Annotated in this window: 43 protein-coding genes, 1 rRNA gene, 1 other RNA gene and 1 other annotated feature (1 of these 46 running past the window's edge); of the genes, 34 read left to right on the top strand and 11 right to left on the bottom strand. The window is 54.5% G+C overall.

Annotated features, from left to right (window positions below):
- The 5 genes from ACFPOF_RS07185 to ACFPOF_RS07165 all read left to right on the top strand — a co-directional run.
- Positions 1-588: the end of a hypothetical protein gene (locus ACFPOF_RS07185; protein ID WP_378131039.1), read on the top strand. The gene continues 1,887 nt to the left of window position 1, outside the view; the window shows 588 of its 2,475 coding nt (coding positions 1,888-2,475); its start codon lies off the left edge, out of view; its stop codon occupies positions 586-588.
- A gap of 437 nt (positions 589-1,025) precedes the next feature.
- Positions 1,026-6,944, top strand: a complete 5,919-nt coding sequence (locus ACFPOF_RS07180; protein WP_378131037.1) for an S-layer homology domain-containing protein — start codon at positions 1,026-1,028, stop codon at positions 6,942-6,944.
- A gap of 109 nt (positions 6,945-7,053) precedes the next feature.
- Complete coding sequence (locus ACFPOF_RS07175) at positions 7,054-10,170, top strand: ATP-binding protein (protein ID WP_378131035.1); 3,117 nt, start codon at positions 7,054-7,056, stop codon at positions 10,168-10,170.
- Positions 10,167-11,306 carry a response regulator gene (locus ACFPOF_RS07170; RefSeq protein ID WP_378131033.1) on the top strand — a complete coding sequence of 380 codons (1,140 nt, stop codon included), beginning with the start codon at positions 10,167-10,169 and terminating at the stop codon, positions 11,304-11,306. The genes ACFPOF_RS07175 and ACFPOF_RS07170 overlap by 4 nt, the downstream gene beginning before the upstream one ends.
- 787 nt (positions 11,307-12,093) lie before the next feature.
- On the top strand, positions 12,094-12,420 hold the full coding sequence (locus ACFPOF_RS07165) for a hypothetical protein (RefSeq protein ID WP_378131031.1): 327 nt from the start codon (positions 12,094-12,096) through the stop codon (positions 12,418-12,420).
- Positions 12,421-12,499: 79 nt separating this feature from the next.
- Here ACFPOF_RS07165 and ACFPOF_RS07160 read toward each other — a convergent pair whose 3' ends face one another.
- The 6 genes from ACFPOF_RS07160 to ACFPOF_RS07135 form a co-directional block, all read right to left on the bottom strand.
- Entirely contained in the window at positions 12,500-13,657 is a 1,158-nt protein-coding gene (locus ACFPOF_RS07160; protein ID WP_378131029.1) for an ABC transporter permease, read from the bottom strand.
- Positions 13,658-14,788, bottom strand: a complete 1,131-nt coding sequence (locus ACFPOF_RS07155; RefSeq protein WP_378131027.1) for an ABC transporter permease — start codon at positions 14,786-14,788, stop codon at positions 13,658-13,660.
- 10 nt (positions 14,789-14,798) lie between these two features.
- Complete coding sequence (locus ACFPOF_RS07150; protein ID WP_378131025.1) at positions 14,799-15,734, bottom strand: ABC transporter ATP-binding protein; 936 nt, start codon at positions 15,732-15,734, stop codon at positions 14,799-14,801.
- Positions 15,735-15,856: 122 nt separating this feature from the next.
- Positions 15,857-16,987, bottom strand: a complete 1,131-nt coding sequence (locus tag ACFPOF_RS07145; protein ID WP_378131023.1) for a sensor histidine kinase — start codon at positions 16,985-16,987, stop codon at positions 15,857-15,859.
- Positions 16,988-17,064: 77 nt separating this feature from the next.
- Positions 17,065-17,724 carry a response regulator gene (locus tag ACFPOF_RS07140; RefSeq protein ID WP_378131349.1) on the bottom strand — a complete coding sequence of 220 codons (660 nt, stop codon included), beginning with the start codon at positions 17,722-17,724 and terminating at the stop codon, positions 17,065-17,067.
- 473 nt (positions 17,725-18,197) lie between these two features.
- Complete coding sequence (locus ACFPOF_RS07135) at positions 18,198-20,246, bottom strand: transglycosylase domain-containing protein (RefSeq protein WP_378131021.1); 2,049 nt, start codon at positions 20,244-20,246, stop codon at positions 18,198-18,200.
- Positions 20,247-20,527: 281 nt separating this feature from the next.
- Here ACFPOF_RS07135 and speE point away from each other — a divergent pair, with 281 nt between their 5' ends.
- From speE to ACFPOF_RS07120, 3 genes are all read left to right on the top strand, one after another.
- On the top strand, positions 20,528-21,355 hold the full coding sequence (gene speE, locus ACFPOF_RS07130; RefSeq protein ID WP_378131347.1) for a polyamine aminopropyltransferase: 828 nt from the start codon (positions 20,528-20,530) through the stop codon (positions 21,353-21,355).
- A 70-nt stretch (positions 21,356-21,425) separates the two neighbouring features.
- Positions 21,426-22,298 carry an agmatinase gene (speB, locus tag ACFPOF_RS07125; protein WP_378131019.1) on the top strand — a complete coding sequence of 291 codons (873 nt, stop codon included), beginning with the start codon at positions 21,426-21,428 and terminating at the stop codon, positions 22,296-22,298.
- 175 nt (positions 22,299-22,473) lie between these two features.
- Positions 22,474-24,693: a methyl-accepting chemotaxis protein gene (locus ACFPOF_RS07120; protein WP_378131017.1), complete on the top strand. Its 2,220-nt coding sequence runs from the start codon at positions 22,474-22,476 to the stop codon at positions 24,691-24,693.
- Between the two features lie 15 nt (positions 24,694-24,708).
- Here ACFPOF_RS07120 and ACFPOF_RS07115 read toward each other — a convergent pair whose 3' ends face one another.
- The 4 genes from ACFPOF_RS07115 to argS (ACFPOF_RS07100) form a co-directional block, all read right to left on the bottom strand.
- Complete coding sequence (locus ACFPOF_RS07115) at positions 24,709-25,530, bottom strand: ABC transporter permease (RefSeq protein ID WP_378131016.1); 822 nt, start codon at positions 25,528-25,530, stop codon at positions 24,709-24,711.
- A complete protein-coding gene (locus ACFPOF_RS07110) occupies positions 25,514-26,338 on the bottom strand; it encodes an ABC transporter permease (RefSeq protein ID WP_378131015.1) in 825 nt (274 codons plus the stop codon). The genes ACFPOF_RS07115 and ACFPOF_RS07110 overlap by 17 nt, the downstream gene beginning before the upstream one ends.
- Positions 26,335-27,372, bottom strand: coding sequence for an ABC transporter ATP-binding protein (locus ACFPOF_RS07105; protein WP_378131013.1), 1,038 nt, complete (start codon positions 27,370-27,372; stop codon positions 26,335-26,337). The genes ACFPOF_RS07110 and ACFPOF_RS07105 overlap by 4 nt, the downstream gene beginning before the upstream one ends.
- Before the next feature lie 263 nt (positions 27,373-27,635).
- Positions 27,636-29,360, bottom strand: coding sequence for an arginine--tRNA ligase (gene argS, locus ACFPOF_RS07100; RefSeq protein ID WP_378131011.1), 1,725 nt, complete (start codon positions 29,358-29,360; stop codon positions 27,636-27,638).
- Between the two features lie 55 nt (positions 29,361-29,415).
- Positions 29,416-29,637 (bottom strand) — a binding site (T-box leader).
- Positions 29,638-29,761: 124 nt separating this feature from the next.
- Between argS (ACFPOF_RS07100) and ACFPOF_RS07095 the strand changes: the two genes are divergently transcribed.
- Both ACFPOF_RS07095 and argS (ACFPOF_RS07090) read left to right on the top strand, forming a co-directional pair.
- Complete coding sequence (locus tag ACFPOF_RS07095; protein WP_378131009.1) at positions 29,762-30,178, top strand: YwiB family protein; 417 nt, start codon at positions 29,762-29,764, stop codon at positions 30,176-30,178.
- A gap of 20 nt (positions 30,179-30,198) precedes the next feature.
- Positions 30,199-31,875, top strand: coding sequence for an arginine--tRNA ligase (gene argS / locus ACFPOF_RS07090; protein WP_378131007.1), 1,677 nt, complete (start codon positions 30,199-30,201; stop codon positions 31,873-31,875).
- A 28-nt stretch (positions 31,876-31,903) separates the two neighbouring features.
- Here argS (ACFPOF_RS07090) and ACFPOF_RS07085 read toward each other — a convergent pair whose 3' ends face one another.
- A complete protein-coding gene (locus ACFPOF_RS07085; RefSeq protein ID WP_378131005.1) occupies positions 31,904-33,046 on the bottom strand; it encodes a S8 family peptidase in 1,143 nt (380 codons plus the stop codon).
- 453 nt (positions 33,047-33,499) lie between these two features.
- On the opposite strand from ACFPOF_RS07085, the gene rpoE reads away from it, so the two are divergent.
- The 24 genes from rpoE to ACFPOF_RS06965 all read left to right on the top strand — a co-directional run.
- Positions 33,500-34,087: a DNA-directed RNA polymerase subunit delta gene (gene rpoE / locus ACFPOF_RS07080; protein ID WP_378131003.1), complete on the top strand. Its 588-nt coding sequence runs from the start codon at positions 33,500-33,502 to the stop codon at positions 34,085-34,087.
- Positions 34,088-34,345: 258 nt separating this feature from the next.
- A complete protein-coding gene (locus ACFPOF_RS07075; RefSeq protein WP_378131001.1) occupies positions 34,346-35,950 on the top strand; it encodes a CTP synthase in 1,605 nt (534 codons plus the stop codon).
- Positions 35,951-36,121: 171 nt separating this feature from the next.
- On the top strand, positions 36,122-36,517 hold the full coding sequence (locus ACFPOF_RS07070; RefSeq protein WP_378130999.1) for a response regulator: 396 nt from the start codon (positions 36,122-36,124) through the stop codon (positions 36,515-36,517).
- A 294-nt stretch (positions 36,518-36,811) separates the two neighbouring features.
- Positions 36,812-38,062 (top strand): UDP-N-acetylglucosamine 1-carboxyvinyltransferase, encoded by a 1,251-nt coding sequence (locus tag ACFPOF_RS07065; protein WP_378130997.1) that lies wholly within the window; start codon positions 36,812-36,814, stop codon positions 38,060-38,062.
- Between the two features lie 76 nt (positions 38,063-38,138).
- Positions 38,139-39,482, top strand: coding sequence for a transcription termination factor Rho (gene rho, locus ACFPOF_RS07060; protein WP_378131345.1), 1,344 nt, complete (start codon positions 38,139-38,141; stop codon positions 39,480-39,482).
- Positions 39,483-39,496: 14 nt separating this feature from the next.
- Positions 39,497-40,747: a radical SAM family protein gene (locus ACFPOF_RS07055; protein ID WP_378130995.1), complete on the top strand. Its 1,251-nt coding sequence runs from the start codon at positions 39,497-39,499 to the stop codon at positions 40,745-40,747.
- A gap of 356 nt (positions 40,748-41,103) precedes the next feature.
- Complete coding sequence (locus tag ACFPOF_RS07050; RefSeq protein WP_378130993.1) at positions 41,104-41,964, top strand: MurR/RpiR family transcriptional regulator; 861 nt, start codon at positions 41,104-41,106, stop codon at positions 41,962-41,964.
- 16 nt (positions 41,965-41,980) lie between these two features.
- On the top strand, positions 41,981-43,540 hold the full coding sequence (locus tag ACFPOF_RS07045) for a DUF4127 family protein (protein ID WP_378130991.1): 1,560 nt from the start codon (positions 41,981-41,983) through the stop codon (positions 43,538-43,540).
- Positions 43,541-43,662: 122 nt separating this feature from the next.
- Positions 43,663-45,000, top strand: coding sequence for an ABC transporter substrate-binding protein (locus tag ACFPOF_RS07040; RefSeq protein WP_378130989.1), 1,338 nt, complete (start codon positions 43,663-43,665; stop codon positions 44,998-45,000).
- Positions 45,001-45,095: 95 nt separating this feature from the next.
- Positions 45,096-45,995 carry a carbohydrate ABC transporter permease gene (locus ACFPOF_RS07035; RefSeq protein ID WP_378130987.1) on the top strand — a complete coding sequence of 300 codons (900 nt, stop codon included), beginning with the start codon at positions 45,096-45,098 and terminating at the stop codon, positions 45,993-45,995.
- Position 45,996: 1 nt separating this feature from the next.
- Positions 45,997-46,827, top strand: coding sequence for a carbohydrate ABC transporter permease (locus ACFPOF_RS07030; RefSeq protein WP_378130985.1), 831 nt, complete (start codon positions 45,997-45,999; stop codon positions 46,825-46,827).
- Positions 46,828-46,870: 43 nt separating this feature from the next.
- The gene (locus tag ACFPOF_RS07025; RefSeq protein WP_378130983.1) at positions 46,871-47,578 is read left to right on the top strand and encodes an N-acetylmannosamine-6-phosphate 2-epimerase; all 708 of its coding nucleotides are present in this window, start codon (positions 46,871-46,873) and stop codon (positions 47,576-47,578) included.
- Positions 47,575-48,561 carry an ROK family protein gene (locus ACFPOF_RS07020; protein ID WP_378130981.1) on the top strand — a complete coding sequence of 329 codons (987 nt, stop codon included), beginning with the start codon at positions 47,575-47,577 and terminating at the stop codon, positions 48,559-48,561. Before ACFPOF_RS07025 ends, ACFPOF_RS07020 begins: the two co-directional genes overlap by 4 nt.
- A gap of 439 nt (positions 48,562-49,000) precedes the next feature.
- Entirely contained in the window at positions 49,001-51,211 is a 2,211-nt protein-coding gene (locus ACFPOF_RS07015) for a DUF4434 domain-containing protein (RefSeq protein ID WP_378130979.1), read from the top strand.
- Positions 51,212-51,344: 133 nt separating this feature from the next.
- Positions 51,345-51,542 carry a 50S ribosomal protein L31 gene (gene rpmE, locus ACFPOF_RS07010; protein ID WP_378130977.1) on the top strand — a complete coding sequence of 66 codons (198 nt, stop codon included), beginning with the start codon at positions 51,345-51,347 and terminating at the stop codon, positions 51,540-51,542.
- 63 nt (positions 51,543-51,605) lie between these two features.
- On the top strand, positions 51,606-52,013 hold the full coding sequence (locus tag ACFPOF_RS07005; protein ID WP_378130975.1) for a hypothetical protein: 408 nt from the start codon (positions 51,606-51,608) through the stop codon (positions 52,011-52,013).
- A gap of 59 nt (positions 52,014-52,072) precedes the next feature.
- An RNA gene (gene ffs, locus ACFPOF_RS07000) (signal recognition particle sRNA large type) lies at positions 52,073-52,337 on the top strand.
- Between the two features lie 174 nt (positions 52,338-52,511).
- A complete protein-coding gene (locus ACFPOF_RS06995; RefSeq protein ID WP_378130973.1) occupies positions 52,512-53,651 on the top strand; it encodes a two-component system sensor histidine kinase NtrB in 1,140 nt (379 codons plus the stop codon).
- Between the two features lie 34 nt (positions 53,652-53,685).
- Positions 53,686-55,446, top strand: a complete 1,761-nt coding sequence (dnaX, locus tag ACFPOF_RS06990) for a DNA polymerase III subunit gamma/tau (protein ID WP_378130971.1) — start codon at positions 53,686-53,688, stop codon at positions 55,444-55,446.
- A gap of 36 nt (positions 55,447-55,482) precedes the next feature.
- A complete protein-coding gene (locus ACFPOF_RS06985) occupies positions 55,483-55,794 on the top strand; it encodes a YbaB/EbfC family nucleoid-associated protein (RefSeq protein WP_378130969.1) in 312 nt (103 codons plus the stop codon).
- A 74-nt stretch (positions 55,795-55,868) separates the two neighbouring features.
- A complete protein-coding gene (gene recR / locus ACFPOF_RS06980) occupies positions 55,869-56,468 on the top strand; it encodes a recombination mediator RecR (RefSeq protein ID WP_378130967.1) in 600 nt (199 codons plus the stop codon).
- A 258-nt stretch (positions 56,469-56,726) separates the two neighbouring features.
- Positions 56,727-56,984 (top strand): DUF2508 domain-containing protein, encoded by a 258-nt coding sequence (locus tag ACFPOF_RS06975; protein WP_378130965.1) that lies wholly within the window; start codon positions 56,727-56,729, stop codon positions 56,982-56,984.
- Complete coding sequence (locus ACFPOF_RS06970) at positions 56,981-57,247, top strand: pro-sigmaK processing inhibitor BofA family protein (RefSeq protein ID WP_378130963.1); 267 nt, start codon at positions 56,981-56,983, stop codon at positions 57,245-57,247. The genes ACFPOF_RS06975 and ACFPOF_RS06970 overlap by 4 nt, the downstream gene beginning before the upstream one ends.
- A gap of 344 nt (positions 57,248-57,591) precedes the next feature.
- Positions 57,592-57,671, top strand: a 16S ribosomal RNA gene (locus tag ACFPOF_RS06965); the annotation flags it as partial.

Here is a 57,671-nt window from a genome sequence, read left to right as displayed (position 1 = left end):
ACGATTGGCGCACTGCAGAATCATTCCCAACAGACGGTGTTCAGCAAGATGGGGCTGCCTTACGGCCAGCATACGATCAAAGCTGTTAAAAAATCAGGCACGTATATGGTGCTTGACGGCTTTAACGAGTATAGCGGCAGCAACTTGATCGCGAATCCCGGTTTCGAGAGCGGGGCGACGTCATGGGGGACCTCACACGGCGGCACGTTGACGACGGGGGCGGCTTACGCAAGAACCGGAACGACGGGAGCCAAAATGACGAACAGAACTTATTTGTACAGCAGCCCGACGCAAGACGTCACGTCCGTTCTGACTGCAGGCGGTCGAGGCTATTACAACCTGTCGGGCTGGTCGAAGCTGGCCGCCGGAACTTCCGACAGGGTACAGGTCGCAATCAGGCTGGTCGATAGCGCGGGAACGCACTGGGTGAATACGGATTTCAAAAAAGTAACGAACACCGAGTGGACGCAAAACTCGAAAATTTGCAATATTACGTGGGAAGGCAAGTTGGTATCGGCAACGTTATACGCACAGACGGAAACGTACGGATTCGATATGTATTTCGATGATTTCGTTCTGAGCCGGTAATCGTAAAACCGCAAGCATGTCCCTGGTCGGGACGGCTTGCGGTTTTTTTTATAAAAAGGCGCTTGAACGAGTTCTTTAGAGAGTACAGACTCTGATAGCGTTACGGGATCACCCTATCGACTGCACCGGTGCCTGTTGAAGGACAAATAAGGTTACGGCGTAACGTTATTCCATACAAGAACCCCCTAATATGCCCCTGTGGAATACCGATAACGTTATGCCACCGTCTTATTCGCGTCGCCGCAGCCATTTCGGGACGAATAAAACTGTGCCATAGCGCTATTCCGCTGCATATCGGACTTTTGTTAGTCGATTGTGCCATCGTAGTTTTTTTTGAGAGATTTTTGAGAGATTGCCTGTGCTAAACTCGGAGCGCGAAGTGAGTTTGTGTACTCTGCATAGGGATGGACTTCAGAGTTTAGAGAGGATGACGATTTATGATGAGGGAGAAACAAATGAAGAAGAGACTGTTTGCAGCGCTGATGAGCTTCTTGCTGGCTGCACTGCCTGTGCTCCAGCTTATGGCTTTCAACCAATCGGCCAAGGCTGCGGAAGCTCTTTTTGAGGTTACGCCTGGCGGAGAGTTCGGAGCCCCGTATGGAATCGCGTTTGACAGCGCGGGGAATGTGTACGCGCCTGATTCGTATGCTGGTGGGCCTATGGATGGCGGTTATAATAAGACTCATAATCGAGTCATTAAGTTTCCGTTGAGAGGATTGGAGTGGGAGTTTATCCCGGGCCCCTCGGGTCCGGGATGCAGTAAATTGGAGTGCAGCCCGGGCGAGGTGAATCAATTTTTATTTCCGAGAGGGATAGCGATAGACAGCTCGGACAATATTTATGTGGCGGATACGGGCAACTACAAAATTAAAAAACGGATGAAGGGCGCAACGGAATGGGAGGACATCACCGGTTCGGGAGATTTTAAAAGACCGTTAGGAATGGCCTTTGACAGTGAAAATACGCTGTATGTGGTAGATTCTGATCATAACAAAATCAAAAAGCTGCCGAGCGGCGCAACGGTATGGGAGGACATTACCGGATCGGCAACGTTTAACGCACCGCGCGGATTGGCTGTAGACAGTCAAGGCGCTGTTTATGTAGCGGATTCCGGCAATAATGTGATCAAAAAACTGCCGAAAGGCGCAACGGTATGGCAGGAGATTACGGGCTTTAACGGTCCGCAAGCGGTAGCCGTAGACAGCACAGGCACGGTTTATGTGGCGGATACCCTAAATAATCGAATCGTAAAGTTGCCAAACGATGCGAAGAGTGCTAGTGAAAGCTCGGAATCATTCGGCGTGCTGGGGCCAACCGTAATAGCTGTAGACCGTGCCGGCAATCTATATGGTGGCGTACCCTCGCCCCTTTCGACCAACCAACTTTTTGTGCTTCCCAAGTACAAGTTAGAGATATCTGCAGTGAAAGCTACACCGAAGGCTGGGGAAGACAATGAAATTACGTTTACCGTGAAAAACTTGCAAATGGAGACGGTCACAGAGTTTACCGGCGCTAAGGAAGTAACGATATCAGGCTACGATAAAGCGCGGGATGGCTCTTATGGCAGCTTCAACGGTGAGGTACTGACGGCGCCGTCGACTACGGTAAGCGTCAATTTTGTCAACGGTGTAGGGAAGGCGAACCTGAATCTGCACAAAGGTAATGTCAAAAATGTGGGCATTAACTTCTCCTTGGACGTTCCGGAGCGACCGCTCGCGCAGAAGTTCGTGCTGGGGGCTGTTGTTACGAGTGACACGGCTGCAATGTGGCTGTCCAAGGACGTCATCGCGCCGGTCAAGTATGTATATGGCAACAAGCTTTTTAAGCAGCAGCCTAATGTTACGCTTACCGATATTTACGGCAATGTAAACTTCACGGATAACACAACCGTTGTTACCTTGTCGAAGGCGGATGAAGGTCCGTGGACGTTAACGAAAAATGGAGTGGACCAGCAGGACAACAAGTTGTCTGTAACGGCAACTACCGGCAACGCCACCTTTACCGATCTAGGCGCAGCATACGAGCCTGTTGAGATTCAGGGAGCGCAGCTTGCCTTCGACGCACCCGAACTGGAACAGATTACAAGCTCCGAGATGACGCTGCTGGCCCCTGAACGGGCGTATCGGTTAATGACGTCTGTGGCAAACGATGCTCCGACAGTTGGCGAGGATAATACTTTTACCCTGACTGTAACGGACGCTATCGGACAAACAGACAAGACGTTTAATGGCGATCATATGGTGATTGTGAACAGTTATGCCGAAGCACCCGACAAATCATACGGGAGTTTTAACGGGGAGTCTATTTCAGCACCACAAATCTATCCAACCGTTACGTTTAACGAGGGGATAGCGACGGTGAATTTGCAATTGCATTCGGCGACAAAGCAAGTAGTTAGATTCAAAATAAGCGCCCTGGAAAATTCCAACCGGGATCCGCTTCAGGACATCGTGGTAATTACTCCTGTGGCGGGAGAATCAGCTAAGCTGAAGATGTATAGCGCTCTGTATGCCCCGGAAAAAAATAAAGGCAATTTTGCAGGGCAGCCGGCTGTTGCGGTAACAGATATTTACGGCAATAAAAATGACAAGGACAACACGACTCTTGTGACCGTATCCAAGGAAGATGCGGGAGCATGGACGCTGAAGGGAACGAAAGTGGTGAGAGCCCAAGCAGGTGTTGCAGCCTTCACCGACCTGGGCGCGAATAACGATGACTTGATCCAGAATGCGGAGCTTGCATTCAATGCAAGTGGTCTGACGGGAACTACGAGCGGAACGGTAAAGCTTCCTCCTTTCAAGGCGGCGTACGAAGCGACTGCGTCGGTAGCCAACGGTTCGCCGAAAACTGATCAAGACAATACGGTCACTTTGACTGTACTGGACTCGACGGGCGGAACGGATTCCACGTTCAGCGGCAATCATGAAGTGACGATAACCGGCTACAAGGCGGCGCCGGACGGTGCTTACGGAAGATTGGACAATTCGGAATTTACTGTAGATTCGACCAAGGTTAGCGTGGCGTTCGACAAGGGGGTAGCCAAAGCGAACCTGAAGATTTACAAGGCTGGGGAAATGCAGACCATTTTCTTTGACGTGGCGGACGTAGAGAAACCGCAGTCGTATGTGTGGATCAAGCCGACGGTCGGCGCCACCGCAAAGATGGCACTGACAACAGACATTACAGCGCCGACAAGCAACCCCGGTTTGTTTGCGCAGCAACCGTTATTGGAGCTTCAAGATCTCCATGGCAACAAGACGTTCGACAGCACAACCGTTGTGACGGTATCGAAGCAGGATTCAGGCGCATGGACGCTGACTTTAGGCGATAATCAGCAACCGAGCGTAGTCATGCTGCAAAGGAAGGCTGAGAACGGTCTGGTCGGGTTTGTCATGCTTGGCGCGGCTAACGACGACGAAGTGAGCGGGGCGAAGCTTGCCTTCAAAGCACCGGGTCTAGCAACGATTACAAGTAATGCTGTGACACTTCCGGCCCCTGCACCAAAGTATACGGTTAGCGCGTCTGCCGCAACGTCATCTCCTACTGTCGGGGTGAACAATGAGATTACGTTGACCGTCAAGAACTCGCTCGGGAAGACGGATACGACGTTTAGCGGAGCACATAATGTGACGATCTCCGGCTACGTGCAAGCGCCGAACGGCTCTTATGGCAGCTTTAACGAGACGACGCTGACGGCATCGTCGCAAACGATCAGCCTCAAGTTCACGAATGGCGTCGCGACGGCGAACTTGAAGCTGAACAAAGCCGGCGCGCAGACGGTTAACTTGAGCGTGGCTGGCGTAGCAACCCCGACGGCGAAGGCACTGAGCTTTACGCTGGCGACGGGAGCACCGAAGCTGATGCTGACGACGGACATTGCGGCGCCGACGGGCAAGCCTGGCAATTTCGCACAGCAGCCGGTTGTGACGATTCGCGACGATTACGGCAATACGATCGTGAGCGACAATAGCACTGAAGTAACTGTATCGAAGATAGATGATGGCGAATGGACGCTTACAGGGACTGCAAAGGTGAAGGTTAAGAATGGTGTCGCCACCTTTACCGGTCTTGGCGCGACCAACGACGCTGAGGTGACGGAGGCGCAGCTTGCCTTCGATGCACCGGGTCTGACCACGATTACAAGTGCTAAAGTGACACTTCCACCCCCTGTGCCGGCATATACGGTTAGCGCATCTGCTGCAACGTCATCTCCCGTAGTCGGGGCGGACAATGAGATTACGCTTTCGGTCAAGAACTCGCTCGGGAAGACGGATGCGACGTTTGACGGAACGCATGATGTGACGATATCCGGCTATGCGCTAGCGCCGAATAACTCCTATGGGAGTTTTGACGATACGGAGTTGACGGCATCGTCGAACACGATCAGCCTGACGTTCACGAATGGAGTCGCAACGGCGAACCTGAAGCTGAACAAAGCGGGCATGCAGACAGTTAACTTGAGCGTGGCTGGTGTAGCAACACCGGTGGCGAATGAGCTGAACATTGCGCCGGTGGCTGGAAGCGCGGTGTCGATGGCGCTGACAACGGACATTACGGCACCGACAAGCAACCCAGGCACATTCGCACAGCAACCGGTTGTCACGCTGCGCGATGTTTATGGCAATACGAGTACAGGCGACAGATCAACTGTTGTGACCGTGTCCAAGAAAGATTCGGGAGCATGGAAGCTGACGGGGACGACTAGCGTGAAGGTTAGCGCGGGTGTCGCGACATTTAGCGGTGTTGGCGTAACGCATGCAACCGAATTGACTGGCGCGCAGCTCGCCTTCGACGCAAGTGGACTGACGCAGGTTACAAGCGCATCGGTGACGCTTCCTTGGGCGAATGTAGTCGCCCCTTCTGTGACAGCTGCAGGCGGAGACGGTCATGTGTGGTTATCTTGGAATGAAGTATTCGGCGCAGTCGATTACGTCATCTACCAACGTACGGTTGAAGGCGAATACGAGGAAGCCGTGACGACGACAAGCGCAACGGATTACGATGTTAAGGGATTAACGAATGGCAAGATGTACTACTTTGTTGTCAAAGCAAAAAATCCGGCGAGTGTCAGCCCGGCTTCCACTGAAGTAAGGTCAACGCCGTATGTGCCGCAAGTACCGAAAGGGCCTGCGCAAGTGCAAGCGGGGGACGTAGGGACGGCGACGACAACCGAGCGGGACGGACGGACTGTAACGACTGTCGTTATTGACCCTAAGAAACTGGAGGACAAGCTCGCGAAGGAAGGTCAGCACGCCGTAATTACAATTCCGGTGAGCGGCAAATCGGACACGATCATCGGAGAACTAGGCGGTAAAATACTGCAGATGATGATCGATAAGCAAACGGCTGTGGAGATCACAACCGATACCGCATCGTACACGCTTCCGGCGGAGCAGCTAAATGCAATACTCAAGCAGCTTGGGAAGTCTGCAGACTTGAAGGATGTCACGATTCAGATCGAAATCGCCACGCCGACCAAGGATATGATGAAACTAGCGAAAAATGCGTCTGAGCGCGGCGGGTTCACGTTGGTTGTATCGCCAGTGGACTTCTCGGTGAAGGCAGCCAACGAAGATAAGGCGATCGAGATATCCAATTTCACCGCTTACGTGGAACGGAAGATGGCCCTTCCGGATAACATCGATTCGAATAAGGTTTTGACAGGCGTAGTCATTGAATCTGATGGAACGGTGCGCCCTGTGCCGACCAAGATCGTTACCATTGACGGCAAGCGTTACGCCATCATTCATAGCAAGACCAACAGTACTTACTCGGTCGTATGGAACCCAGTCCATTTTGTCGATGTGACGAACCACTGGGCGAAGAACGCAATCGCCGATATGGGCGCGCGAATGGTCATCGGCGGCACAGGCAACGGCATGTTCGACCCGGATCGTGTCATTACTCGAGCCGAGTTAGCCGTCATCCTCGTTCGCGGATTGGGGCTCAAACTGGAAAACGGAGCGACCCCATTCTCGGACGTGAAAGCATCGGACTGGTACAGCAGTGCAATCAACACAGCTTATGCGAATCAGTTGATCAGCGGCTTCGAAGATGGCACTTTCAAACCTAATGCTAAAGTAACTCGCGAACAGGCTATGGTTATTCTCTCCAGAGCGATGGCGAGTACTGGCATGAAGGATAAGGAGCCTGCTCAACCGGCAGAGGCAGTGCTAAAGCCTTTTGAAGATGCAACAGAAGTGTCCTCATGGGCGCAGATCGACGTTGCGAGGATCGTTGAGGCTGGCCTCGTATCTGGAAGAAGCGCTTCTGTGCTTGCGCCGAAGAGTAACATGACCCGGGCCGAGATTTTAACCATTATTCAGAAAATATTGCAAAAGTCTGGTCTGATTTAGCTGAACAGAGCAAGGGGCGTGAGCTTCCTTGCTCTTTTTTTCTTTTGAGAGATTTATGAGAGAGAGGTGTCGTACAATGAGGAAATAAGAGAGGGGACGGGGATTCGTCTTGAAAGCCAAACGAATGCGTAATGTGCCGGGCATCGTCGGGATATCGGCGCTCGCGATTGCGTTAATTATAGGGATGTTTATGCAGGCGCGTCCGCCAGCAGATTCGCCGAAAGCGAAGGCCGGGGTGCTTGATTTGGCGGGCTGGCACTTCGCAGAACAAGGCTTGGTTAATTTGAACGGCGAATGGGAGTTTTATGGGGGACGGCTGCTTGATCCGGCGAAATTCGGAGCTGCTTCTACGCCCTCGCTAACCTATGCGAATGTGCCTGGCCCGTGGAAGGGTGTCGATAAGGGTGTTGGCATTCCCAGCAAAGGATTCGGAACGTACCGGCTGATGATCCGTCTGCCCGACGACGGGGGAATGTACGGACTGAAAATCCAAAGCATCCGCATGTCCCATCGCTTGTACGTTGACGGCGAACTGGTCGGCTCAAGTGGCGACCCGGCGACGGAACGGTCGACGAGCGAGCCGGGCAATACGCCGTACAACGCATTTTTTCAGGCGAAAGGTCAATCGATCGATATTGTGCTCCAGGCGGCGAATTTCGAATTCGTTACCGGGGGCATCGTCAGCGCGATCCAATTCGGATTGCCGCAGGACATTGCGTTCAAGAGCGGCATTATGCTCGGCACCGACATCGCTTCCCTGTTCGTTCTCGGAATGTTTGGCGCTTATCAGCTCGGTTTTTATTTTATCCGAGGGCGGGACAAGACGTATTTGTTCGGCGGGTTGTATTTATTTGCGTTAGTGCTTTTCCAATTATTTTACGGTGAGAAAATGGCGCTGCGCATTTGGCCGGAGGTGCCTTTCGAGCTGGCGTACAAGTTGTTGGAACTGGGGCAAGTCTCCTCCATCGTGTTTTGCTTTTTGTTCTACGCCTCGATCGATACGCGCATTTTAAAGAGAAAGACGTTGGGGCTGCTGTTGGCGCCTCATTTTCTGTACATCGGAGGGCTGGCGTTTTTCTCCTATTCATCGCTTGTCCCGATCAAGTTTTATTTGTTTGTCTATGCTGGCGTATCGATGCTGTTTATTTTGTTCCGGTTGCTTGTGTTATTTATTGGAGAGTTGAAAAGGCCGAACGGGCGCAGGGAACTGGTACTGTTCATCGGGGGGAGCTTCTCGCTGCTTGTGTTCCTCGTAGATGGCACGCTCTATTCGGAAAGCATCGTACCCGACGATCTGGTCGCCAAAGGCGCGCTCGTTTGTTTTATCGTATTGACGAACATGATGCTGACGTCGAGATTCGGCCGCGCGCTCGAGGAATCCGAACAACTCGCCAAGCAGCTTGCCGAGTCCAATCGCAGGAAAGACGAATTCCTGATGGTGACGTCGCACGAGTTGCAGACGCCGCTTCACGGCATTCTGAACTTGACGGCGGACGTGCTTGAAGATCAGGAGTCGCGCCCGTCGGAACGGCACCGCAAGCAGCTCGGCCTCGTGCGCGATACATCGCTTAAGCTGTCTATGCTCGTTCGCGACTTGCTCGACGCTACGCGGCTGAAGCATGACGAACTGCGGCTCGAGACGACGGTTGTCGACGTTCGCATGACGGCGCAAATCGTCTGCGATGTGCTGCGCTTCGAGCTTGGAGGGAAAGACATTCAGCTTCACAACCGGGTGGAGGACGGTGTCGGCGTGGCCGCGGACGAGAATCGACTGCTGCAAGTGCTCTACAACCTCGTCCAGAATGCGATCAAACATACGGAACGCGGAACGATCAGCATCTACTCGACGAATGAAGGCGCTTATGAGCGCATCATCGTCGAGGATACCGGGATTGGCATCGCCACAGGGGACCGCGAAAAGGTGTTTGGTTACTTCGAGCAGATAGGATCGGTGCGGGGGAGGAGAGGGTACTCGTCAGGACTCGGTGTTGGCTTGTATGTCAGCCGAATGCTGGTCGAGCTTATGGGAGGGCGGCTTATCGTCGAATGGTCGGAGCTGGGCAAAGGCACGAGGATGGCGTTCACGCTCCCGTCAGATCAGCTTGTTCCGTATGAAAGAGAAGTGGCTGCGTCTCTCGAGCAACCGGACGTTTCCCGGGGGGAGGACCGATTGGACGATATGCTCGGACGTCCGGGAGCGACCGTGCTCATCGTCGACGACGAGGCGACGAACATCCATGCGCTGCGCAGCATATTGAAGCGGCAGGACTATAATGTCGTGGCGGCGTTCTCGGCCAAGGAAGCTGCGGAGAAACTCGTTCGTCATCCGGAGATCGATGTGGCGATCCTCGATGTGATGATGCCCGGGGAGTCCGGCATCGAGCTGTGTCGGTCGATTCGAAAGCGGAGGTCGATTCTGGAGCTTCCGATTCTGTTTGCCACGGTGAAAGATTCTCCGTATGACATCGCGCTCGGCTTCAATGCGGGGGCGAACGATTATGTAACGAAGCCGTTCGAGAGCGGAACGCTGCTCGCGCGCATTCAGACGCTGCTGGCGATGAAAGCGGCGTTCAAGGAAGCGCTGCGCAGCGAGCAGGCGTTCCATCAGGCGCAGATCAAGCCGCATTTTCTATATAACGCGCTAAGCGGCGTCATTTCTTTCTGTTACACCGACGGGGAACGGGCCGCGCACCTGCTGACGATGCTTAGTCAATATTTACGTCACATTCTCGATATGGATCGCGATACGGCTTTCGTGCCGCTGCAGCAGGAGTTGGAATTGATCGAAGCGTACATCGAGATCGAGAAGGCGAGATTCGAGGACCGATTCGTGTTCCGGCTAGAGGTAGACGAAGCCTTGCTGCAGGAGTCGATTCCATCGCTCTGTATCCAGCCGTTCGTCGAGAACGCCATCCGGCATGGTTTGTTCGAGAAAGAGTACGGCACAGTCTCGCTCCGCATCGTCGAAGGAGATCGCTATTTGAAGGTGACGGTAGAAGACGACGGTGTCGGCATTCCGGACGATCTTGCGTACAGGCTCGCGAACGGCAAAGGACCGGGAGGAAGTATCGGAATTGCAAACATTCGCAAACGGCTGAACGCGGTGAATGGCGCAACTTTGCAGATCGATTCGGCGGTCGGGCGAGGGACGAGGGTAACGATGTTTTTGCCTTTGGCAGGGCGGGACATGGATCGTGATAAAGCGGGAAAGGTGCGGCGAGCATGAAACCATATAAGGCGATAATTGTAGACGACGAGAAACCCGTCCTCCAATTAATGAAGCATGTCATCGGCAGGAACGGTCGATACGACGTCGAAGCGACTTATCATAATCCGCTGGAGGCAGCGGAAGCGGTCGCGGCGATTAGTCCAGACGTCGCGTTTCTTGATATCGAGATGCCGAAGCTAAGCGGACTCGAGCTGGCGCGGCTTATCGCCGCGTCGTCTCCGCACACGCGAATCGTGTTCTCGACGGCTTATCGGCAATACGCGCTGGACGCCTTCGACGTGAACGCCGTGGATTACATCTTGAAGCCAGTTACGCCCGCTGCGATTCAACGGGTAACGGAGCGGCTTGATCAGTTGCAGCCTGCGACAGCTCTCGGGCCGGACGCGGGTACTGTTGTGCCGGAAAATGGGGAAGCGGGCGCTCGGAGCCGAGTGAACGTTATTCGGTGCTTCGGCGCCTTCGAGGTGCGCAGCGCCGATGACGAACTTATCCGCTGGCCAACGCGCAAGACGGAGGAACTGTTCGCTTATTTGCTCTGCCACCCGGACAGGGAGATCAGCAAGTGGCGAATCGTTGATGCGATCTGGCCTGAGATGGATGAAGAACGGTCGATGAACAACTTGTACAATACAGTGTATCGACTCAAGAAAGTGCTGAAAGATCACGGGATCGGCATGGACGTCCTTAAGACGCAAGACGGGTATGCGTTGGACACGGGCGGGGTGGGGTATGACTTGGTGGCGTTTCATAAACTTGGTCAGAATGTCACGGCATCGGCTACGGCTTCATCTTATGCCCTAGAAGAAAAAGCTTGCGCCGTGTACAGGGGCAGCTTGTTGGAAATGAAAGATTACTCTTGGAAGATGCCGCTTGCGGAAGCCTATGGCAGACAGTACGAAGCGCTCATATGGAGGATCGTTATGCGAAGTGTGGAGGATCAGGATTGGCGGGGAGCGGAAATGCAACTGATCTCGTATTTGGCGATCGAGCCGTTAAATGAGCGGATGAATGGGCTTCTCGTTAACGTGTACGAGAATTCCGGCCAAGAAGAGAAGGCCCGCAAGCATGATCGAAAATACGCGGAAACTTATCAATCGGAATTCGGCGTAGAGCCATCGGCAGGGCTCCGGTAACGGGCAACGACGCGATGTGGAGCGACGTGTCTGCGAAGCATTGGGCGTTCATTGAAGACGGGCGGGTGCGTTTTTACGTCAAGTTAGGCATGAGTTGCTCGATTTTTTTCGTGTAACTGCCTCCGTCGAGCCCCGTCTGAGGGTTAGTTGCTCGATTTTTTCGGTAACTACCACCGTCGAGCCTCGTCTGAGGGTTAGTTGCTCGATTTTTTCGTGTAACTACCTCCGTCGAGCCCCGTCTGAGGGTTAGTTGCTCGATTTTTTCGTGTACTGGCTCCTGTGAGCCTCGTCCGAGGGTTAGTTGCTCGATTTTTTCGTGTAACTACCTCCGTCGAGCCTCGTCTGAGGGTTAGTTGCTCGATTTTTTCGTGTAACTACCTCTTGTGAGCCTCGTCTGAGGGTTAGTTGCTCGATTTTTTCGTGTAACTGCCCCCTGCGAGCCCCGCCCGAGCACAGGCACATGATTTTCGTAAGCGATTGCCCTGTTGTGAGAAAACATCACTTCATCCGATTTAACGATTTACATGAAGCCGTATGAAGTTGTTCTGACGTGGCTCCTAGAGGGGGAATTGCTTTCAAATTTACACGAAATATAGGGGGGAGGCACATTCGAAATGCAAGGAATTCGGGATGTTACGATACGGGAAAGCGGCATGGCCTGATCATCGGCCTGGTGATAGCGATAGGGATAAGCGCTATTCTAATACGGCTAGTCGATCTGTTTACTTTGAAGTATCAAGGGCCTGGTCATGGTGTTTCCGGCAACGGGAATCCGGGGCTAATCTTTGTGTGGCTAGGTGTGCCTGCGTCCGTCGTATCGCTCATGTACGTTTATTTGTTGAGCTGTCGAATTCGAATGGGCCAAAGGGCAATCGCGCTGACGATAGGCGGCCTCGTCTTGCTGCTCCTTTTCTGCGTATACGGTGAATATGAGAAGACGCATGAGCTGCTTCGCGAATTGGGAGGAGGGACGGGAAAGCCCGATTCGGTCATCTACCGGTTCGGATGGCTGAACCAGTACACGAACAACCTGTTCCTGAACGGTTATACTTTTGTCGCTGGAATCTCGTTAGCGGCGTTGATCGGCCGGGTCTCTAATCGGCTGAGTCGCTAACAACGAACATAAACCCAGGTTTCGCTGTCGCTCCTCACGGCATCCGAAAACTGGGTTTTCATTGTCTTGCCAACACGTATTACACAAACTGCTTCGTATCGTTGTTCCGTCCGAAGCGGTAGATCGCGACGAGAGCGAAAGCTGCTGCGAAGGCGAACAGAATCGCGAGGTTAAGGCCCAAGTCGCTGAACGCTTCGCCACTCTGCAGCTTCTCGACCGAATCGAGCAGCCAGTGCTGCGGCAGGAAGTTCGCGATTTTGCGGACGGAGTCCGGCATGATCTCGGCAGGGAAGAAACAGCCGGAGAGCAGGCATGTCGGCGTAATGATCAGGTTCTGCAGCGCACCGGCGCCGGAACGACTCTTGGAGAAGCTGACGATCAAGAGCGATAGAGCGATGGCAGCCAAGGCGAACAGGAGCAGGAACGGGAACAATTGCAGGGCCGAGACGCCGGAATCGATATTCATGACGTTCTTCATCAGGAACAACGTTACGATGATTTGTACGAGCAGGATGACAAAGCTGACTGCGACGTTCGCCAGTACGTACGTCCTTGCCGAGATCGGCGACGAGAGCAGGCGCAGGAACGTGCGGTTTTCTTTCTCTCTCAGAATGATTTCCGACAAATTGACGGCGGAGAACAGCATGAAGGTAATGAGGAAGCCGAGCGACTGGTACGTCGTGACTTTATTATGCGACGTATCCGTTACTTGCTCGGTCGTCACTTTGAAGCTTTCATTCCGGTAAGCAGTGTACAGCGCGTCGAATGCTACGTCATCGCCCTTCGTTTCACGGCCGATCGAGGCGACGTTGGCGACATAACCTTGCAACATCGCTTTGACGTAGGCGGTCACCTGAGCGCCTTTGACGGAGAGAATCGTCAATTGCTCGGGCTGCTCCGCCCCTGCTTTCAAGCTTGCGGAGAAACCTTCGCCGAAAATCAGTCCGCTGTCCAGTTTGCCGGCCGCGATATCTTTTTTCAGCGATTCCTCGTCAGTGACCTTCACTTCGACTTCTTTTAACCCTTCCACGAAACGAATCGCGTCTTGCGTCAGAGCCGAGCCGCCGTCATGATCGACGACGCCGACTCTGAGCGTGCCTCCATTGAAGTTGCTGTACAGCAGCGTGGAAACGATGACGCCGATGATCGGCAAACCCAAGAATAAGAACAAGCTCTTTTTGCTGCGGAATGTATTCATCAAGGTTTTGCGCATAAGCCAGCCCATATCTTTCAGCATTTAGAGCGCCTCCTTACGGCGAATGGAAATGACGGATACTGCGAGGAACGCGGCAGCGAGAGCGGCGAACAATCCGATCGTCGGCCAAGCGGCGTTCAAGTCATCAGAGAAAATGATGCGGGTCAGTGCGCGGTTCGCCCAACGCAGAGGCGATAGTTCCGTCAGCAGCCCAAGTCCTTTATCCGTATCGGCGATTGGGAAGTAGGCTCCCCCGACGAACGATGCGACTTGCGTGAAGATCATGACAAACGTGCGTGCTGCCGTGCTGCCGAACAAGTAGCTTAAACCAAGGCCGAAGCTAATCGAGAATGCAACTTGCACAGCCAGTACGAGGAAGACGAGCGCGGGGTGAGTGCCCCAGTCCGCTTTGAACAAAATGCTGCTGACAAGCATAACGACGCCGACCATGATGCTGTTGATGATGGTCGTACCGACGACTTTGCCGGTGAACACTTCCGCTTTCGTGACTGGCGAAGCCGTCAGGCGGGCAAGCGTGTTGAATGTACGTTCGCGCTGGAATAACATGCAGCCGGAGAAGGCGGCGTACATACCGATCATCGTTGTCATCGCGATAGCGTAGTAATCGATGGAACCCGGCTTCTTGTCTGCGTTAAGCGAAGTTTCCTTGACATATTCGGCGCCTCCCGCGTTCGCGCCGGCGAGAATGGCTTCGGCTTTGGAGGGGGCAGTCGCGAACGCTGCTGCTGCCAAGTTAAACCGATCCGAGAAGGCGGTGAGCATCCCTTGTACGATGTTGCTTTCGATCGTGTTTTTGCTGCTTGTGAACAAGGCGAGTCCTTGATCGTTGACTTCGACATACGCGGTATAATGATCGTCCTTCACTTCGAGTTTGCCGTCCATGCCGGCCGCCAGCGGCGTAGACTTGACGCCGTCTTGGGCGAGGGTATCGGTGAAACCTTGCCATGCTTTCGATAATTGGCCATTCGTTGCGCTGTTCTTGTAGAGAAGGTTGATGTCGGATATCGGAGTGCTGTTCATGAATGCATTCGACAGCGCCGTGCCGAGAATGAGCATGAGCACGATCGGGAAAGCGAGCATAAAGATGAAAGTTCTTTTTTCCCGTACGGTCGTTAAGATTTCTTTCATAGCAATGCTAACAATATTCATCATGCAATCCCCCTTAATCCCTCAAGTTGCGCCCGGTCAGCGTCAGGAACACGGTCTCCAAGTTCGGGGCTTGCTCTTCGACCGAACGGATCTCGATTTCGTCCTTGATCAGTTGCTGGACGATGCGGTTCAAGTTGTTCACTTCGCCTTTGGAAGCGATTTTGATGGTGCTATCTTCGACTCGGACTGCAGTGACGCCCGGGATTTGTTTCAACCGTTCCGTTTCCGGCGACTCTCCTGCTTTCACGCCGATCCAGATGTCTTTCGTGTCCGTGATGATCGCTTTAAGCTGCTCTTTCGTGCCTTCCGCGATCACTTTGCCATGGTCGACAATGGCAATGCGCGTGCAAATCTCTTCGACTTCTTCCATATAGTGACTCGTGTAGATGATCGTGCAACCCATTTTGTTGAGCTCGCGTACGGAGTTCAAAATGTAGTTCCGGGATTGCGGGTCGATGCCGACGGTCGGTTCGTCCATGATGATCAGCTTCGGCCGGTGAGCAATGGCGCAAGCGATGTTCAGCCTTCTTTTCATCCCGCCGGAGAAGCTCGATGGGTAGCTTTTCGCTTTATCCGCGAGACCGACGAACCGGAGTGCTTCTTCCGTCCGTTCTTTCAGAAGGGAACCGCGCAAGCCGTACAGTCCGGCGAAAAAGTTCACGTTCTCGTAGGCGGTCATGTTCTCGTAGATCGCGAGATCCTGCGGCACGATGCCGATGTTCGATTTCGCGAACTTGGCGTTCGTGGCGATGTTTTTGCCGAGCAGGAGAATTTCTCCCTTCGTGCTTCTCAGCAAGGAGGCGACCATGCTGATCGTTGTGCTCTTGCCTGCGCCGTTCGCGCCGAGGAATCCGAAAATTTCTCCTTCTTTTACGCTCAGCGACATGTTATCTACGGCTACGAAATCGTCGAATTTCTTCGTTAGGTTGCGGATTTCTAATACGTTCATCCGAATCACTCCATCTCGTTATCGTTCTTATGGCTTTATTGTAAAAGAAAAGGATGCCCCTATGTCAGTGCATAAGTTCATCCTGTCGTATGAGAATATTCATGTTTTCATTCGTGAAAAAATCAGGGGGAGTCGTCAGTGAGCGCTGGGGCTGCTTTCGGGAGCAACGTCGTGACGCTGAAGCCTTTGTTGCCATCCGCGATGACTGTCCCTCCGATGGAGGCTGCGCGTTCCTCCATGCCGACGATGCCGAGACCTTTAACGATTTTGCCGGAGCCGACGCCGTTGTCGGATACAACGCACTTCACGAACTTGTTGAGCACATGCACTTCGATATGGATGCTCGTCGCTTTGCCGTATTTAAGCGAATTGGTGATGGCTTCGGTGGCGTTCTCCCGCATGATTTTCCATTGCAGCGGCGTAATCGTATCGATGTCTCCCTGATGGAAAAGCGTCCCCTGTATACCGTGATTCGCCGATAGCTCGTCCGTCATCAGCCGCAGGCGGTTAATGCCGAGTTCTTCAGATGAGGGTTTCGTGTCCTTCAGCGTTAAGCGGATCCGCTCGAGCCCGTCCTTGGAAATGTGAATAGCATTGCCGAGCAGTTCCGCCGCCTTGTCGGGATTGGAGAGGAGCAGCATTCGCGACGCTTCCATCTGAATGAGGGCACCGGCCATTGCGTGTCCGATATCGTCGTGGATTTGCTGCGACAATCGGTTGCGCTCCTCGAGCTTGATCGTATACGCGGAACGTCTCATATAATCGGTATTCTCGTTCAGCGATCGGGTAAGTCGTTCCAGATCATCGCGTGTTTTTTCATTAATCTCCTCTAGCATGGCGATTCTCTCGAGCGCCGCACGGCCATGAGCGAAGAGGAGGAAACTGAGCAGGGCTGCAAGCACATAAGCGGGGTCGAGCTCCTTCGGTGCGACGAACAAGGGAACGACCATTAGGAGGCCGGCATATCGCGTCTTAGCTCCCGCAAGCCAGACAAGCTCGCACAGGTTCGGCGGAAGCAGGAGCAGGAACAGCGGGTCCAACTGCCAGGCGCAGAAGATGGCGGACGCGGCGGCGAGCACCCCAGCCACGCGCTTCCGCTTCGGGTGCTTAAAGATCGGCACAGCGATATTCAGGCTTAGATAAATGAGGCTGGCAAGCAAATAACGCGCATCGGCTTGTTCCGTAAGGAAATAAGAGACGGCGAGAATATAGATGAAGAGTGCGGCTTTATTGCCGATAATCCGGTAATCCATGAGCAAGCCTCCTTGGCGAGCGGCGTTCGTTGCCGGATCGCGCCGCGCGCTGCTGCCATAAATGCTTCGAAGGCGGGTCAGTCGCCCGACATTCTTGTTTCGCCGGTCAAATAATAGATGGCGATCTGGGTGCGGTGCTCCAACCCGGTTTTGTTCAAAATAGATGTAATGTAGTTGGCGATAGTGCCTTCGGAGATAAATAGTTTTTTCGAGATCTCCTTATTGGAGAGGCCGTTGGCAATTTGCGTCATGACGTCCAGTTCGCGTTCTGTGAAAAGGCTGCGGTCGATCAGACTGCCGGAGTCAGCTGCTTTGGTTGGTGCGGAAGCTGCTGCCGACGGTGCGGCGGAGGGTGCCGTGCTTGTGTTTGCGTTCAGTAGATTGGATTTGATTTTATCGAGCACGACGTCTTGGAGCACATGATGGTCGTTATGTACGCTTTTGATGGCGTCGCGGATTCGTTCGGGGTCATTGTTCTTCAATAAATAGCCGCGCGCACCGGCTTTAACCGCTTCGAGCACGAACTCATCGTCATCGAACGTCGTCAGGATAAGCGGTTTTGCCTTCGTCTCTGCTACTATGAGCCGCGCGGCTTCGACGCCGTTCATGTTCGGCATTCTAACATCGAGCAGCACGACATCCACTTCATTATTGCGGCAATAGTCGACCGCCTCCGCGCCGTCCTCGACCGTGCCGACGACTTCGAAATCGGCAAACGTTGTCAGGATGATTTTCATACCTTCGCGAATAAAAGAATTGTCGTCCGCGATCAGCACTTTGATGGTCACCGGTTCACTCTCCGTTCATGGTTCAATCTCCCATCGTCATCTTAACCGATTCCGCTCTGTTGGGGAAGAAGGGGTGGTGCGCGGGAGTGGCCGGAGTCTCGCTCCACACTGCTAAACGAGTGAATTCTCTCGTCCTGTCGAAGTAATGTCCTGCTGGAACGCTATTCGTCCCATATCCGCGCCATCCGTCGAAGTAATGTCCTGCTGGAACGCTAATCACCCCGTATCCGTAACATCCGTCGAAGTAATGTTCTGCTGGAACGCTAATCGCCCCGTATCCGCAACATCCGTCGAAGTAATGTTCTGCGAGAGCACTAATCCCTCGAATGTCTGCAGTTCGCTCTATGCCCCGGACTCCGCGCCAAAAAAGACCTGAACGGGCATGATACGCCCATTCAGGTCTGCACAACTGCGGCAGCCAGCTATATGCCTACCCAACTCCGGAACTTGCGCCAGATCGACCGTTCACCGCCTTGTTCACCGCCCCCGCGATCCTCATGCGAACCGTGGATGGCGCACATCTCGGTCGGTTCCGTCCCGCTGATGAAAGTTTCCTGCATCCGGCCCGGGCAATCAGGCCCTGCCAGCGCGCCAGTCGCCGGATCGACGAAAACGGTGACGACGCCTTCCGGCACGGCGAAGTCGGCTGGGGGGGATGCCGAAAGCGCCGCTTCCGTAAATTGCGCGAAGATCGGCGCAGCGCGATGGGCTTCGCTCGAAGCGATAGACCGGCCGCGATCATAGCCGACCCAGACGGCAGTTGCCAGTTCGGGCGTGTAACCGACGAACCAGGCGTCGGAGTCGGTCGTTCCTGTTTTGCCGGCGACCGGTCGCTTCAGCATGTTCGATACGCGACGGGCGGTGCCGCCGCGCTCGAACACGCTTTCCAGAAGTCGCGTCGTGACGTAAGCGAGGCTCGGGGACATCGCTTGTTCGCTCTGCGCCCGCGACTTGTATAGCACATTGCCGTCGCGATCCTCGACGCTCGTAATCGCGACCGGCGTTGCGCGCCTCCCTTCATTCGCGAACGTCGAGAAAGCGGAAGCCATCTCGAACGGGCTGACGGGAAACGTGCCGAGAGCAAGCGACGGAACGGCTTTCAGCGGCGACGTAATGCCGAGCTTGCGCGCCATCGCAATCACGCTGTCCGGTCCGATATCCATTATGGCATGGACGGCGTAGATGTTGTCCGAAGCGGCGACCGCCTGTCGCAGGCTGATCTCCTCATTGAAATACTTGCCGCCGTAATTGCTTGGCCGGTAAATTTCCCGGTCCGAATCGAAGTAAAAAGTCGTCGGTTCGCTGCGATAACGGGTCATCGGCGTAATGGCCCCATTCTCTAAGGCCGCAGCATACAGAATCGCTTTGAAAGACGAGCCGGGCTGGCGCGTGCGGGCGAACACGCGGTTAAACTGATTGCTGCGATAACTGCGGCCGCCGATCATCGCTTTAATATAGCCATTTCGAGGGTCGATAGCCACGAGGGCCGTTTGAAGCGCCTGGTTGGCCCCTTTCATGCCGTTCTTGACTGCTTCCTCGGCTTGCTTCTGCATATCGGCGTCGATCGTCGTGCGAATGGTCAAACCGCCTTCGTTCAAGAGCTGTTCGTCGATGCCAAGTTGCTCGACGACCGTTTTTTTGACATAGTCGACGAAATACGGCGCGGCGCGTTCTTCTTCCTCCGGCAACGGGCGGACGTCTACGGACTGCCGAGCAGTCGTTTCCGCTTCCCGACTGGAAATCTGTCCGGTATCGGCCATCGCGGCAAGCACTGTCTTCATTCGGGCACGAGATTCTGTCGGCCGAAGATGCGGCGAGTAATAGCGCGGCCCTTTCGGAATGCCCGCCAGCAGCGCGCTTTCGGCAAGCGTCAAGCTTTTGGCCGACTTGCCGAAATAGAGCTTCGACGCAGCTTCGGCACCGTATGCGCCATGGCCGTAGTAAATTTGGTTCAAATACATTTCGAGAATTTCGTCTTTCGAGTACGTCTGTTCCAGGCGGGCTGCGTACCACGCTTCTTTGAATTTTCGCTTCCAAGTCCGTTCATGGGTCAGATAGAGGTTGCGCGCAAGCTGCTGCGTAAGCGTGCTTGCCCCTTGTTCCTTGGACAAGTGCCTCGCGTCTACCCATGCCGCCCTCGCCATGCCGCGCCAATCGACGCCCGCGTGCTCGTAGAATCGGCGATCTTCTACAGCAAGCGTCGCTTTGATCAGCCAGGGGGAGATGTTGGCCAGCTTGACGACCTCGCGATTCATCCCGCCATGGAGAGAGGCGATGACATTGCCTTCCGAATCGACGATTTCCGTCGATTTCATCGCGGCGCCGGAAGGGAGAGCGCCGTAGCGCAGCATTGCGATGCCGGCGCCCGCAAATGCGATCAGCGCCAGCAATGTCAGCCATCCGAGGCTGCGCCTCAGCTTGTCCCAAGGGGAGACAGCGACCGGGACCGGTTGTTTTGCGTTATTTTCCATCGATCGCACACTCCTCTCTGGTCAAGCCAGCCGTTGGCAAAGATTAGATTCCATTAGTATGGAAAATACGGCGGCGCGCTATCCCTCCGACGGCGGCAACAGTTCATTCGTTATTTTGCAAACGCCTTCTTTATTAATATGTAGAAGAATGTTGCTTTTTGGGCCCGTTTTTATATAATACTTGTTGTTTGGTACAATAAAGCGAACGATGTCCCGTGCGCCCGACGGCCATTCGATACCGATAAATATACGCTCAAGAAAGAAGGGATCCCATGTCTTCCATGGAATTGTGGTTCACCGAGAAACAAACCGACAATTACGGCATCACGATGAAAACAAAGCAAACGTACGTCCACGAACAAACCGAGTTTCAAGAGCTTGCGATGATCGAGACCGAAGAGTGGGGCAATATGCTGGTGCTTGACGGCATGGTGATGACGACGGAGAAGGATGAATTCGTCTATCACGAGATGGTGGCGCATCCTGCGCTTTTCACTCACCCTAATCCGGAGCACGTGCTTATCGTCGGCGGCGGCGACGGCGGCGTCGTACGCGAAGTGCTGAAGCATCCGAAGGTGAAAAAAGTCGTTCTCGTCGACATCGACGGCAAAGTCATCGAGCATTCCAAGACATACTTGCCTTCCATTGCGGGCAAGATGGACGATCCACGCGTTGAAGTTATCGTCAACGACGGATTCATGCACATTCATGATCACAAAAATACATATGACGTCATCATGGCGGACACGACCGAGCCGATGGGACCGGCGGTCAACTTGTTCACGCGCGGTTTCTACCAAGGCATCTACGAGTCGTTGAAAGACGAAGGCTTGTTCGTCGCCCAGACCGACAACCCGTGGTTCAAAGCCGACCTCATTCGGCAAGTTAATCGTGACGTGAAGGAAGTGTTCCCTCTCGTGCGCGTCTTTACGGCGAACGTACCGACGTATCCGAGCGGTCTGTGGACGTTCACGATGGGCAGCAAGAAGCACGATCCGCTGGCCGTTGACGAGAGCGCCATTCCGGAACTCGACACGAAATACTACTCCCCGCGCCTTCACAAAGCGGCGTTCGCGCTGCCGAAGTTCGTGGAAGACTTGACGAAGTAATTCGCGTCAAACAAGCGGCGCCTGTGCCCGCGGTTTGACGTAACGTATTCGATCGAAAGGGGGCTTATCCATGCGTTTACCTCAAGCTTATTCCGGTAACGTGTTCATCTGCAGTTCCGAAGACTACGCTTCTTCTAAAGCAGTTATCTACGGCATGCCGATGGACTATACCGTATCGTTTCGTCCGGGCTCCCGTTTCGGCCCCGGCCGCATCCGCGAAGCGTCCGTAGGGCTCGAAGAGTACAGCCCTTACCTCGACCGCAGCGTCTACGACGTGCCTTATTACGACGCCGGCGATTTGCTCCTGCCATTCGGCAACGCGGCGAAGAGTCTCGACATCATCGGCGAATTCGTCGCCGGCATACTGGCCGACGGCAAAATCCCGGTCGGTCTCGGCGGCGAGCATCTCGTCAGTTGGCCGGTCATTCAAGAGGTGTACAAGAAGTATCCGGATCTTGCGATCCTGCACTTCGACGCTCATACGGACCTTCGCGAAGACTATGAGGGCGAGCCGCTGTCGCACTCCACGCCTCTCCGCAAGGCGGCGGAGCTGATGGGGCCGCAGAACATTTACCAGTTCGGCATTCGCTCCGGCTCCAAGGAAGACTGGACTTACGCGCAGACGTCCGGCATCCACTTCCATCCGTTTGACGTAGCCGAGCCGCTGAAGAAGGAGCTTCCTTCGCTGGCGGGCCGCCCGGTATACGTGACGATCGACATCGACGTGCTCGATCCATCCGCTGCGCCCGGTACGGGAACGACGGAAGCAGGCGGCATTACATCGAAAGAACTGCTTGAAGCGATTCATGCGATCGCCCGTTCCGGCGTCAACGTCGTCGGCTTCGACCTTGTCGAGGTGGCGCCGATCTATGATCCGACGGAAATGACGCCGATCGTCGCTTCCAAGATGGTTCGTGAAATGTTGCTTGGTTTTGTGAAGTAATCGAACATAAACATACGGAATAACCCTCGGAAATCGCGGATGTGCGGTTCCGGGGGTTATTTTTGTTCGCTCGGTGTCGATAATAATTGAATTTTGCGAAAATAGAGCTTCTATTTGCCTATTTTTATGTTAGAATATCTGACATATAAAATAGACGTGGATATGGGGTGGGCAGATGTTCGATTGGCTCGGATGGAAAACGGGTTTGCCTTTGTGGTGGTCGTATCGGCTCAATGCGAAGCTGAAGCCGGATGTGGCAAACATTTTTGAAGGGATCGCCGAAACGAGAGTCCAAGTGTTGACGGACTGGACGGCCGAGCAATGGCGGCAGTTGGACCGGCTGCGAGAACGGATGGAGCCGATGTACGCGAGCGACGGATCGGAGGCTGTCGGATCGGACGTGTGGAACAAGCTGTTCGCCGCGACGTATGCCCGGGCGACGGACGTAACGGAATTGTTCGTATTGGACGGCCAAGGCGCCGTCATTTATTCCACCTACCCGCCGCATGTCGGACATATTTACGATGTCGGTTCGCTGCTGTCGGCGGGAATTAGTTACTCGAGCGGAGAGGAGGACAAAGGACGTAAGTGCCTGTTCGGTCCGTTCGGCGACCCAATGACGCTGGAGATTGGGGCCCGATCGTCTCCGTTTCACGACAAAATGACGCTGCTCTTCATTCAACCGCTCCTTCGAAACGGCGAGTGGTCCGGCGCATTGTGCGCACGCGTCCCGAACGATGTCATCGGCGACCTGATTCAGCGGGAATCCGGCCACGTGTATCCGGATTCCGGCGACAACTATATTTTCATGGCCCAACCGGGGTTGAACCGCCATATCGCTCCCGGCACCGCGCTGTCGCGCAGCCGTTTCGAGGATCGGACGTTCACGCACGGCGAGAACTTGAAAGACGGCGTCACGACCGATTGGGGCACGGTGACGGTCAAGGAGCACACCGAGCTTGAACTGATGTTCACCGATCCGGCGACAGGGCATTTGCATCCAGGCGTGGCGAATACGATTCGCAATGGCAGCAATTTGTTCGTGGAATTTCCCGGTTACTCGGATTATCGGCACATCCCCGTCATCGGCAAGGGGGTAACGTTCCAGCTTCCGCATTGCCCGGACGTCTGGGGGATGATGTGCGAAGGAGATCTGGAAGAAGTGTACCGGATCAGGGGCACCGCGTTTCGGCAGGTTCGGCCTCACGCAATCCTCGTCGGGTTGCTCGGCGTGGCAGGAGCTTCGTTCGTTGCCATGATGGCGTCGCAAGTTTCTCCGATCATGACGGGGGTGTACGCTTTGGCATTAAACTTGTTGTTCGGCGCTTGGGCAGTCGGCGCGGTTTATCGACGGACGAACCGCAAAGTCGTAGAGCCGATCCGACGAATCAGCCGCTTCATTCGAATCAACGCCGAAGGTGAAGGCGATTTGACCCAGCGGCTTGACACGAAGGCGTTCGATAACGATGAATCCCGCGAACTGGCGAAATGGATCAATAATATGATCGATTCGTTGGAGGGCATTATGCTGAAAGTGAAACTAGCCGCTGCAGACGTGTCATCAAGTCAGCAATTGCTTAGCGAATCGACTTTGACGACGGCTGCATCGACGGAGCGGGCGAGCGGTAAAATCCACGATATGATTCGCAGCATCCGGCGTCAGCTCAAAGATATCGATGTGGCCAAAGGCGTAGCGGACGAGCTGCGTCAGACGCTGCGCATGCTTGAGGATAAAGCGTCGCAGCAAATTACGGTCGCTCAAGGCGAAGTCGGGCGCATTGGGGATAAAATGTCGGAAATTTCGGTGCGAGTCGCCGACACGAACAAGACCATCCGCATTTTCCTCGACACGGCAAGCGAAATTCGCGACGTCTTGAACGTCATCGAAGAAATATCGGCGCAAACGAACTTGCTTGCACTGAACGCCGCAATAGAGGCGGCCAGAGTCGGAGAACACGGTCGCGGTTTCGCTGTCGTCGCGAACGAAATTCGTAAGCTCGCCGATATGACGCGCAAGTCGACCGAGGAGGTTCATGGCTTCGTCGGGAAGATCGCCAATCATGCGCAGGAAGCTTACGGTTCGATTGCCGCAGGGACGAAAGTCGTCTCGGAAGGCGCCGATCTTGTCGCCGCGGCAACGGAGACGCTGGGCGATGCGAAAGCGGACGATTCGCTGAAGACGCAAGTCATCGACGAATTCGTCGCGCTGATGGAGAAGGTTGCCGCCGTCAGTCTCGAAAATCGGACGATCTCCTCCGAAGTGGAAGGTCGCATGCAGGAACTGCTGACAGACATCGTCGGCGTCCGCCATACGTCCGGCAACGTCGAAGCGATTACCGCTTTTATGCAGCAGCTCGTCGGCCAGTTCCGCCTGACGGAGCCAGGCAATCGATAACAAGAACCAAACCTTTCACCCCCGTAGAGCGATTGCATTGCCTGAAGTATATCGTCGCAGCCCAATGTAAAAGAAAACATATGCGGTAACCGAAAGAAACGCCGTTACTCCGATGCAGCTGCACACGAACGTTGGCTCGAAATCGCGCATCAACCCGATCGGCAAGTAGCTGATGAATCCTGCCGGCAAGATCGTGAACAAAACGACCCGCGCCACGCCTTTGAAGATGCTGGATGGATAAGTAGTCAGCGCGACGAAGCTGTTGAACGCTTGCTGCGCGATTCCTTCGGCATTGCCGACGAAGAAAGCCATGCTTCCCGCGATTACGAGCACTGCGATGAACAACAGTCCGCTGATCAACAGCGCTAACGCAAACGATAATGCCCCGATCAGGGAGTGGTCCCCGACGACCGCGTAAATGACGAGTCCGAAAATAAAATCGCCGATCGCGGTTACGGACATGCGGCTTGCCAGAACATTCAGCAGAACGGGCTTCGGTTGGGTTAAATAAACGTCCAATTGCCCGCTGGAGACGATAGATGCGATCCGGGGGAAATTGCCCAATAGGATGCTCGCCCAACCGAATCCTCCAGCGCTTACCGCCCACAGCATCATCACATCGTTGAACTCCCATCCCTGCACGACCGGGAATCGGTTGAAGAACAGCCCCCAGAAAACAAGCCATATCGCATTGTTGATAAACATCATGCCTGCCAGCAAGAGGAAGCTAAGCCGATATTCCATGGCGGAAGCAAGATTTACTTTCCAACATTCAAGCACAAACCGAGCGATTGCCCGTGGCGCGTTCTGCTGCGCATTTTTATCCTCCGTTCGCATGCAGCTTTTTCACTCCTTTCCGATAGATCGCCATAGCTGCCAGAACGAGTAGGAGTACCCATCCGAGCTGGATTCCGATCTCTTGAAGCAATACGTGACCGTCGAAATGAACCGCCGTTCGTGCCGGGAAATAGAGCGCCGCTTGAAAAGGCAGCCATGCGCACACCTTCTGCAGCCACTCTGGCATCAGATCGATCGGCATCAGCATTCCTCCTATCGTGAACTGCAGCTTATGCAACACGAACTCCATCCCTCGCACTTCTTCCACCCAGAATGCGCAAAGCGCGACAACCGCGTGGAGGAGAAAAGAAATCGTCAGCGCTCCGAGGCTCAGCGCGGCGAGTCCCGCCCAGCCTTGGCCGAAACTCGGCGCTCCGGCGATCGGCCAGGCAATCAGACTCCCGACAAACAAGTGGATGAATAGCCGAATGACCGCTTCAGCCAAGAAGCTCGAATAATGATAGCCGAGGTAGGAGAACGGCCGGATAAGCCGGATGGCAATGTCGCCGTTTTTGACCTCGTCTTCGACTCTTGCGCAAAGCGGCGGAACCGCCATCGTGAACGCCTCGGTGAACACGAGATACCAGACGATTTCCTTCAGTTTGAATCCGGCGATCGTCTTCTCCGTATCTCCGGCGTAAGCTGCCGTCCACAGTTGCGCGAATACGAACAAAATGAGCAGAAGGAACGTGGCGCGCAGCACGAAGTCCATTTTGTAGACGAGTTGCTGGCGCGCCGTAATGCGCGCTACCGCCCGCATCTTCAGCCCGATTGTCGCCCATCTCGCGGCGAACCCGTTCGTGTTCATATGGTTACTTCCTCCTCTTGCAGCCGCTCGCGATGCAGGCCATAAATATGCTTGATGATTTCCTCGAGCGGGGGATCCTCGACCGAGACGTCATCGAGGCGCATCGAGCCAAGCACACGACCGAGCACTTCCTCAATGCCAATCCGTTTCAAGTCGACTGACAGTTTGATCGTGCGCCCTTCGGTCGCTATGATTTCAGCTCCTTCGATACCAGGAAACTTTGGCTCGGACAGTTGTAATGAAATAGATGCCGATGCCATTGTTAACGATACTGTCTTCCGGCTGAGTATTTCCCGTTTCATTTTATCGACCGGCTCATCCAGCAACACACCACCGTGATGAATGACGATGGCACGCGTGCACATCGCTTCGACATCCGCCGCATCGTGCGAAGTGAGAAACACGGTCACGCCTTCGCTTCTATTTCTCTCGCGTATGAGCTCCCTGATACGCTGCTTCGCAATCGCATCGAGTCCGATCGTCGGTTCGTCTAGAAACAGCATTCGCGGACGATGCAGGAGAGAAGCCGCGATTTCGCAGCGCATCCGCTCGCCGAGAGACAGCTTTCGAACCGGCGTGTTCATGTAAGGTCCTAGCTCGAAGCGCTCGATCAAATCTCGGCTTCTTTCCAGGTAGTCGCCGCGTCTAAGCTCATACATCCGACTGATCAGCTCGAATGTATCGACCGGCGGAAGGTGGTACCATAGCTGCGATTTCTGCCCGAACACCGCCCCGATCCGGTAGGCCAATTTCGTCCGTTCCTTCCACGGCACGAAGCCGAGCACTTCCGCTTCCCCTGACGTCGGGTGCAGGATGCCGGTCAGCATTTTGATCGTCGTCGATTTCCCTGCCCCGTTCGGCCCAAGGAAAGCGACCGACTCCCCTTCGCGCACAAGCAAATCGACGCTTTGTACGGCATCCTTTTCCTCCCATTGCGGTTTCCACATCGCTCGGATGCTTCCGGCGAGCCCGGCATCCTTCTTTTTTGTTTTGAACGTTTTGCTCAAACCTCTCGTCCGTAACGCCTCCATCATGAACGTGTCGCTCCCCTTCTTTGCCGCTCTGCAAGGGTAAAGCAAAAAAGACCCCGAGCAAGAGCCGCCTGTTAGGCGGAACTTGCCGAAGGTCTTTTATCCCTACGGTGTAGCTCGGCTTGTGCCGTTAGCCGGTTTCGCTCGGTTCGCCCGGCCTTATGCGCGCTGAGCGCAAGCCTGCGGATCCCTAGAAACCCTTCCGTTTGATGTTAAACATTACCATCCGCAGAACCTGATTGCAACGCTTTTTTTCGAGGCGTGACTTACATCTCCTGAGGGGCGGCGATTCCTAGTAAATTTAACCCTTGCTTTAGCACGTTCCTTGTAGCGGCCGCCAGGGCGAGCTTCGATGCGACTTCCGCCGGTTCGGCGCCTTCGTAGACGATTTTGCCGGAATTGTAGAAGCGATTAAACGCTTTGGCCACAGCCAGCAAATATTTCGCTAGGACAAACGGCTCGTTGTCGCTCACCGCTTCTTTCAATACCGCTTCAAACCGGGACAGCGTCTTTATGCATTCCCATGCTTCATTGGAAGCAAGTACCGCGCCGTCGACCAAGTGTCCCTGCCCGCGCAGATCCTCATAGTTTCCCTTCCGAAGTAAGCTGCAAATACGCGCATGGGTGTATTGCAAATACGGTCCTGTTTCCCCGTCGAAGCTGACCGCTTCTTCGATGTTGAAGTCGACGGACAACTGCCGATGATGCTTTAAGTCTCCGAAAATAACAGCCCCGACGCCGACCGCTTCCGCAATCCGTGATTTGTCCGGCAGAGAAGGGCTTTTCTCCTCTATGATGGCTAATGCGCGCTCGGTCGCTTCGTTAAGAACGTCCTCGAGGAAGACGACTTTGCCTCTGCGCGTCGACATTTTTTTGCCTCCGACCGTCATTAGCCCGAACGGGATGTGTCGGCAAGTATTCGCCCACGTATGTCCGAGCTTGTTCAACACGGCGAACACTTGCTGGAAGTGCAAGCTTTGCTCCGCGCCGACGACATACAGGATTTCGTCTGCCTTGAGCTCGTTTTTCCGATAGATCGCCGTGGCAATGTCCCTGACCGGATAGATCGTCGAGCCGTCCTTTTTCAGAATGAGGCAAGGCGGCAGGTTAAGCTCCTCCAGACGGACGACTTTGGCGCCGTCGCTGTCTTCCAATAGCCCTGAATTCTCCAATTCCCGTACGACGCCGTCGATCCTATCATTGTAGAAGCTTTCGCCCGTATAATGATCGAACGTTACGCCGAGTCTGTCGTAGACGCGATGAAATTCCTTCATGCTCTCGTCCACGAAGAACCGCCATAACTTGTGCGTCTCCTCATCGCCGCGCTCAAGCAACGCGAACGCTTCGCGCGCTTCGTCTTCCAATATGGGCTCGCGCTCGCTCTCTTCATGAAACCGCACATAAAGTCGCAAGCTTTCAGCGATTGGCTCATTCTGCAACGCTGCCGTATCGCCCCATCTCCGATAGGCGACGATCAGCTTGCCGAACTGCGTGCCCCAATCGCCAAGATGGTTCACTTTAATGACTTCGTGACCCGTCACAGCGTACAAGTTCGCGAGGGCGTTGCCGATCATCGTCGAACGCAAGTGACCGATGCCGAGCGGCTTGGCGATGTTAGGGGAAGACATGTCGATGACGACGCGTTTCCCTTGCCCCGCTTGCGAGTGCCCATAGCCGTAAGCCAGTGCTGCGCCGACGATGACGCTTTTCCAGCGTGCCCCGTCAAACGTTAAGTTCAAATACCCGCCAAGCGCCGAAGCGCGAACTTCGCCGTCCTGCCCTGCTCCTTCATTGATCGCGGCTGCGAACTGATCCGCGAGCTTCTGCGGCGATTGCCGTAGAAGCTTCGAGAAAACAAAACACGGCAGCGAGATGTCGCCCATCTCTTTCTGAGGCGGCACTTCCAGCATGCCGGCAAGCTTCTCTTCCGTCATGCCCGCTTCTGCGGGCAGTGCTGGCGCGATGATGGACGCCGCGATGTTCATCAACATGTTTTCCAACCTCCTGGTTATCAATCGTCGTGAAATGCAAAAATCCCCCGTCTCGTTAAGAGACGGAGGATAAGTCCGCGGTACCACTCTTATGGCGAACCGGCTGGCCGGAACCCACTTGCGTGCCCGTTAACGGCTTGCCGCCGGGTTTCCCTACTTCTGATTTCGGGAAACCGACTCCCGAGTGCGGTTCGCCGAAGTTCTCGCGCCGGCTTCCACTGTCCCGGCTCGCTGCGTGCGAGAATGGTTCGGTTACTCTCTCGTTCATCGTCGATCGAATATTTTTTTTCATTATAGTCCCACCGAACTCCCCATTCAAGCCCCGATTTGTATTTGAATTGAATGGGCGATGTGTATATAGTAGTAACAAGAGAAAAGAGCGCAAGGAGAGAGTGTGTGCGATGCCGGACAAAAAGAGCGTAACCGTCGGGTTCCGCAGCCGGCAGCAGGACGGCGAGACGGTATTGGCAGGATTGCCGGGGGAACTGTTCCGCTTGACGGAAGGCTGGGCGCTCGCCTATAAGGAGCCGCCGGACGAGAACGGGAAAGAAACGAACAACACGTTGTTCGTTCGCGCCGGGGAACTGAGGCTCAGACGCCGGGGGACTGTCGACTACGAGCAAGTTTTTCGCGTGGGAGAAAACGGCGTGCCGGGGGAAATGACGACGCCTTACGGTTCGCACGCGGTAATGGCGCGTACGTTCCGACTGGCTTCCGATCTGTCGGAGGCCGGGGGCTGGGTCGAATGGGAATACGAGTTGATGCTGCACGATCAGACGGCCGGAAACTTCCATGTCCGTCTCGACATTAAGGGATAATATCGGGAGGAAACACATTCATGAACGCATTGGAACAATTGCAAATATCGGTGAAGGAGGCGCTGGCGGATGCGGCGCTCGCGGCGGGACTTGTCTCGTCGAAGGACGAGCTGCCGACAATCACGCTGGAAGTGCCGAAAGAGAAGTCTCACGGCGACTTGGCGACGAATCTGGCGATGCAGCTGACGAAGATCGCGAAGAAAAACCCGCGTCAGATCGCCGAAGCGATCATTGGCAGCTTGGAGGCTGGCCGGGCTTCGATCGTTTCCGCGGAGATCGCAGGACCGGGCTTCATTAACTTCCGTCTGGACAAAAACTACCTGTACCCTGTCATCGGCGAAGCGATCGAACAAGGCGAAAGTTATGGCAATATCGACGCCGGACAAGGCAAACGGGTGCAAGTCGAATTCGTCAGCGCGAACCCGACGGGCAGTCTTCACCTCGGACACGCTCGGGGTGCGGCCGTCGGCGATGCGCTGTGCAACGTATTGTCCGCCGCAGGATACGACGTGACGAGAGAGTACTATATTAATGATGCGGGCAATCAGATCAACAACCTCGCCCGTTCGATCGAAGCGCGCTATCGTCAGATACTAGGTCAAGATGCCGAAATGCCGGAAGATGGTTATTACGGGGAAGATATCGTCGGTTTTGCGAAGGAACTGGCGGATGAGCAAGGGGACAAACTTCTCTCCCTTGGCGACGAAGAGCGGTTCGTGTACTTCCGGTCCTACGGTCTGGAGAAAGAGCTTGCGAAAATCAAGCGGGATCTGGGGCGGTTCGGCGTTCGGTTCGACGAATGGTACAGCGAAACTTCGCTGTACGAGAACGGCAAAGTGATCGAAGTTCTCGCCGCATTGCGCGCGCAGGGCCACGTGTACGATCAGGATGGCGCGGTATGGCTCGCATCCATGGCATTCGGCGACGACAAAGACCGCGTGCTCGTCAAGAACGACGGAAGCTACACGTATTTGACGCCGGACGCAGCTTACCATATGGATAAGTACAAACGCGGTTACGATCAGATGATTAACATCTGGGGCGCGGACCACCACGGCTACATCCCGCGGATGAAAGCGGCTATGGCGGCGCTCGGCAACGATCCGGACAAGCTGACGGTGTTGACCGCCCAGATGGTCAGCCTGTTCCAGGGCGGAGAGAAAGTGAAAATGTCCAAGCGCACCGGCAAAGCGGTGACGATGGAAGACCTCATGGACGAAGTGGGCGTCGACGCGATTCGCTACTTCTTCACGATGCGCAGCATGGATTCGCACCTTGACTTCGACATGGATCTCGCAGTGTCGAAATCAAACGAAAACCCGGTCTTTTACGTGCAGTACGCGCATGCGCGCATTTGCAGTATTTTCCGTCAGGCCGAGGAACAGGGCGTCTCCGTCAAGCCGTGGAAGGACGCCGATCTCTCGAAGCTGAACGCGGAACAGGAATACGATCTCATTCGCAAAATCGGCGAACTGCCCGAGACGATCGCGGAAGCCGCTCGCAATTATGCGCCGCATTCGATTATTCGTTATGTGTACGAGCTCGCTTCGCAGTTCCACAGTTACTACAAAGCGGAGCGCGTCATTACCGAAGATGCCGAGCAGAGCCAGGCTCGCTTGCAACTGCTCGCGGCCGTGCGGGTAACGCTCGCTCGAGCGCTCGCGCTCGTCGGCGTTTCCGCACCGGACAAGATGTAACGACCTCGCAGTTACTGACTATTGACCGCTACAATTGCTCGGCAGCCTTTAACAAACGCGCTACGTTCAGCTCTCCGGCCGTCCGGAGAGCTTTGCTGTTTCTCAGAGGCTTGGCGGATGACTGAATGAGCGACTTGATCTGGTTCGGCGTCAATCCGGGTTTCAGGGCGAGCAGAAGCGCAATCGCTCCCGTCACATGCGACGTGGCCATCGAGGTGCCGCTCATTTCGCGGTGTTTGCCTCTAAGCCAGGCGGAGACGATGCGATCGCCCGGTGCATAGACGTCGACAAGGCCGCTGCGGTTCGTGAAGGATGCAATTCGGCTTCGTTGATTCGTTGCGCCGACGGCGATCGTTTGCGCATACCTGGCAGGATAGTCGATTTCTCCGATTCTGCCGTCGTTGCCGGAGGATGCGACGATAAGAATGCCGGCCCGGTAAGCGGTGCCGACGGCATTCAGCAGGGATTTGCTTCTTGTTTTCATGCCGAAGCTCATATTGACGACGTCGATCTGATTACGAACGCACCATTCGATGCCCAGGATAATGTCCGAGACATACGCGCTTCCGTTGTGGTCGAACGCCTTGATCGGGTAAATTGTCGAACGCGGCGCGACGCCGATCATGCCTTGCAATTCATTGGCTGCGGCAATCGTTCCCGCGATGTGGGTGCCGTGGCCGTTGTCGTCTTGGGGAAGCGCCATTCGTTGCAAAAGGTTAATGCCCCTCTCCAGCGAGTGGCGGAGGTCGGGATGTCCGAAGTCGACGCCGGTGTCGATAACGCCGACTTTAACGCGATAACCGGTCGTCCGACTCCAGGCTTGCGGCGCTTGAATATGCTTGACGCCCCAAGGGATGCCCGTGTCGGTGACGATTGCGCCTTTGGGCAGCGCGGACACTTTGACCCGGATGTCATCCTCCCAATAAGCTTTGCCCGCCAGCGAACGAGGCAATTCGCGCGATCCCGCCCGACAACTGACGGCCTGAATTAGGCCGAGCTTGCGGACGCCTTTGGGCAGCGCGCCATCCGCGCCGGACGGATTCGGTTGCAATGCGTGCAAGAAGCGGGCGTAGTCATCGGGGTTCCAGAATCGCAGGATGCTCCTGCGCCCGCGCTTGCCTGCGGAGCGGGAAGAGATGCGGATCCACTCCGCGATATCGCTAGCATCCATCTCGGCTTCCCTCCCGGACGAGTTGCGGCATGGCGACTGCAAAAAGCGAAGCACCGTCTTGCCGTGTTCTCTACTGTATGAACGAGCAGCGTCAAAAGCTTGGGAAAGCGGCCTTTTTTGCTCGGAAATAGGCGCCGTTCCGTGTCATTTCCCATTCGCCGACATACGATAAATGGAGAGCTTCCCCGGCGAGGCTCTCGTCATGCCGGTTCCTCCGCCCGCGGAGCGGCCGGGAAGGGATACAGTCGAAAAGCGAAGGGACGTCCGTTATGGACGCTCCTTCGCTTTTTCGCGACTTGCAATTTTATACGAAATACGGTTTACTAAAGGTTGACAATCAACGTGAAGGTAGTCATTCGTCACCGAATGACCCCCGCAATACTCCTTAGTCGTCCGCCGGACGTCGAAGGCGTATTTGCTTGCCGGTTCACATAAAGAGAGGATGGAAGACACGTGAGCGCCGATTACGTGCTGAAACTAGACTCCGAGAAAATTCGCGAGATGCCGATGGTCGATCTGGCCTACGAATTGCTGAAGAGTGCGAACACCCCGTTTTACTACAGGGACCTGATGATGGAGATCGCCAAGATGCGCGGCTTGTCCGAGAGCCAGGTGACCGATGTTATCGCCCAACTCTATACGGAGATTAACATCGACGGACGTTTCGCTTGCGTCGGCGGCAACGTCTGGGGCTTGAAGCGCTGGTATCCTGTCGAGCGTTCCGACGATCCGATGAACGCGGGCGGCAAACGTCCTCGCATCATCAACGATGAGGACGACGATGATGACGATCTTTACGGTGAAGAAGAGGACGTTGCATCCGCGGATGAAGAGACTTACGATCTGTTCGACGAAGATCGCGAAGAAGTGTTCGAAGAGGGCGAAGAGGCGGCAGAAGCCGACGAAGAAGCGCTTATCGATGAAGAAGACGATTCCGAGCTCGACGAAGATCTGTCCGAGGAGAAAGACGAAGACGACGATTTCGACGACGAAGAGGAAGACGATCTGGCAGACGATGAGGACGAGGACGACGATAATTGATTACGGAAACGCCTTCGGCATAGTCAAAATGTCGAAGGCGTTTTTGCTTGACACCGACATTTCGACACGTTAAACTAGTGCTTGGGCTTTAGAACTGAGCTTTTCCATAGCGTAAATTAGAAAAGTGCCCCCATTTATTGGGTGACGCTTTTTTTCATTTTTTACTAAGTTTTAGTCAAGTCAAGGCACGAAAAGGTACAAAATGGGTAACGATAATGAGGATGCCGGCAGGGCATGCAGCAGGAGGTTTCGTTCAGAGTGACCAAATACATTTTCGTAACGGGCGGTGTCGTATCATCGCTGGGCAAAGGCATTACGGCGGCGTCTTTAGGACGTTTGCTCAAAAACCGCGGCCTGAAAGTGACGATTCAAAAGTTCGATCCGTACATTAACGTGGATCCGGGGACGATGAGCCCGTACCAGCACGGGGAAGTGTTCGTAACCGACGACGGCGCGGAGACGGACCTTGATCTCGGGCACTACGAGCGTTTTATCGACATCAATCTTTCGAAGAACAGCAACGTGACGACGGGTAAAATCTACTCGACCGTTATCAGCAAGGAGCGTCGCGGCGAATACCTCGGCGGCACCGTTCAAGTTATCCCCCACATTACGAACGAAATCAAGGACCGCGTCTTCCGTGCCGGCAAGGAAGCGGGCTCCGACGTCGTTATCACCGAAATCGGCGGCACGGTCGGCGACATCGAAAGCTTGCCGTTCCTCGAGGCGATTCGCCAGATCAAGAGCGATATCGGCCGCGACAACGTTATGTACATCCATGTTACGCTCATTCCTTATATTAAAGCAGCCGGCGAAGTGAAGACGAAGCCGACGCAACATAGCGTGAAAGAATTGCGCAGCATCGGCATTCAGCCGAATGTGATCGTCTGCCGTACCGAGTATCCGCTTGCGGAAGACATGAAGCGCAAGATTGCCTTGTTCTGCGACATCGACGCGAACGCCGTCATCGAATGCCGCGATGCGTCGACCCTGTACGAAGTGCCTCTGAACCTGCGCGCGGAAGGCTTGGACGATTATGTCGTCAAGCATCTGAACCTGCAAGTCGGTCCTCCGGATATGAAGGAATGGGAGGCACTTGTCAATCGCGTCAAGTCGCTGAAGAAGACGACTGAGATCGCGATCGTCGGCAAATACGTCGCTTTGCACGACGCGTATCTGAGTATCGTAGAATCGCTCGCCCACGCGGGCATTGACGCGGACTCCGAAGTAGAGATCCGCTGGGTGAACGCGGAAGAGGTCACTCCGGACAACGTGAACGAGCTGCTCGGCGACGTACACGGCATTCTCGTGCCAGGCGGCTTCGGCGACCGCGGCATTGAAGGCAAAGTGACTGCGATCCGCTATGCTCGCGAGACGGGCACGCCGTTCTTCGGCATCTGCCTCGGCATGCAGGTTGCGGTGATCGAATACGCGCGCGGCATGGCCGGACTCGACGGCGCGAACAGCTCTGAGATTCATCCGGCGACACCGTTCCCGGTCATCGACTTGCTGCCCGAGCAGAAGGATATCGAAGACCTCGGCGGCACGATGCGTCTCGGTTTGTATCCGTGCAAGCTTGTACCTGGCAGCTTGGCCGCGCAATGCTACGGCGACGAGCTCGTCTACGAGCGCCATCGTCACCGGTACGAGTTCAACAACGAATATCGCGAGCGTATCGAATCGGCTGGCTTACGTATTTCCGGCACGTCGCCGGACGGTCGCCTTGTCGAGATGATTGAACTTCCTGGTCATCCATGGTTTCTGGCCGTGCAATTCCATCCGGAGTTCACGTCCCGTCCGAACCGTCCGCAGCCGCTGTTCCGCGAATTCGTTAAAGCGTCGCTCCTCCGTTCGGAACAATAATCGATTGTGCGAAGCCGTCTTGGCCCTTGAAGGGCCGGGCGGTTTTTTGGCATTTTCACGCGTTTGGGAGGATGGATAATTCAGTAACTCTTCATAAATTTAACAGAGGGAGAAGGAATTCGCGGTTTGGTCACGAATTAGGCTACATCGGTGAATATGGAGGATGAGCTCTTGGAAAAGAAGAAGTTATTAATCGTAGACGATCAAGTAGGCATCCGTATTTTGCTTTTGGAAGTATTCGCGACCGAAGGGTACGATACGTTTCAGGCAGCCAACGGCAGAGCGGCTCTGGACATCGTGCGTAGCCACCGGCCAGATCTTGTGCTGCTCGACATGAAGATTCCCGGCATGGATGGTCTGGAAATTTTGAAGCAGATCAAAGAATATGACCGAGACATCAAGGTGATTATGATGACGGCTTACGGGGAACTCGACATGATCAAGGAAGCGACGGATCTCGGCGCGCTTATGCACTTCACCAAACCGTTTGACATCGATGAGATGAGGCTAGCAGTGAACATGCAGTTGAGCGGGGGTTCGGTATCCCGTTTCGCCACGGGTTCTTAACTAGTCGCCGAGACTAGTTTCCTAGGTATGAATGGGACGATAGAACGACCGGCGGATCAATTCGAACCGCTCGGTTTACTTCGTCAAGCCGTTTTGTGTTATAATAGCAAATGTTCCTGCGGCGTTCGCTCGAAGGCCGTGGCGAATGGTTCGAAGTTTCGTCGTTATACATGGCGTTGTCAGTCTATACGATCGAAGTTATTATTGCGGGAAAACGTCGTTCAGGCGTTTTCCCGTTCCTTCATGTGTCGGTGATTCCTCATCGACAACTACACGAGGAGGAAGACCGCATTCATGGAAAAACTGATGGTACGGGGTGGACGGCCGCTCAGAGGGACGGTCGGCATCAGCGGCGCTAAGAACAGCGCTGTTGCTCTTATCCCCGCGGCGATATTGGCAGAGACAGAAGTCAGATTGGACAACTTGCCTCAACTGAGCGATGTGGCCGTGTATGCGGAGTTGCTGGAAGAGTTGGGCGGCAAGGTAAGCTGGGAGAACGATACGATGATGATCGACCCGTCCGCGATGCGGTCGGTGCCGATGCCTAACGGAAGAGTGAAGCTGCTCAGAGCCTCTTACTACTTAATGGGTGCGTTGCTTGGCAGGTTCGGAGAGGCCACGATCGGTTTGCCGGGCGGATGCAACTTCGAGCCTCGCCCGATCGACCAACATATTAAAGGCTTCGAAGCGTTGGGAGCGGAAGTGACCAACGATCACGGTTCCATCCGGATTCGCGCGAAAGAACTGAGAGGCGCCAAAATTTATTTGGACGTCGTCAGCGTCGGAGCGACGATCAACATTATGTTGGCCGCTTCTAGGGCGAAAGGATTGACTTTGATCGAAAATGCGGCGAAAGAGCCTGAGATCATCGATGTCGCTACGTTGCTTAACGCGATGGGAGCGAAGATCAAAGGCGCCGGCACCGAGACGATTCGGATCGAAGGCGTATCGGAAATGCACGGTTGCAGACATTCCATCATCCCCGACCGCATCCAAGCGGGAACCTATATGATTGCCGCTGCGGCGACCCGCGGCGATGTCCTTATCGATAATATTATTCCTAAGCATTTAGAAGCTTTGACGGCAAAGCTTCAAGAGATGGGCGTACACGTCTATGAGATGGACGAGGCGATCCGTGTCGTCGGACAGCCGCTCTACGAAGCCGTTGATGTGAAGGCGCTCGTCTATCCGGGCTTCGCGACGGATTTGCAGTCGCCGATGACGAGTCTGCTTACGCAGGCGCGAGGCGTTAGCGTATTGTCCGATTATGTGTACAGCAATCGGTTTAAGCAAGTGCCGGAACTTGCCCGCATGGGTGCGCAGATTCGGGTGGAAGGGCGTTCCGCGATTATCGAAGGCGGGCCTCTTAACGCGGCTAAAGTCCGTGCGGCGGACTTGCGTGCAGGAGCTTCTCTTGTCGTCGCTGCATTGACGGTGGAAGAGGGAACGACAGAGATTAGCGGCGTAGAGTACATCGACCGGGGTTATGAACGCCTCGTGACCCAGCTCAGCAACCTTGGTGCGGAAGTGTGGCGCAACGGGTAACGATGATCGTCGTAAAGTTTTTGGAAGAGCAAGTTGTTATTTCTGAGCAGAAGTGGGGATTATTTTGACCGATTTGATGATGGGCGATCTCGAAGGGATGAAGTTGACCGAGCTGTACAAGCTTGCGAAGCAGCATCAGATTCAAAACTATGCCCAGATGAAGAAAAGAGAGCTGATCGTTGCGATTCTGCGGGCGCAGGCGGAGCGAAGCGGGCTCATGTTCATGGAAGGCGTGCTGGAAGTGCTGCCGGAAGGTTTCGGGTTTCTGCGGCCGATCAACTACCTGCCTAGCCCGGAAGATATTTATATTTCGGCTTCGCAGATTCGCAAGTTCGATCTCCGTACGGGCGACCTCGTATCCGGCAAATGCCGGGCGCCGAAAGAGAACGAAAGGTTTTTCGGCTTGTTGCAAGTCAACGCCGTCAACGGCGTCACGCCGGAAACTGCTGCGGAACGATTGCATTTTCCCGCGCTTACCCCTCTGTACCCGCAGAAGAAGATTAAACTCGAGAACTCTCCGACTCAGTTGTCCACCCGCATTATGGATCTCGTCGCCCCCGTCGGGCTCGGCCAACGCGGCCTGATCGTCGCTCAGCCGAAGGCGGGCAAGACGCTGCTGCTGAAAGAAATCGCGAACAGCATCGCGGCCAATCACCCGGATATCGACTTGTTCGTGCTGCTAATCGATGAACGTCCGGAAGAAGTGACGGACATGCAACGTTCGGTTAAAGGCGAAGTGATCGCGTCTACATTCGATGAAGTGCCGGAGAACCACATTAAAGTCGCCGAGCTCGTGCTCGAACGCGCGCTGCGGCTCGTGGAGCATAAGCGCGACGTCGTCATTCTGCTAGACAGCATCACAAGGCTTGCGCGTGCCTACAATCTCGTCGTTCCGCCGTCCGGCCGTACTTTGTCCGGAGGAATCGACCCGGCGTCGTTCCATCGTCCGAAGCGGTTTTTCGGATCGGCGCGCAACATCGAAGAAGGCGGCAGCTTGACGATTCTGGCTACAGCGCTCGTGGAGACGGGTTCCCGCATGGACGATATCATCTACGAAGAGTTCAAAGGAACCGGCAACATGGAACTCCATCTCGATCGCAAACTGTCGGAACGTCGGATTTTCCCTGCGCTCGACATTCGTCGTTCAGGCACGCGTCGCGAGGAATTGCTGCTCGATAAGGAAGCGCTCGACAAGCTGTGGGCAATCCGCAAGAGCATGAATGACTCGATGGAATATGTGGAAGGGTTCCTGAAGAAACTGGCCAATACGAAGACGAATCAGGAGTTCCTGGATTCCTTGGACATGAGCGGAGCTTCGGGCGCGCCAAGCTCGCCGAGTTCGTCATCGGCAGGATCCGGAAGCGCGCCGCGCCGTCCGGCGCCGCGAACGAATTCGCCTCGCGGATATAGCAAGGAGTAAGGAGGGCTTCGCCCATGCATCTCGTATACGCAGACGAGCAAGGCAAAGTTTACGATCATCCCGACTTGTACGGCATCGCCCGCAGCGGCAATGACTTCGTCGAGCTCCTCGACGATGAGCTGATTCCGCTGCCGGCGGGAGCGACGCTCGTCGGGCTTCCCCATACCCGTCCGGTCGGCATGAACCCGTCCACCGGAAAAATGCAGCATCTCCCCGGCGCCTACCAGGCGGTCGGGGCGTTGCTGCCTCAAGGCTTCACCCGGTTTTACGTGCCGGGTTACACGAAAACGGATAAGACGCAGTTGTTCCCGCTATTTGGCTACACGGCAGTCGTCTGGAAAGACGGAGGCTTCTATGTTGCCGCCGGACAGAGCGACGATCCCGAGCCGTGGAATCCGGAGAACTGCGACCGTAATGTGCTAAAGCTAGAAGTCGACCGGATTTTGGACAAATATCCGGAAAACCGATTGTACAAGCATCTGTCCCATTGCGCGCTCGAATACGAATGCCTCACTTCCTCCAACACATTCCTGCAACGGCTGGAAGGCGCCGTACCGGTATCTTTCTCCTGCAATGCAGGCTGCTATGGCTGTATCTCGGAACAGCCTGACGACAGCGGTTTTGTCGCTCCGCAGACGCGGCTGAAGTTCAAGCCGGACGTGGAAGAAGTCGTCCAGATTATGCTGGAGCACTTGAAGACGCCGCAATCGATCATCAGCTTCGGCCAAGGCTGCGAAGGTGAACCTTCGACCCAGGCGAAGACCATTATCGAAGCGATCAAACGGGTGCGCGAACAGACGCAGCTCGGTTATATCAACATCAACACGAACGCCGGCTTGTCCGACCATATGCGGGCGATTACCGACGCGGGGCTGGACTTGATGCGGGTGAGCACGATCAGCGCGCTCGACGAGCATTACAATGCGTACTATAAGCCTCGCGGCTACACGCTTAAGAACGTCGAGAAGTCGTTGAAGTATGCGACCGATAAAGGCGTGTATACGTCGATCAACTATTTGGTATTCCCGGGCGTTACCGACCGCGAAGAAGAGATCGAAGCGATGATCGGATTCGCTCGGCGCACGGGGCTGAAGCTCATTCAGATGCGTAACCTGAACATCGACCCGGATGCGTATCTCGCGCTCATTCCTCCGGCGCAAGGCGAGATTTACGGCATGAAGACGCTGCTGGAAATTTTCCGTCAGGAGCTGCCGGACGTCGTTGTTGGCTCATATACGCACGTGCCTCCGGTCGCTTCGCGCTAATTGCGTTCAAACACACTTTGGTTCGATGAGCAGAATAGTGATCTGCTGGAAGTTAGTTCGGCGAAAACCGGGCTGACTGGCGGAATAGTGATCTGCTGGAACGTTAGTTCGGCGAAAATCGAGCTGACGGGCGGAATAGTGATCAGAGGGAACGTTAACAACACAAACAGGGATGTCCATTAGTCACTCCTTTTGACTAGTGGATATCCCTTTTTTCTGTGTTTTGGCTTCCTTCCCAGGCTCTAGCTGCTGTGTGGTGGAGATATTCTCTAAATATATTGAGATAAATGGAGTTTTACACTATTATTCAATTATACAAGTGAATCCGAGCAGTCGAAGGAGTGGCAGCGCCGAAAATGAAAATTCCAACCGGAGGAGCCAACACGCTGTTGGTGTTATCCAGCATTTATAATTCGTTGACCCGTACCGAGAAAAAAATCGCCGACGTCATTCAGGAGGATCCGGAAGCCGTCGTCTACGTCACCCTTACCGACTTGGCGGAAAAGGCGGGAACCGGCGAGACTTCGGTGCTGCGGCTCTGCCGCAAGATCGGATTCAAGGGATATCAGGAATTCAAGCTATCGCTTGCCCAGGATCTGGTCGTCCCCGTTAGAAACGTCCACAGCGAGATCGAAGAGTCGGACGATCTGAAGGTGATCGCGGCCAAGATTACGGCGGAGAACACGAAAGCGATCGAGAATACGTTAAACCTGCTGGACATGGGTCAGATGGAAAAAGCGATCGAAGCGATCGGCAAGGCGCATAAAATCTATTTTTTCGGCGTCGGTTCTTCGGCAAACACGGCAATGGATGGCAAATACCGGTTCATGCGTCTCGGTTATAACACCGAGGTGATCAACGATCCCCATATCATGGCGATGACGGCCGCTCTCATGAGCGACGACGACGTCGTGTTCGCCGTTTCGACTTCGGGAAGCACGAAGGACGTCGTGGACGCTATCCGCCTGGCCAAGAAAAAACGCATCTTTTTCATCTGCCTGACGAGCCACTTAAGGTCCCCGCTCACGCAATTCGCAGACGTCGTCCTGCTGTCGAAATCCCGGGAGACGCCGCTGCAAGGCGGAGCGTTCTCGTCGAAGCTGTCCCAAATACACGTGTTGGACATTCTGACGACGGCTACGGCGATTCGTTACAAGGAGAAGGCTTACGAAGCGTTAGAGCAAACCTCCAAAGCCGTCGTCGATAAAATTTACTGAATCGGGGCTGATCGGTGTGAAGAAAATCGTATACGTACCGCTCGACGAGAGACCTTGCAATTATCAGTATCCGCTCGATTTGGCCGGGATGACGGACGTTCGACTCGTTGCGCCCGGGCTTGAAATGCTCGGCGACAAGAAGGAGGCCGCGGACGTAGGTCGTTTGGCGGAGTGGCTGAAGGAAGCGGCAACGGATGCGGATTACGTCCTTGCATCGATCGATATGCTGGCTTACGGAGGAATAGTACCTTCCCGGCTGCACGGGTGGACTCCTGAGCAATGCGCATCGCGGTTGCAACTGCTCCGCGAGCTCAAGAAGCAACGTCCCGAGCTTCGCATCTTCGCGTTTAACCTGATCATGCGGGCTCCCGCGTATTCGAGCAGCGAAGAGGAGCCAGATTATTACGCGGAATACGGGCGGGAACTATACGATTACGGCAGGTTGGGGGATAAGGAGGAGCGCGGGGCTCTTGCTGGGGATGAAGCTGCGGAACTAGAAAACTTACAACATCGAATTCCGCCAGAAGTGCTTGCAGACTTCCTTGGCCGACGCCGCACGAACGCGTCGATCAATGAAATGGCGATCGATCTCGCGAACGAAGGCGCTATCGATTTCTTAATCATTCCTTTGGACGACAACTCCCCGTACGGCTACACGTCGGCAGACCAACGCCGACTGGCCGCCAAGGTGGAGCGGCTCGGTTTGTACGATCGCGTTCACATTTACCCGGGAGCCGACGAGATCGGCTGCACGCTATTCGCGCGAATGTTCGGCGAGATCAAGGGCTTCGTCCCTCAGTTTCGCGTTCGGTTTTCCTCGACGCTTGGCCCGTCCTGCGTTCCCAAGTACGAGGACCGTACGCTAAACGAAAGTATAAAAGCCCACATCACTGCGGCGGGAGGTATAATCGCCGACAGCGCGGATGCGCCGGACATTTACTTGATGGTGCATTCGCCAGCCGTCTCCCAGATAGACATGGCGGAGACGACCGATCCGTATGATCGCCGCCACCGCTCCTATTTTTCGGAGATCAACTTGCGCGAGTTCGTTCAAGCGATCCGGCATTATGCTTCGCATGGGCGATTGATTGCGCTCGCCGACGTCAGCCTGTGCAACGGAGGAGACGATTCTCTGATGAGCACGCTGGGCAAAGCGGGGTTATTGAACGACATTTCCTGCTACGCGGCGTGGAATACGTCGGGCAATTCTCTCGGGACCGTCATTTCCCATGCCGTCATCGAGGCGTATCTCCGCGATTTGTCCGGGCACGCCAATACCGAAGTGGTCGGCGACGCGCGCCAGAAAAGCAGACAATATTACGCGTATCGCCTTCTCGAGGATTGGGGTTATCAAGCCGTCGTCCGCCAAAACATCTGCGACAATGAACTAAAGGCGCTCGGCGGGGAATATTTTAATCTAGCCCACGTGCAGAAGGAGGTCGAATCCGTCATCCAAGATAAGTTGGAGCAATTCTCCAAAATGCGCTTGAGCGGGTTGGGCAACTTTGAAGTGAGCGATGTCCGGCTGCCTTGGCGACGTATGTTCGAGGTCGGATTCCGTTTGAAAATCAACTAAGTGGAGTAATCCTCCTAATATTAATATAAAAAAGAAAAATTCCTTTACAGAATCACCCTGCCGAATCTATAATGGATTCAGGCAAGGGTGATTCAATCATTATAAAGGGGTGAAAGCGCTTTATGAGAATGAAGAAAGCAATGGCAGGAACGACAGCCGCTTTGCTCGCGCTTAGCGTGACGGCGTGCGGTGGCAACAACAAGGATGCCGGTGAGTCCGCTTCCCCGTCCGCCAGCAAACCCGCGGCTTCGGAATCGGCGAAGCCGGCCAAAGAGAAAACGACGGTCAACTTCTGGTACCTGTGGGGAGGAACCGAAGGGGGATACGTCGAGAAATTAATTTCGGAGTTCAACGCCAGCCAGGATTTGTACGAAGTGAAAGGGCTGTCGGTGCCTGACGTCCAGAAGGTCGTCGTCGGCATCTCCAGCGGCAATGGCCCGGATATCACGGATAATTTCAGCAATAATACGGCTTCTTACGCACAGAAAGGCATGCTTGAGCCGCTTGACGATTATATCAGCAAATCGAACTACGACATGTCCGACTTCGTGCCCGCCGCGCTTGAAGGCGGCAAGTTCCAAGGTAAACAATATGCGCTGCCGATCAATGTCAACTTTAGCCTTATGTTTTACAACAAGAAGCTGTTCGCGGACGCGGGCATTGTTGATCCACCGAAAACGTCCGACGAGCTGCTCACGGACGCCGTCAAACTGACTAAGGTTAACGCCGATAAGACGATCGAAGTTCTCGGGTTCCCGGATTTCCCGCTCGTCTACTACACGACTTCGATGTCGATGGCATTCGGCGGCAGCTTCATTTCGGATGACGGCAAGACGCTGACGCCGGATAATCCGGGTACGCTGGAAGCTCTCAAGCTGATGCAGTCTTACCGGAACCAATTCGGCGTCGACAATATCGCTAAGTTCAATTCCTCGGCCAAGTATTTGGATGCGACCGATCCGTTCATTAACGGCAAGCAAGCGATCCGGCTCGACGGCCCGTGGTTCGGCAACACGGTCAAGAACGTATTGAAGAAGGATTTGGATTACGGCATCGCTCCTCTTCCGGGACCAGCGGGACATCCGGAACTCGCGGGCGGCGGCGAAGTCAGTTCCTCCACTTTCTTCATTCCGAGCAACGCGAAAAACAAAGACGGCGCATGGGCGTTCATGAGCTGGCTCATGTCCAAGGAGAATATGGTCAAGTTCAACAGCATGTTCTCGAATCTGCCGGCGCGTACGTCCGTCTATGACGACCCTGCGTTCGCGAACATTCCTGACTTCAAGCAGTTCGCCGAAGCCGCGAAGAGCCCGAACTTGAAAGCTTTCCCTGTATTCGACGGACAAAGCGAATATAACAAAGTGATCGGAGACGAATTCGAGCTCGCGGTCAACGGCAAGCAATCTGCCGAAGACGCGGTGAAGCACATGAAAGAGAAATCCGCCGGCTTGTTGAAGTAACCGTAGGGACCGACCGATAGCGGCCTTCCTGTTCTCTGCTAGCAGGGGAGAGAACAGGAAGGTATCGCGACTTTGAACGGCATGGGGGTAACGCAGTGAGAAAAAACACTTGGACCGGATTCGTTTTCGCCAGTCCGTGGATCGTGGGCTTCTTGCTTTTCACGCTATACCCGATCGGCGCTTCGCTGTATTACGGCTTCACCGATTTCAATGTCTTCCAACCGCCGCATTACGTCGGACTGGATAACTACGAAGGACTTTTGAAGGACGATCTGTTCTGGAAAAGCGTGCGGAACACGATGTATTTGACTGCCGTTAGCACGCCAATCAACATTTTGTTTTCTTTGATCACGGCATGGCTTCTCAATTCGAGAATTCGCGGGCTATCGATCTATAGAACCGTTTATTATATCCCGACGATCATCCCTCTGGCGGCGACATCGCTGCTATGGATGTGGATTATGAACGCGCAGTACGGACTGTTGAACGCGATGCTCCGATGGCTGGGCTTGCCTCAGCCGAACTGGCTTGCGGACCCTGCCTTAACGAAGATTTCTATGGTTGTGATGGGACTGTGGAGCGTCGGCAACATCATTATTATTTTTCTGGCTTCGTTGCAGGAAGTGCCTCAATCGCTGTATGAATCGGCTTCCATCGACGGCGCGGGCGCTTTCCGGAAATTCGTCCGCATCACGCTGCCCTGGATATCTCCGATTATTTTGTTCCAATTAATCATGCAAATCATTAATAACCTTCAATATTTCACACAGGCGTATTTCGTCGTGTCGAGCACGAATTTGAACGCCGGAACGAGCGGCGGTCCGGAGAATTCCCTTCTGTTCTATGCGCTGTACCTGTACCATAATGCGTTCCAGTATTTCAAGATGGGCAAAGCCTCCGCGATGGCTTGGATTCTGTTCGTAATCGCTGGAGTGGTCACGTGGATCATCTTCGCGACTTCGCGCAAATGGGTGACGTACGGAGGGGGCGATTAAGATGAGGAACCAACTTTTGCTTCGCAAATCGGGCACGCATCTGATTCTCTTCCTGCTTGGCCTGTCATTCCTGGCGCCGTTCGCGTGGATGCTGTTGACGTCGTTGAAGTCTCTCGACGAGATTTCTTCTTTACCGGTTACGATTTGGCCCAAGAATTTCGAGTGGTCCAATTACACCGAAGTGTTTAGCGTCATTCCGTTTAGCAAGTATTTTCTGAACACGCTCGTCATTACGTTGCTTAGCGTTGTCGGGCAACTGTTCTCGGTACCGCTCGTCGCTTATTCGATTACGAAGATCCAGTGGACAGGCGGAAGGGTGATCTTCCCGATCGTGATCGCAACGATGCTTATTCCGTACCAAGTGACGATGATTCCCGTGTATTTGATCTTTCAGAAAATGGGGCTTACGGGAAGCATCTGGCCGCTCGTATTGCCGACATTTACGGGCGCTCCGCTCTATATTTTCTTGCTTCGTCAGTTTTTCATGGGGATACCCGATTCGTTAATTCAAGCTGCCAAAATAGACGGAGCGTCCGAGTACCGGACATACTGGAATATCGTGCTGCCGTTGTCCAAGCCTGCTTTGACCTCGATTGCTATCTTTACTTTCCTGTATACGTGGTCCGATTTTTTGGGTCCGCTATTGTACATTAACGATGCCAAGAAGTACACGCTTACGCTTGGCCTGCAAGCTTTCTTGGCTGAGCATTACACGGAATGGGGATTGCTGATGGCCGCTTCCCTGATGTTCACGATTCCGATCGTCGTCATTTTCTTTTTCGCGCAGAAACAATTCATTGAAGGCATTTCCCTGACCGGGATCAAAGGATGATCGTGCGCATAATTCAGATGAAGCAATTGCGAGGTGGCAACCGATGACTAATATTGAACTTCTCTCTTCCCTCAAAGGAGGGCTAATCGTTTCGTGCCAGGCGTATCCCGGCGAAATTCTGTTCGGTTCCGACATTATGACCAAGATGGCCTTGGAGGCTAAGAGCGGCGGAGCCGTCGGCATCCGTGCTAATTCTCCGGAAGATATCGCGGAGATAAAATCGCAGACGGGAATGCCGGTCATTGGAATTTGGAAAACGAAATATCCCGATTCGTCCATTTATATTACGCCGACTTTGAAGGAGGCCGAAGCTGTCGCTGCCGCGGGCGCCGACATCGTTGCGCTTGACGCCACTTCCCGCACGCGTCCGGGGCAGGAAAGCTTGGCAGATATCGTCGACTCGCTGCGATCCCGGTACGGAGTCATGCTGATGGCCGATGTGTCTAACGTACAGGAAGGCATCGAAGCCGAGAAAATGGGATTCGACATCGTGTCAACGACGCTTTCCGGATACACGCCGTATAGTCGCGAGTTAGACGGACCTGATCTGGAGCTCATTACGGAGCTCACCGCCGCATTGTCCGTTCCGGTATTCGCAGAGGGACGGATTCACACGCCCGACCAAGCGACTCACTGTCTGGGGCTAGGTGCGTATTCCGTTGTCGTCGGCAGCGCCATCACGCGCCCGCAGACGATTACGAAGAGATTTGTGGATGAGATTCGAAATCCGGCGGTATCAGGGTTGGCATGAACGGAATGATCGGAATGATCGGAATGATTGGAATGGGAAGGGAGACGTTTCAAATGGAAGCGGCAATCGGCATCGATATCGGCGGAACAAACATCAAGGAAGGCATCGTGAGCCGCGAGGGGCTGCTGCTTCGACACGGAAGCGTGCCGACGGAAGCGGGCGGAGGTCCGGAAGAATTGATCGATAAGCTGCTTCGCATCGTCGAAGCGTCTTCGGTATACTGCCGGGAGTCGGGCATCGTCTTAAAGGGCGTCGGAATCGGAACTGCGGGGCAAGTGAACGCGCAGTCCGGAGCCGTCGCAGGCGCGACCGGCAATCTCCCGGGCTGGGCGGGTATTCCGCTTGCCCGTCTGTTGTCGGAGAAGACAGGCTTGCCGGTCGTTGTCGACAACGACGTTAATGCAATCGCGCAGGGCGAAGCTTGGGTCGGAGCGGGCAAGCCCTGGAGCGATTTTCTGTGCGTGGCGCTCGGTACGGGAATCGGCGGCTGTATCGTAACAGGAGGGCGAGTTTACCACGGCAGGGATGGTTTTGCCGGCGAGATCGGTCATATGCCCGTACAGATGGACGGCGGTGCCCTATGTACGTGCGGCAATCGAGGCTGTTGGGAAGCCTATGCCTCCGTCAACGCTTTGAAACGCATGGCCGCTAGCGGTTTAGACGGCGAATCGTTCGCCGATCCGGTCGCGCTATTCGCCGAGGCTCGCAGGGGAAATCCGTCCGCGACGGCAATCGTGGATAAGTATGCTGGTTATGTATCCGTAGGGCTGGCCGGCTTGATCCATATTTTCAATCCTCCGGCGATTGTCATTGGCGGAGCAGTTACGGCACAAGGCGATTTCTTGTTCGAACGGATTCGAGCGCTGACCGAGAGAAGGACGATGAGCGTATTCCGCCATCCCGATCCCGTTAGCATCGTACCCGCATCGCTAGGCGACAATGCCGGTGTAATCGGCGCGGCGGGGCGGTGCTTAATTGGATAAATGCAAGGAGAAAAAGCCATTTTACGAAGGGGGTGAAATGAAAGGTGGCGACAGCGGTCGCCTAACGGAAAGTTTGTATCGCAACGAGAGTTAATGCTTCGGACGAAGTAATTCCCGCTCGAACGTGGCTCATAGGAGGCAGTTACAAGAAAAAATCGAACTACTCATGTACGAACAGGGCTCACGGGAGGCAGTTACGCGAAAAAGTCGAACAACTCACGCTCGAACGGGCTCACGGGAGACTGTTACACGAAAAAATCGAGCCAACTCCCGCTCGGACGTGGCTCATAGGAGGCAGTTACGCGAAAAAAACGAAGTAATTCCCGCTCGAACGGCATCCCCGGCACCAAAACCTCAAACATTGCAACTTTACCCGCGCATCATAAAAGCGTTTTCAGATCGTGCATGCCAATCTATCCTTTAAGGAGGAACATGGACTATGAAACGTTTGATTTCGATCGTGGTTTGCTTTTCTTTTGTCGTTGCGTTAAGCCTGAATTCCGTCGGGCTGTCAGGCCGTGCGAACGCCGCTTCGCCGAATATATTGCTTGGTAAGTCGTATACGTCTTCCGTCGCGGCGGACCCGTCGTATCCCGATAGCGGAGGCGAGCTGACGAACGGCGTCTATGCGGCTAACCTGCTTGCCGACTCGGCCTGGCAGGCTCGGTTTAACGCGACGTCCTATTCTTTTACCGTAGATTTCGGTTCTGCCCGCACTTTTCAGAAGTTCAAAGCGAATTTCTTCAAATATACGGGCGCCTCGGTAGAAACGCCTACGCTTGTCGAATTTCAATCCTCCAATGACAATATTACGTATACGGGTGCGTGTTCGCTGACGCAGCAAGGAGCCGGTGTCGACGTAACGGCGGTCCCGTATCAATGTAGCTCGACGTCGCCGGTAACGGCCCGGTACGTGAAGCTCGTCGTGAGCGGTGCGGCCGGCAAGTGGTCGTTCATCGACGAGTGGGAAGTGCTTCGTCCCGCGGGCACGGCTTCGGCGATTTTGTCCGGCTCCTTCCTCCAACCGGATCTCGGGGATCAATGGACGAACACCCAATGGACGACGGAGTTTCAGAAAATGGAAGAAGTGGGCATAGATCATTTGTTCCTGCAATGGGCGGCGAACAGCAAACAGCATACGGCGGTTTACCCGACGGGGCTGAGCGGCTATACCCAAAGTACGACCAACGATGTCGTCGCCAAGGCGCTCAGCATGGGCAATCAGTTCGGAACCGACATTTATATCGGTCTCCAATTAAACGAGGATTGGTTCGTTAACTACACGAATAATACGACATGGTTAAATAACGAGGCGACGGTCGCACAAAACCTGGCCCAGGATTTGTGGACCAAATACGGCTCCAATGCATCGTTCAAAGGCTGGTATCTCAGTTTTGAAGTCGATAACTGGAATTTGCCGACATCGACCGAGTGGGGGCGGATGGCGACTTTCTATTCCTCCGTCATTAATTACATTAAGACGCTGACCCCGAATCTTCCCGTGATTATTTCTCCGTTCTACAATACGGCGGGCGGCTTGACGACGAGCGGCTGGCAATCGATGTGGGAATATATTCTGGCGAGAGCGAACATCGATGTGATCGCTTTGCAGGACGGCATCGGCGCAGGGCATGCGACGACGGCTCAACTGGCAAGTTGGTTCTCCGCGACGAAAACGGCCATAACGAATGCCAGACCGGCCACGGCACTCTGGGATGACGCGGAAACGTTTAATCTAGATTTCAAGCCGATGGATATGAAGCTGTTGAAAGACGACATGGCGGCGGTTCAATCGTACGTGAGCAAATTCACGAGTTTCAGCTTTAACCATTATATAAGTCCACAGCAGGTAAATCCGCTCTACTTTACGACGTATAAGGACTATTTTGCGAATGGAACGGTGGAATCGGTCGCACCGTCGACGCCGACTGGCCTCTCAGGCAGCGTGACAAACTCAATGACTGTCCAACTGGGCTGGACGGCCTCGACCGACAACATCGGAGTCGTCGGCTACAAAATTTACAGGAATAGCGAGTTGGTCTACACCGGGTATACGGCCTCGACAAGCTTTACGGACACGCAATTAAATCCGAGCACCGCGTACAGCTATTCGGTGCGCGCTTTCGACGCCGCAGGTAACGAATCCGCCGCTTCGTCCACGGTAAATGTGACGACGACGGCAGGCACGACCTATGCAACGAACCTGTCTTCCGGCAAATCGTACACTGCGACCATGACCGCCGACGCTTCCTATCCCGACACCGGCGGAGCGGAATTAACGAACGGAACGTTCGGGACGGCAACGTATACGGACGCGGCGTGGCAAGGGCGCAATACCGGCTCGGCCTATAGCTTCACGATCGATCTCGGCTCCAACAAATCGATCAAAGAAGTATTCGCGAACTTCTTGCAGGTGAAATCCGTATACGTACTGCTGCCTCAAAACGTATCGTTTGCCGTCTCCAACTCTTCCGGCTCAGGCTATACGACGATCGGCAACGTGAACAAACCGGCCGTCGGCAGCTCGGACCAAACGAAGAAATACCGGCTGACCGATCTGACAGGCGTTTCGGGACGTTACGTGAGAGTAACCGTCACGCCAGCCAGCAGCGCTTGGACGTTCATAGACGAAATTCAAGTCCGTAATTAATACGCCGTAGCCAGGGTGGATTGGTGGGGTGGATTGGTGGTTGTCAAGGAGAATCCGACGTGCTATAATCCCATCATGTGTCCATTTACTCTGGGTCCAACTGTTGATCCAGGGCAGAAAGAAGGTGAACCTTTTGAAGCCATCCATCCACCCGAAATACAACATCGTTACGGCTACTTGCGTATGTGGAAACACTTTCGAAACCGGTTCGATTAAATCGGCCGTTAAAGTCGAAATTTGTTCCAACTGCCACCCGTTCTACACGGGCAAACAGAAGCTGATCGATGCAGGCGGTCGTGTTGACAAGTTCAAGAAAAAATACGGAATCTAATTCGAATCCGTATAGAGATAAGCCTCTCTTCGCATCCTACGGGATACAAGGGAGGTTTTTTTCATGCGCAATAGAGGGGTTGCAACTCTAATGACGACGGCGCTGCTCGCGGGCTCGCTGTCTTTAACCGCCGGTTGCGGGAAGGCGAACAACGATGGGACGAACAAATTAAAAGCCCAAAGCGCTGCCAACAACGACTATATGGGCGCCCGAAGCGTTCATCCAAGGCTGCCTGGCCATCACGCGATTACGAATTATGCGGCGGACAACGTATCGATGAAACGGGCGATTCAAGATTTGCCTGGCGTCGCCGACTCTAACATTACGTTTAATGGAGCGGATGCTTATGTGACGATCAAGTTGGCCCCAGGCCTAGAGCCGCAGCGAGTTCCGACGCTTGAGCAGCAGGCGGCCACTGTGCTTCGTTTTAACTATCCGCGCTACACGATTCACGTGACATCGATGAAATAGTTTAGGAAACTGTTTCCGGACGTTGCATCTCCGGGCGCAATTGAGTATACTTAGCTTTGCCGTGCTAGACGGGGAGGTAGCGGTGCCCTGTAACTCGCAATCCGCTCTAGCGAGGTTGAATTCCTGCCTTAGGTTTTGCGATGCAGGTTCCGGTAAGTACGTGCCGTGTTGACGGCGGAGTCCTCCGCGAGGGACGGCCATGAACCCGGTCAGGTCCGGAAGGAAGCAGCCGTAAGTGGTTTAGTTCTTGTGCTGGAGGGTAGCTCGGCCCGAGCGTCGCGCGCTTATACGGCTGGATCGTAATTATCGAAGGCGGGTGCACGGTTCTACTATCCGCAAACATCAAATGAAGCATCTCGGCAACAGCAACATGCCGGATGCTTCTTTTTGTATCTTATGGAAAAATTTCGTCGGCAAAAGTAGGTCTTAAGGAGGGAAATCCGCGCGATATCCCGAATATTTACAATTGCTAGGTTGTCGAACGGAGGTGCGCGATTGATGGATGACCGAGCAAGCATCATAGGGGGTATACGGAGCGACAGGGAATCGCTGTCCAGGGAGGCGTTCGTCGAACGGTTCTCCTATCGGTTTCTGGAAATGGAAAATATCGGCGTCCTCTTGCTCGACGCGGATTTTTGCATCGTAGAGATTAGTGTCATGATCTGCGAATTGTTCGGCGGAAAAAGGGAGTCGTACATCGGTATGCCTGCCGATCAATGGATGCGGTCGGTCGGCATGCAAGCCGAACCGTTCGGTAGGGAACTGCTTTACGGCGCGGCGTTTCGCGATCGGGCATTGCACTGGGCGGGTGGAAAAACAAATCGCAGGCTAATGTTGGACGGGGAAACATTGCTTCGTGACGGCGAACCGATCGGGGCTTTCGTGCTCTTTCGCGACGTATCCCAAGTGCTTGAACTGGAAGAACAAGTACGGCGGTCGGACAGGCTGAAGATGATCGGCCAGATTGCCGCGGGAACGGCTCACGAAATCCGGAATCCGTTGACGGCGATTATCGGGTTCATGCAATTGCTGAACAAAGCTCTCTCGGATCGGGAGATGGACAAGGAACGTAGATACGTTGGCATCGTACTAGCCGAATTGGATCGGGTCAACGGCCTCGTCAGCGAATTTCTGCTCCTGAGCAAACAGAAGGAGTCGAAGCTGGTCCTCTTAAGAGTCGAGCATGTGCTGAAGGAGATTATGCCGATGATCCGCAACGAAGCGCTCCTTCATGGCGTTACCGTCGTTTACAGGGCGAAGAGCGGAGCGCCGCCGGTTATGGCCGATAAAGAATTGCTGAAGCAGGTATTTCTGAACTTGGGAAAAAATGCGATCGAAGCGATGGGTGAAGGGGGAACGTTGACGATAAGGGAATGCCACTCTCCGCATGACCTGGGCAAAATTTGCGTCGAGTTCGACGATACAGGTCCCGGCATTCCGGTTGATGTGCTGGAGAAAATGTTTGACCCGTTTTTTACGACGAAAGCACAAGGGACGGGACTGGGTTTGTCAGTCTGTCAGCGGATTGTCGATGATCTCGGGGGCGGCATCGCAGTGGCCACGTCAACCGAGGGTACCCGGTTCACTGTCTGGCTTCCCGCACCGGACGGTGGAGCGCAAAGCCCCTATGATGTATAATGAATGAAATGCAAGCTGACGGGAGCGACTAGCAATGGCACATCTTGCTTTGTACCGGGCCTGGCGTCCTCAGACGTTCGGGGATATGGTCGGGCAACAACATATCGTTCAAACTTTGCAGAACGCGATTCGCGAAGATCGACTTTCCCACGCCTATTTGTTCAGCGGGCCGAGAGGAACAGGGAAAACGACCGCTGCGAAAGTGCTGGCTAAAGCAGTCAATTGCGAGCGCGGCCCTGCGGTGGAACCGTGTAACGAGTGTTCGTCATGTTTGCGCATAACGAACGGTTCTGTCATGGATGTCGTCGAGATCGATGCAGCTTCCAATCGGGGTGTCGAGGAAATTCGCGATATTCGCGACAAAGTCAAATACGCGCCGACCGAAGTAAAGCGCAAAGTGTATATTATTGATGAAGTGCACATGCTGACTACGGAAGCTTTTAATGCGCTGCTCAAGACGTTGGAAGAGCCGCCTGGTCATGTGATGTTTGTGCTTGCAACGACGGAGCAGCATAAGCTGCCGCCGACGATCATCTCGCGGTGCCAGCGGTTCGATTTCCGCAGAGTGTCGCTGGAAGAGCAGGTCGGCCGGCTTCGCGACATTAGCGAGGAAGAGCGCATTGAGGCGGATGATGACGCACTGCGTTACATTGCGCGGCTTTCGGACGGCGGTATGCGTGATGCCGTGAGCTTGCTAGATCAGATCTCGTCTTTTACCGGCGGTCAGATCAACCTTGAACAGGCTGTCGCGGCGACAGGCGGATTGCCATCGGAACAATTCTCCAGACTCGCGGCGGCCATTCGGGAGAACGACGCCTCGCAAGTGCTGCTGGAGATCGACGAAATGATGCGGGCGGGGAAAAGCGCGGACAAATGTTTGGAACAGCTTATGCATTACTTCCGGGATTTGCTGCTCGCGCAGCTTGCGCCGGAAGCCGGGGATTCTTCCGGGAGAATCGCGAACCCGGCGGAACTGAAGGAAGTATCTCGCGGATTTTCTCGCGAGCGGTTATTTGCTATTATTGATTTGCTCAATCGTTATCAAAGCGAGATGAAATATGCCGCTCACCCGCAGACGATGTTCGAGATCGCGCTTCTGAAGCTTTGCTCGGACTCCGGCGAAGCTTCCGCGCCGAGCGGTGCTGCGAACGCGCCAACCGACGGCGCCAGCCGCAGCGAGCTCGTTCAATTGAAGCAGCAGGTTGCAGCGTTGGAGAGCAAGTTATCCGCGCTGTCAACTGGGAGCGGCTTGGCTAATTCAGCCGCTTCTGCAGGCTCGGGCGGCGGAGCAAGATCGGCGGTGTCCGGCGGTGCTTCCGCAGCGCCTAGGGCTGCGCCTGTATCTCGCGCGAAGTTGAACGCTCTCGCAGAATCGCGCGAAACGGCAAGCCAGGCATTGGGGCGCTGGCCTCAAGTCCTCCAGAGAGTCAAGGAAGAGCGGGTCACCGTGTATGCTTGGCTTGTCGATGGCGAGCCGGTCGCTTATGCGGACGATTCCGTCGCGGTCGCGTTCAAGAATACGATTCACCGGGAGACGACGGAGAGGCCGGCGAACAAAGGCGTCATTGAAGGGGTTCTCACTTCGATATTCGGCAAACCGACTCAACTCGTAACCTGCATGCAGAAAGAATGGCAGGAGGCGATTGCCGGGGCGACCGGACAATCGAAGCCTGATCGCGAAAGCGAAGAGTTGCTGCTCGTGCCGGACGATGAGGGCGGAGACAAGGGAGAGCCTTGGGTTGATGAGGCGGTTCGCCTGTTCGGAGAACAACTAGTCACGATTAAAGACGATTAAGAACGATGGTTGAACCATTAAAGGGAGGCTTTTACGATGAACAACATGAACCAAATGATGAAGCAAGTGAAGAAAATGCAAGAGCAAATGATGAAGGCGCAAGAAGAGCTCGGAACAAAATCGATTGAAGGCACGGCAGGCGGCGGTGTCGTTACCGTCATGGTCAACGGGCATAAGAAATTGCTCGATATCAAAATAAAGCCGGAAGCAGTCGACCCGGAAGATGTAGAAATGCTGCAGGACCTCGTCCTGACGGCAGTTAACGACGCGTTGTCCAAAGCAGACGAACTGGCGAACCAAGACATGAGCAAATATACCGGCGGCATGAAAATCCCGGGACTATTCTAAAAATGCGAATCGGCGGCTTCCCCCAGAAACGGGCGAAGCCGTTGTTTAATGACAAGTAGAGGAGACGGGAGCCTTTGTTTTATCCAGAACCGATAGCCAAACTGATCGACTCCTTCTCCCGTTTGCCGGGCATCGGGCCGAAGACGGCCGCGAGACTGGCCTTTTATGTGCTTCGCATGAAGGAAGAGGACGTCATTGATTTCGCGAAGGCGCTTGTTAGCGTAAAGAGAAATTTGACGTACTGCTCTGTCTGCTGCAACATTACCGATACCGACCCTTGCCGGATATGCTCCGACAAAGCGCGGGATATGTCGGTCATCTGCGTGGTGCAGGAGCCGAAGGACCTCGTCGCGATGGAAAGAACCCGTGAGTACAATGGACATTACCACGTGCTTAACGGCGCTATCTCCCCGATCGATGGTCTTGGCCCCGACGATATTCGCATTGCGGAGCTCGTTCGGCGACTCGGGGACGAGACGGTGCAGGAGCTTATTCTCGCGACCAATCCGAATATCGAAGGGGAAGCGACAGCGATGTACATTTCGCGCCTTGTTCGTCCTTTCGGCATCAAGGTGACGAGAATCGCGCATGGCCTTCCGGTCGGGGGGGACTTGGAGTACGCAGACGAAGTTACCATTTCCAAAGCGCTTGAAGGACGCCGTGAGTTGAGTTGATTTGAGTTGACCGTTCGATGAGATTCGGTGCGTGAGGCGTTTTGCGTAAGGCGTTGTGATAGGGAATGATGAATATGTATGCGATGTGGACGCCTTCGGGCGTCTTTTTTAGGTGTGGCGAGTAAGTGATAAGACATGACCGCTTGCTCGTCATTTTATGAACGATTACCCTGCGTTCTAATGTCGCTGCTTCCTGCATAAAAATGGAATCAGGTTGTCCTTGGGGACAGGCACTGTGAACAACGGGAGGGGATTGACGTGAAATGGGTGAAAGAAAACGTACCGCAAACGGCGCTTTCGGCCGAACAGCGCAGATTGGTCGAAGATATTCGCAAAGCGGAACAAGAACTGACCGAAGCGGAATGGAGATTCCATCATGCGCTCGGAGAAGATTACGTTGATTACGCCGTTTATTGCCTCGAAGCGGCTGAGAAGAAGCTGGACATGCTGTTGAAGCAAGCCAAATGGCACTGGGGACGCCACGCCGCTCTTGCTGAGAAGGAGGGAGCCGGGTGAGGACATTTTGGCTCGTTCTTCTTGTTGTCTCGGCTGCTTCCCTCGTCGCCGTCCTTATCGGTCGCCGTGCTCCCAAAGGTTGGGTAATGAGATTCGGCGTTCACTTGGTGTTGTCGGCTTTCGCGCTTTACGCCCTTAACTTCTCCGGCTGGATCACAGGTTGGTATGTACCGCTTAATCCATTTACGATAGGTACGGTAGCTTTGCTCGGGTTGCCGGGAATCGGTCTTGTTCTCGGCTTGCAATGGACATTGATCGCATGAAGCGGCCCGCTTAAGGAGCGGGTCGTTTCGAGTTCGACGTACTTTGCGCGAAAAATGTTGATTCGACGGTTGACGCACGACAGGACGGTGTGATACATTATATCTCGCGCCTGTTGGGCATCATAAACGAGCCGAACGAAAGGCGAAAGCAACTGTAAGAAATTACTTGTTGCAATCGATGTGGGCGCTGTGATATATTATTCAAGTCGCCGTTAACGCGGACGACGAAGAATAAGAAACCAATTGTACTTTGAAAACTGAACATAGAGCGTAAGAAACAAAAGTAAGACCAGCAGTGAATGAGCCTCAAAAGGCTCTGTAATAAAGAAGCTTCGGCTTCAACTATTATGGAGAGTTTGATCCTGGCTCAGGACGAACGCTGGCGGCGTGCCTAATACATGCAAGTCGAGCGGACTTTGTTAGT

It is taken from the genome of Cohnella soli, assembly GCF_042655525.1.
Taxonomy (GTDB): Bacteria; Bacillota; Bacilli; order Paenibacillales; family Paenibacillaceae; genus Cohnella; species Cohnella soli.
The sequence above is the reverse complement of the archived record's forward strand: the minus strand, read 5'-3'. Positions and strand labels throughout refer to the sequence as shown.

Coding starts and splice junctions, on each gene's coding strand:
- ACFPOF_RS07180 (WP_378131037.1), top strand. CDS start 1,026: ATGATGAGGGAGAAACAAATGAAGAAGAGACTGTTTGCAGCGCTGATG.
- ACFPOF_RS07170 (WP_378131033.1), top strand. CDS start 10,167: ATGAAACCATATAAGGCGATAATTGTAGACGACGAGAAACCCGTCCTC.
- ACFPOF_RS07160 (WP_378131029.1), bottom strand. CDS start 13,657: ATGCTGAAAGATATGGGCTGGCTTATGCGCAAAACCTTGATGAATACA.
- ACFPOF_RS07155 (WP_378131027.1), bottom strand. CDS start 14,788: ATGATGAATATTGTTAGCATTGCTATGAAAGAAATCTTAACGACCGTA.
- ACFPOF_RS07150 (WP_378131025.1), bottom strand. CDS start 15,734: ATGAACGTATTAGAAATCCGCAACCTAACGAAGAAATTCGACGATTTC.
- ACFPOF_RS07145 (WP_378131023.1), bottom strand. CDS start 16,987: ATGGATTACCGGATTATCGGCAATAAAGCCGCACTCTTCATCTATATT.
- ACFPOF_RS07140 (WP_378131349.1), bottom strand. CDS start 17,724: ATGAAAATCATCCTGACAACGTTTGCCGATTTCGAAGTCGTCGGCACG.
- ACFPOF_RS07135 (WP_378131021.1), bottom strand. CDS start 20,246: ATGGAAAATAACGCAAAACAACCGGTCCCGGTCGCTGTCTCCCCTTGG.
- speE (WP_378131347.1), top strand. CDS start 20,528: ATGGAATTGTGGTTCACCGAGAAACAAACCGACAATTACGGCATCACG.
- speB (WP_378131019.1), top strand. CDS start 21,426: ATGCGTTTACCTCAAGCTTATTCCGGTAACGTGTTCATCTGCAGTTCC.
- ACFPOF_RS07120 (WP_378131017.1), top strand. CDS start 22,474: ATGTTCGATTGGCTCGGATGGAAAACGGGTTTGCCTTTGTGGTGGTCG.
- ACFPOF_RS07115 (WP_378131016.1), bottom strand. CDS start 25,530: ATGCGAACGGAGGATAAAAATGCGCAGCAGAACGCGCCACGGGCAATC.
- ACFPOF_RS07110 (WP_378131015.1), bottom strand. CDS start 26,338: ATGAACACGAACGGGTTCGCCGCGAGATGGGCGACAATCGGGCTGAAG.
- ACFPOF_RS07105 (WP_378131013.1), bottom strand. CDS start 27,372: ATGATGGAGGCGTTACGGACGAGAGGTTTGAGCAAAACGTTCAAAACA.
- argS (WP_378131011.1), bottom strand. CDS start 29,360: ATGTTGATGAACATCGCGGCGTCCATCATCGCGCCAGCACTGCCCGCA.
- ACFPOF_RS07095 (WP_378131009.1), top strand. CDS start 29,762: ATGCCGGACAAAAAGAGCGTAACCGTCGGGTTCCGCAGCCGGCAGCAG.
- argS (WP_378131007.1), top strand. CDS start 30,199: ATGAACGCATTGGAACAATTGCAAATATCGGTGAAGGAGGCGCTGGCG.
- ACFPOF_RS07085 (WP_378131005.1), bottom strand. CDS start 33,046: ATGGATGCTAGCGATATCGCGGAGTGGATCCGCATCTCTTCCCGCTCC.
- ACFPOF_RS07065 (WP_378130997.1), top strand. CDS start 36,812: ATGGAAAAACTGATGGTACGGGGTGGACGGCCGCTCAGAGGGACGGTC.
- rho (WP_378131345.1), top strand. CDS start 38,139: ATGATGGGCGATCTCGAAGGGATGAAGTTGACCGAGCTGTACAAGCTT.
- ACFPOF_RS07055 (WP_378130995.1), top strand. CDS start 39,497: ATGCATCTCGTATACGCAGACGAGCAAGGCAAAGTTTACGATCATCCC.
- ACFPOF_RS07050 (WP_378130993.1), top strand. CDS start 41,104: ATGAAAATTCCAACCGGAGGAGCCAACACGCTGTTGGTGTTATCCAGC.
- ACFPOF_RS07040 (WP_378130989.1), top strand. CDS start 43,663: ATGAGAATGAAGAAAGCAATGGCAGGAACGACAGCCGCTTTGCTCGCG.
- ACFPOF_RS07030 (WP_378130985.1), top strand. CDS start 45,997: ATGAGGAACCAACTTTTGCTTCGCAAATCGGGCACGCATCTGATTCTC.
- ACFPOF_RS07025 (WP_378130983.1), top strand. CDS start 46,871: ATGACTAATATTGAACTTCTCTCTTCCCTCAAAGGAGGGCTAATCGTT.
- ACFPOF_RS07020 (WP_378130981.1), top strand. CDS start 47,575: ATGAACGGAATGATCGGAATGATCGGAATGATTGGAATGGGAAGGGAG.
- ACFPOF_RS07015 (WP_378130979.1), top strand. CDS start 49,001: ATGAAACGTTTGATTTCGATCGTGGTTTGCTTTTCTTTTGTCGTTGCG.
- ACFPOF_RS07005 (WP_378130975.1), top strand. CDS start 51,606: ATGCGCAATAGAGGGGTTGCAACTCTAATGACGACGGCGCTGCTCGCG.
- ACFPOF_RS06995 (WP_378130973.1), top strand. CDS start 52,512: ATGGATGACCGAGCAAGCATCATAGGGGGTATACGGAGCGACAGGGAA.
- dnaX (WP_378130971.1), top strand. CDS start 53,686: ATGGCACATCTTGCTTTGTACCGGGCCTGGCGTCCTCAGACGTTCGGG.
- ACFPOF_RS06985 (WP_378130969.1), top strand. CDS start 55,483: ATGAACAACATGAACCAAATGATGAAGCAAGTGAAGAAAATGCAAGAG.